Genomic DNA, 55,086 nt, shown 5'->3' with positions numbered 1-55,086 from the left:
TGAGACAATGATACGAGTGGCTATGATTCACTTGATGCTTAAAAAATTATCAAAATAAAATCAAAACAGCCTCTTAGTGCTTATGAAATAATTTGAGGAGCAGAGCAAACGCTCACCAGTAGGGCTTGGTTGGTTTAAGGTGTGCAGCAGGTTTTGTAATGAGTTTTGCGCTAAATATGCGGGGGAGCCAACAGGAGTTTCAGCCTTAATTTATAGGAATATTTAAGTATAGAGTATCTGAGTTATTCTGGCCTGCTTTTTGCACTATTCCATCCGAGTGGTTTTAACTGTTTAGGTGCCGATAATTTCTCTGCAAAGGTGGAAAATGTAGATATTAGCTTTAAAATGCTGTTTATCAGCTGTATGATATTATAAAGAATCTGCTTGCACTCTGCTCATTTTTTGAAACATAAACTAGGGTATATGCCGTTAAAATACCAGGAGATTGAAGGGATATGAAATTAATGAGGAATATAACGTTAGATAAGTATAAATTATATGCCGGTGGCACGCCAAGAAAGATCTTTAGTGTAGCTTATGAAGATCTTACGACGCTGATATATTACCAGGATGAGAACAATGTGTTTAAACTTGTGATTGCCAAGGAAGACGACCCGCCTATAATTGTAGAAAAAGGTATTACAAGGGCCGAGGCCTTTCGATTGATGAATACCCGCCCGTAGCCCGGACGGGTATTTTTTTGCCCTGCATCTCTGTTTCCCCTCCGCCTATCTATTTGGCTAAACATGCAACTTGTATTTAGTAAGGCCTGCGTATAAGCAGGTATGAACCTCAGCAACACGTACTACAAAATTGCGCTGATTGGCATTGTGCTTAGCCTGCTGCTGCAGCTGGTGCTGTTCTTTGCCGTTGACCCTTACCTGGCTTCAGTGGTTTCGCCATTCTATCCTGTTTGGTTTATACTTCTGGTAGTGGGTTGGCGAAAGGAGCATCCTCGCCGTTAGGTTAATCCTTCCCGTATTTGTGAGCTAAACTGGAAGTATAAAAATGAATCTGTAAAAGCCCGGTAGCTGCTGTTCGGGCACTTTTTATGCAATTTTATACTTATAAGGGTGTAGCCAAAGAATATTATGGATAGGACCCAAGAAAAGATAATGGCCGACGAAAACCATGTGCAGCACATGTTCTTGCGTGTAGAAAACAATGATGTAGTATGTTTACTTAACATTGCCGGCCACCCGTACCGCCTCCGCGAACTGATATTTATGATGATAGAAAATGGATGCATTGTGATGCAAACAACTTCAGACGGCTTCAACACCTTTGAATATGATCAAGAAACTGTTGAGGTGCACGATTTTCTTACATCTATCATAAAAGCGAAGTTTTTATAAAAGCTGCTTGCAAGCATTGAAAGAAAAAGGCTGCCATTGGGCAGCCTTTGTTGACTTATAGGAGTTTAATCTCTATTTCGCGTGGTTGGTTTATGCTTTCAAAGTATGGGAGCCTTACCTGTAGCTGTCCGCCTTCATGTACGGCCTCTATTCGGCTGAGGTCTACCTGAGGAGGAAGTATAAACGTTCTATTGAAAAGAGGTGCAGCCATTTCAGGGTTCTCCTGACTGTGTAGCACGGAGAATAATGTGAGCTGGTTGTTGTGCAGCACCACCTTATAAGACTCCGGATTTACACCAGCAGCCCATACGTTAACAACCGCGCCTTTTTTATATTTCTTAATATCAACATACGTCTCGCTTACACCCCCGCCGATAGTATTTAGTAGGTTGATCTGGTGTGCTATATTCTTTAAAAACTTTTTGTCTTTTATCAATTTCATCTCTTTCTGCTTCTAAGTTCCTATGCTAACTAAGTTGCAAAGGAGATGCCAATTTCGGCTAAGCTCTCCTATGGTGCTGTGTGCCCTTATAGAGTGTCAAAATGGCTTTGTATGATGTTTTAAGAAGTTTTTTGAGCGTCAAGCTGTCATGTAACATAAGCTGAAAGTGGAGCGGTTGATAGTGCTGTATAGTTAAATCAGTAGCTATTATTCTTATGCTTCTTTAAGCAGCAACTCTCTGGCTTTTTTAGATTTCAATATCTGAAAAATATACTCCAGTCTATTTTTGGGAATATTATTATTAAATCGGAATGCTTGTTCCCATATATGGAAAACCTTGACATGAATTGCACTTCTGGTTGAAAAAAAATAATCTTACTTAAAGAACATGCTTAATGAATTGATAATATATAAACACCTTATTTTCAGTATATTAATTAATTTCAATGTAATTAGATATACCTATTGTTATATTGTATAAGTTAGGTAAAATAGTTGGTTTGGCACATTGGCATACTTCTTTCAATAGAGATATACGAACGAAACGAAGTATAATACCATGAAACAACTTTACACCTTTATATCAGCACTTTTCCTTTTTGCATTCTCTGCACAAGCACAGGTAACTCTTCACCATGAAAACTTTGACGGCAGCTTAAGTGGAGTAGGCGTAAATAATTCAACTTACTGGTCTGTCAACCCTGCTGTAGCTAGTAATTATCCTCAAGCATCAGGAGGCAGAGCGATTGTTACAAATACAAGCTCTAGAAGTCTGAAGCAGCTTTATATAAGCGGCATTAACACTCAAGATTATAAATCTATAAGTGTTATGTGGGCAAATGTAAAAGGTGGCAACGGAGGAAATGCTAAACCTACAGTAAAACTTTACTATAGCATTAACAGCGGGCAAACTTATAATGAGGTATCAGGCTGGTTGGGAAATACAACTATCAACAATGACTCTTGGAACCTAGTTAATGGCGGCAACTTTATATCTCTGCCTGCTGCTGCTGAAGGATCTGGCAATTTGATTCTTCGTTGGGATATTACTACTCCTACCAATAAATATTATGGTATAGATGATATAACTGTTATAGGCACACCTGTAAGCGGTATATCAACATTCGACTGGAATAATAGACCTGTAGGTGAAAACCCTTTTGCAGTGTCTTCTGGCAAGGATAACCCTTACATTGTAAATGGTATTGCTTTGAAATGGACTGGGGTATCTAGTGCTAACGTTACTAAATACGGAGTTCATAATGACGAGTATCAAAGCGGCACAAACAGTTTTACCCTTCAACAGCAGAATGCTAATAATTCAAATCGTTATACTACAATTACTTTGGAGTTAAGTGAGCCAGTAATAGATCTAAGTTTCACTTTGTTTGATATTGACAGAAGTCAGAACCAGTTTCGCGACAAAATAGAAGTTCAGGCTTACATTTATGAGACAGCGGTTAATCTGGATGAAAAAAGAGTTGTTGTTACTACTAAGAATGAGTTTAGAGCCAATAACATTGTGTCTGGTCAAGCAAGTGCCACAGATGCTGTTGCTAGCTCTGCTGATGGTAACGTTAAAATATCGTACAAAGAATATGTTAATAAGCTGGTTATTAGGTACTATAATGAAGAGCCAACTATTTCAATTTCAAACGGTTTGCAAGGCGTGGCGATACACAATATTTCATGGAGAAATGAGTACATAGCTCCCCTTCCGGTTGAGCTGATGTACTTCAAAGGTGCTGTACAGGGCAAAAATGCCAGCCTTACCTGGGCAACAGCACAGGAAATAGACAACGAGAAGTTTGTAGTGGAGCGTAGCCTCGACGGAAAGAGCTTTAAAGAAATCGGAGAAGTAAAAGGCAACGGAAACAGCAGCTCACGCATTAACTATTCTTTCACAGACACAAACCCGGCAGAAGGCGTTAACTACTATCGTCTGCGCCAGATAGACTTCAGCGGAACTGAGGAGACTTCTAACGTAGTTGCTCTGCAGTACAAGGGTGCAGCCCAAAACCTAAACGGCAACATCGCCAAAGTATACCCTACTATAGCAAGCAGCGAGGTAACTGTTAGTCTGGCCGTGAGCAATGCGCAAATCACAGTACTAGATGCTAATGGCCGCCAGGTAGCGCAGTACAGCAACGTGAGCCAGGATGTAGTGGTGCCTACAGCTAGCCTGCAGCCAGGTATGTACTTTGTAAAGGTTTCTGATGGTACACAGCACCAGACGCAGCGCTTTGTAAAGCAATAATATAGATATAGGTACAAGATTTTATTTCGTTCGACTGCGAAGCCCTGACCCTCTAGGAGGTGTTAGGGTTTTGCTTTTTAAGGCCACCTTAGCCAGCAGCAAAAGTATAAGCTGTTGGATACTTGCCAGATAATTAAGAAACAGATGCTGTCTGAGAACGTGCTAGAAAATTAAAATCATACTCCTTAGTACAGTCTCCGTTCCATACTTTAGGAAGGCTTTCAGCAGTATAAAATAACTATGCTGTCTGTGCTCCGTAGTTTTTAGTATAAATCAATGAACAAATAAGAGCTATGAAAAAGACTGCATTACTAATGATTATCGGTGTAGGCGTACTAGGTGCCTGTAATAACCCGGAAGGCGGCGTGGAAAACGATACCATGACCGAGGCTACCGCAGACTCTGCCGTTGTGTATGACGATGAACAGGGACGCCTGGAAGCGGACGCTGTAGAGATTATAGACGTAGGAGAAGATTTTTGGGCTAATATAGATTGGGATGCGCCTGTAACAGAGGATCCTGAGCTGGCAAGCGCAGATGTAGAAATGCGTGCCAGCAACGAGTATAATATTTATACCATGGATGATCGTGTTCTCTTTGATACTGATAAGGCGCAAATCAGAGCAGAAGGTGAGCAGAAACTGCAGCAGTTGGCAGATAAAATAAAAGACCTGCCGCAAAACGCGCCTATCCGTATATTTGGCCACGCCGACGCCCGTGCCAGCAACGAGTACAACGAAGAACTTTCTAGGGAGCGTGCCAACGCAGTAAAAGACTGGCTTCAGAGCCAGGGAGGCATACAGGCTGATCGTCTCTCTATAGAGGCAATGGGCGAATCTGCGCCAAGGGCCACAAACGAAACAGCTAGAGGCCGGCAGCTAAACCGCCGTGTGGCCATTGTGGCCGTAACCCGCGAGCAGTAGCCATAACCTAAATCATACTTAGCAAAGTTAAACCGAAAACCTGGTGCTATGCCGGTGGCTTAACTTTGCTTTTTATACTTTACAGCTTAGCCAGCAGCTGTTTGATGCTCAAATCAAATGAGAGAAGTATACATGCCTCCATTTCTTAATCATACATAAACTACCTTCTTCAAAAGGGGCGGGAATCTTTAAACCAGGATTGCATACGCAGGAGCTACTTGATTACCGTGTATTACCATTGAAAGCTATCGTTATGAAAAATTTCAAACTCATAAAATTTAGTCTGCAATGGTTTCTTTTCGGGGCTTTAGCCATACTAAGCTGCGGGTGCGACAATGATGATAACAACGGCGACAATGTTAACCCGGCAGAGACCTTGACCTTTACTTTTGAGCAAAGCGCTGAGGGATGGGAAGGCGGTGTAGCCGATTTCCCGAAGGATTGGGACCGGAGCAGGCTGGAGTTTGAATTCGAGAACGAAGAACTTCCTGCCGGAGTAGGTGAGACTGGCAAAAGCCTTAAAATTTCGGGCAGAAACATCAGTGATGACCTGTTCATGTTTATGAAGAAGCAGGTAACAGGCCTTGAGCCCAACCATTCTTATGCTGTTACATTTGAGATTGAACTAGCCTCTTCGTACCCAGAGCAATCTGTAGGTATAGGTGGCAGCCCTGGAGCGAGCGTGTTCCTAAAAGCGGGCGGCGCGTCCATAGAGCCAATGCCAGTAGAGCAGGACGATAACATCAGGATGAACATTGATAAGGGAGGCCAGTCGAGAGGTGGAGAAAACATGCTGGTTCTAGGCAACGTCGGCATACCCGGCGATGAATTTGAATACCGATTAATCCAACGGAATAACTTACAGGAGCCAATCGAGATAACCTCTGATAATGACGGTAGCCTGTGGCTGATTATCGGCACAGATTCCGGATTCGAAGGAACAACTACGTTATACTATAGTACCGTAGAGATAACCTTAGCCTACTAAACGGGCTGCTTTTGTGCCTTTACAAATCAATTGGCTATACTTTTATTGCTCCCTTATACTTCCACTTGGTCGGATGGCGTCTTCTGCTGAGGCAAATCATTGTTCAAACTGCTAAATCTGAACTTTAATAAATAGAAGTTATGGGCTGGTTAGCGAAAATGATGATGTGGTTTTAGTATAAGCTGGCTACTGAAGCAGCTGTAGCAAAGAGCGGGTAGTACTATACCTAAATATATGCATGACGAGTAATTGATGTAGCTACTGCTATTTTGTTCTTTTTTGTATAACTTTGCAGACGCAAGCGCTGCGTGAGCTCTTCATTTGTATTTTTCTGTTTAGAAGTCCTTTGGCTAATGTGCCACGGGCAAGATGCACATCATGCAAGTATACTTCAAAAATGACTTCGTCACTTTTTCTTACGACAAGGAAGCTCGGTTAGGGAAAGCTGAGTGGAGGGGGCATTTAAGAGGGCCTGAGCTAAGAGAGGCTTACCTTATGGTGCTTGACATGATAGATCGCTTCTGCCTGTCCAGGTGGTTGGGTGATGATCGGAACATGGAGTCTATTGCGCCTGATGACCTGCAATGGAGCCTGGATGTATATGTTCCTCGCGTTGCGGCAAGCTCCTTGCTGCGCATGGCCCGGCTGCCTTCTGCATTCGAGGCTAACCGCCAGGCTGTAGAAATGATGATTGATAAAGGCCAGTCTTTCGACATAGACCTGGTGCTGCGCGATTTCTCTAACGAGCAGGCTGCCATGGAATGGCTTATGAAGCCGCTCTAGCTTCTAAATCTTGCAAGCTGTTGGCAGAAGTTTTATACTTACAAATTAAGCGTACTCTGTACCTGCAGTGCTATTTTTCATAAACGTGAAAGTATAAATCCCTGCTTCCTTTTCTCCCGCCACTCTTGGTTATCAACTACTAAAATTCCTGTTTGGCCTCCGTCATTATACTTGCTTTATCCAGGTGCGCGAGTTTTGGCTTAAGGATGCTGCCGGCTAACTGTCTTTACTCCAGATAATGCGTGAGGAACCCGAAATCATCTTTGTTTTTAAAATAGAATCTTGCTGATGAGAATAAGTAGTCTTCAGGAAGAGAAGTAAGCTGCCACCTTTCCTGAACCGGATTGTGGTGTATATAGTCTAGTTTCTGCTCCGTAACAGCAACAGAATAGCAGTAGATCGACAAAGGATTACGCTCCCACAGCTGGTGGTGGCGGTCGTTCGCATCTACTCTAAACCTCTCCAGCACCAGAGGGTGATGTTTAACGAGATCATACTTTATTTGCTGTGCAGTATACTTCAGAAAATCCCGCTGTACGTCTTCCCGTTTATGGGGCTCCTCCATTTTCCAGAGCAGGTGCAGGTGGTTTGGCATGATCACGAAAGCGTATACTTTTACCCGCTTCTGCTCTACCAGATAGCGCAGGCTGTTGATTATAATCTGTTTATACTTGTCGGGCTTTAGCAGGTGCTTCCACTCCAGAATAGTGGCTGTGAAGAAAGCGATATGCTGTTGCTCATGCATTTGCTGAGGTACTGGTTTGTATATCCAGATGTTGCGCCATGGCTCCCCTGCTCTCTTTACTGTACCACTTTATTAAATCAACTTTCTTATCGCCTGTCGTTGCTGCTATTCTCGACGTTTTCGTATTACCTGCCGAGCCTGCAGTTGCCTACCCGCTGTTAGTGTTCACCTGCCGTCCTGCCGTTGTTGGTGTTTTCACCAACAACCACTATGGGGTGCGAATAGTAGTAGCCTATACTTTCTTGCTGTAGATATCAGGTAGCTGAGGTTGTAGCTGATTGTCGCTTCACGGCTTCTGCTAAGAATGTTGGTGTCACTGCTGCTGGGTTTTAGTTTGCCGTTTTGCCGTTGTTGGTGTTTTCACCAACAACCACTATAAGCTAGCCAATAGTAGTAGCTTTTACTCCTGCACGTATGGCTTTGGCTGTGGGAAGTATAGGTTGTGTCTGCTTCGTTGCTGCCGTCTTAGTTGTTGGTGAAAACACCAACAACGGAGGAGATCTTTGGCTCGCGGGACTTCGCGGTGTCCGAAGGTCCGCGAGCGTCTGGTGGAAAGGCTGTTACGTTTCTTCGTGGCTGAGGGCGTTGGAGGAGTTAGACGCTCGCGGATCATAAAGACACCGCGAGGTCTGTTGTCAGTATTAGTTACTTGTGCTTTTCAATAGCGTCTCTTGATGCGTTTGTATAAGAAATGAAGTTATTGATCCAGCTAAATTGACAGCCAATTCTGCGTGTCTTTTGTTTGCTTTATAACCTCCCTTTGGTTGACCATGAGCATCACTCAGTTCGTTTCGCAAAGATGCAAAACCATGAACAGTTGTTTGAACTCCACTAAGAATTTGCTTTAATATACCTTCATTGTGAAGCTGTGGAGCAAGATTTAAACAGCGGGCAGTAGTCTTAAAAAGCTTTGGTAAGTCATAACTATCGTCATATTCAACATTTCTTTCTTTGAGTATTTGTTTACAAACTGATTCAAGTAATGATCTTGCTGCAGTAATCGCACCATCAGGATCTGCTTCTCTTCTATCAAGAGCTTTTCCCCACATATGATAGACGGTATCGCAGTCAAAACTTTCTACTGACTGATTTATTATGTTGTCATGTAGATACAGTTTATCCCCTTCTAAATATGCAATTAAAGGCTCAAACGCTTCTCTGATGTAATCACGTCTTTCAGCATATGTGCTATATCGGCTCTTGATGTATGGCCAAAAATCATTTAACATTCTACAGGATGTCACAAACTCTGGAAGCAATGCTTTTGTAAAGCTATTGGCAACAAATTCTCCTCTGAGATTAATATACTCTTCTCCATCTTCTTTTTTGTCTTCTCCAGTTGCTAGTCTGGTTAAGAGCATTCGCAAGTTCATTGCTTTATTAAATATATTATTTTGCATAAAACTATGTTGATGTTGTTATGATAGTATAAGCAACAGTATTCCACCCGCTAACAGGACGCCAGCGGTAACATGGAGTATATAATAGGTAGGAAAACGAAGAAGGAGGACAATATGCCCTCCTTCTCTAGTTATTTACGATCCGCAAGCTTCGCAAGCGTCTGGGTTATCCAGGGAGCAGCTCATGTCGCTGCGGTTCTGGTCTTGCTGGCTGTATACCGGCGATAGCGTTTCGGCTGCCTGTTTCTCTACCGTAAACTTGATGGCGTCTACAGCAGATTTGGTGCGCAGGTAGTACATACCTGTTTTCAGACCCTTCTTCCAGGCGTGGAAGTGCATAGATGTCAGCTTACCGAAGTTCACGTTCTGCACGTGCAGGTTTAGCGACTGGCTCTGGCAGATAAAGGCACCACGGTCGGCACTCATATCAATCACGGCACGCTGGCTAATCTCCCACACTGTTTTGTAGAGGTCTTTGATGTGCTGCGGAATGCTCGGGATATCCTGAACAGAACCGTTGGCCGCTATGATGTCGTTTTTCATCTTATCGTTCCAGATGCCCAGCGCGATCAGGTCTTTGAGCAGGTGCTTGTTCACCACCATAAACTCTCCGGACAGCACGCGGCGCAGGTAAATGTTAGAAGTATAAGGCTCAAACGACTCATTGTTACCTAAAATCTGTGCCGTAGAGGCAGTAGGCATAGGCGCTACCAGCAGCGAGTTACGCACACCGTGCTTCATCACGTCCTGGCGCAGGCTTTCCCAATCCCAACGTCCGCTCTCAGGCGTAACATCCCACATATCAAACTGGAATTTACCTTCTGCCAAAGGCGAACCTTTAAAAGTCTCGTACGGGCCAAATTTCTTCGCCTGGTCCTTAGAGGCCGTCATAGCGGCAAAGTAAATCGTCTCAAAAATATCCTTGTTCAGCCCCTTCGCCTCGTCGCTCTCAAACGGCATACGCAGCTGAATAAAGGTGTCTGCCAAACCCTGCACGCCTAACCCGATTGGGCGATGGCGCATGTTAGAGTTTTGCGCTTCTGGCACAGGGTAATAGTTTATGTCGATAACCTTATTCAGGTTAACAGTAGCATGATAGGTTACATCAAACAGCTTCTGGTGGTCGAAGGTCTTATTACCCTGCTCGTCTTCTTTTATATAACGTGGCAAGGCCAACGATGCCAGGTTACAAACCGCTACCTCGTCTTCGCTGGTGTACTCCATAATCTCGGTGCACAGGTTAGACGATTTGATGGTGCCCAGGTTCTGCTGGTTAGACTTACGGTTTGCGTGGTCTTTGTACAGCATGTATGGCGTACCTGTTTCAATCTGCGACTCCAGCACATGGAACCATAGCTCCTGCGCTTTCACTGTTTTGCGGGCGCGGCCCTCACGCTCATACTTCTCGTACAGGCGCTCAAAGTCTTTGCCCCAGCAGTCGCCCAAGCCAGGCGCTTCGTTCGGGCAGAAAAGGCTCCAGTCGCCGTTCTCTTCCACGCGCTTCATAAACAAGTCCGGCGTCCAGAGGGCGTAGAACAGGTCGCGGGCACGGTTTTCTTCTTTACCGTGGTTCTTCTTCAGCTCCAGGAAGTCGAAGATATCGGCATGCCACGGCTCCAGGTAAATAGCGAAAGCACCTTTACGTTTGCCACCGCCCTGGTCTACGTAACGGGCTGTATCGTTAAACACCTTCAGCATTGGGATGATACCGTTGGATGTGCCGTTAGTGCCTTTAATGTATGATCCTGTGGCACGCACGTTATGGATGCTCAGGCCAATACCGCCGGCGCTCTGCGAGATTTGCGCGCACTGCTTCAGGGTATCGTAAATGCCCGGTATGCTGTCGTCCTTCATGGTTAGCAGGAAGCACGAAGACAGCTGCGGCTTAGGCGTGCCGGCGTTAAATAATGTTGGCGTGGCGTGCGTAAACCATTTCTCGGACATGAGATTATAAGTCTCGATGGCAGATTCGATGTCCTCCTTATGGATACCCACGGCCACACGCATTAACATATGCTGCGGGCGCTCCACTATCTTGCCATCCAAACGTAGCAAGTATGAACGCTCCAGTGTCTTGTAGCCGAAGTAATCGTAGTTGTAGTCGCGGTCGTAGATAATAGTAGAGTCGAGCAGGGCTGCGTTCTTACGCACAATCTCATACACGTCTTTGGCAATCAGCGAGGCATTCTCCCCTGTTTTAGGATCTGTATAAGTATACAGGCGCTTCATGGTGTTGGAGAACGACTTGCTTGTAACCTTGTGCAGGTTAGAGATAGCCACACGTGCCGCCAGCACGGCATAATCCGGGTGCTTGGTGGTAAGCGATGCAGCTGTCTCGGCGGCAAGGTTATCCAGCTCCACGGTGGTTACGCCATCGTAAATACCGTCAATAACCTTCTTGGCCACCTCAATCGGCGACACATAGTCCATGTGCAGACCGTAGCACAGTTTCTCGATGCGTGCGGTAATCTTATCGAATTTGACGGACTCGCGTCTGCCGTCTCGTTTAACTACTAACATAGCGTATACAATTAGCGAGGGTGAAGGCCTCGGGTGGTTAATAAAAGATATATAAAAAGCCTCTGCCGATGCAGCAGGCGGTTATACTTCAGAGAGACATACAATTAGCCCATACGTACACAGAAGTGTAAGCCGTTGCAGTACAAATGATGATGCGTAAAGCCAAATGCTTTTACTATATAGCAGGGTAGAAATGCCCTGTTGGTTGGCGGTGTTGCCAGCTATGTTCCCGGTGGTAGGCTATGAGGTCGCTACTGTTGTTTCTGCTGCCCTCCGGTAGAAGAGTAAGTTCAGGTGGGGAAAGAAGGTGTGCTTTCTCCCTTTGGCCACCTAAACTTACTAAGGAATATCTAATCTTAAAAGTCCTCGTCCAGAGAGAACATTTTTTTGTCTTTATCTCCCAAAACACCGGCCTTCTGGTACTCGCCCACACGTTTCTCAAAGAAGTTTGTCTTGCCCTGCAGCGAGATCATCTCCATAAAGTCGAATGGGTTGGTAGAGTTGTAGATCTTCTTGCAGCCTAGCTCACCTAGCAGGCGGTCGGCCACAAATTCGATGTACTGGCTCATCAGCTTGGCGTTCATACCGATCAGGTCTACCGGCAGCGCGTCTGTCACAAACTCCTGCTCTATACTTACCGCGTCGCGAATTATCTCCTGCACGCGCTCTTCAGAAAGTTTGTTTACCAGCATCTTGTAAAGTAGGCAGGCAAAATCGCAGTGCAGGCCTTCATCTCTTGATATCAATTCGTTAGAGAAAGTTAGGCCAGGCATCAGCCCGCGCTTCTTCATCCAGAAGATAGAGCAGAAAGAACCGGAGAAGAAAATGCCTTCCACAGCCGCAAAAGCAATCAGGCGCTCCGCAAAGTCTTCGCTCTCGATCCACTTTAGCGCCCACTCACCTTTTCGCTTCACGGCAGGTACGGTTTCCAGGGCGTTAAACAGATGGTCTTTCTCCGCCTGCTTCTTCACATAAGTATCTATAAGGAGCGAGTATGTTTCGGAGTGGATGTTCTCCATCATGATCTGGAAGCCATAGAAGCAGCGCGCCTCCGGAATCTGCACCTCATTCATAAAGTTCACGGCCAGGTTCTCATTCACGATGCCGTCAGAGGCAGCAAAGAAAGCAAGCACGTGGCTGATGAAGTGGCGTTCGCCGTCGTTCAGGTTCTCCCAGTCTTTCAGGTCCTGGCTTAGGTCAATCTCTTCGGCTGTCCAGAAACTAGCTTCTGCTTTCTTATACATCTGCCATACTTCGTCGTTCTGAATCGGGAACAGTACAAAGCGGTTAGGGTTTTCTTGCAGTATTGGCTCCATAATCACGTAAGTTTTTATAGTTGAAGGTCTTTGATGCGTTTATTTCTCAAAACCTCTTGGAATCAGATAACGTTTTCGGGTTGTTTGGTAAGGTTACCCGAGCATATCCTGACTTCAAATATATAGAAAGGAACTTGATTTTGGGGGCTAAAGTTGTTCAATTTATGCACATCCCCTCACTGCGGAGTATGGGCGGTTTTTTATAGTAATTCACATCGTTATCCACATAGGTTTTAAATTATATAGTGTTACTATTATATTTATATATCTATATATTTACTGGGTTTAATGCATTGTTTTATGTAATCCGGTAAGTATCAGGGCGGTTTTGTGTGTCAAGAATGGTTGCGGCATGTGTAATTGTTGTCAGCTATGTGTCAAAAATGATCTTGTGCTACTTTTCTAAAGTATAGTTTGTGGAAAAGTTTCAAAGGTAAGGGTTGTTATAAGTAATTAAAGCAAAACCGCTTATGCGATTTATTGACAACTCTGAATTTTATGTATGCAGATATGCACATGTTTTTCCACATATGTGGGTAAGCAGTATAGTTTATAGGAACAAATTGTTATACAAGCCGTTGCAAATATCAGAATGAAGCCGTACTTTTGCGGACTAAACTTTTAAACATACATTGAAGCTGATGTACGCAATTGTAGAAATCGCAGGTCAACAGACCAAAGTAGAGAGCGGTAAGTTCATCTACGCCAACAAGCTTTCCGGCAATGAAGGTGACGCCGTTGAGTTCGCCAATGTTCTTCTAACTGACAACAACGGTACAATCACTGTTGGAGCTCCTTTTGTGGATGGTATCAAAGTAACTGGTAAAATCCTTGGTGAGGTAAGAGCCGACAAGATCCACGTTTTCAAGAAGAAGAGAAGAAAAGGGTATAGAAAGTCGAGAGGTCATCGTCAGAACTATACTAAAGTTCTTATCGAGAGCATTGGTTAAGCAGTAAGAAGAAATTAATCGTTGAACCTTTTGGGCTTAGTTCGCTAACCCAACTAAATAGTTAAAGAAAATGGCACACAAAAAAGGCGTTGGTAGTTCCAATAACGGCCGCGAATCGCATTCTAAACGACTGGGTGTTAAGATTTACGGTGGCCAGGAGATTATTGCAGGTAACATCATTGTAAGACAAAGAGGTACTGCACACCACCCAAGCACTAACGTGGGTATGGGTAAAGACCACACACTGTTCGCACTGACTGACGGTGTAGTACAATTCAGAAAAGGTAAGAAAAACCGTTCTTATGTTTCTGTAGTACCAACTAACGTAGAAGCTGAAGCTTAATCCAAAGCTTTACCAATACATGAAGAGGGGCGCCAACTAGGTGCCCCTCTTTTTTTGGATAAGATGGTAACAAAGAGAAAATAGCGGCGTATAATAAAGCAAAGAGGTTAAAGTTAATAAATTAAACCTTTTCTAGAAAAGGGATGCTAACGCGTCCCTTTTCGCATTTATAGCCCTTAAGGTTGAAGTATAAAGGCAAGCTGCCGTAACAAATCTTTACTTTCTGCGGATATACCTCTATATTAGCACCTCTTATCAAGAAAGACTGAGGGATAGGGCCCCACGACGTCTTAGCAACCATGTATAAAGCTTGGTGCTAACTCCCTCCTGGCAGAGCTTTGCCAGGGAAGATAAGATTGAACCTGCCTCACCTCAGGTGTCCTTCTTGATAAGTAGCGTAAACACGACTAACGAGAAGAAAGACACCGGCCATGACCCAAAAACATCCTATTTATACTTTGCTGCAGGAGCGCGTGCTTGTGCTTGATGGCGCGATGGGCACTATGATCCAGCGTTACCAGCTAACAGAGGCAGATTTCCGTGGCGAACGTTTCAAAGATCATCCTTCCGACCTGAAAGGCAATAACGACCTGCTTTCGATTACCCGCCCTGATATCATCAAAGCAATCCATAAAGAGTACCTGGAGGCCGGCGCCGATATTATTGAAACCAACACCTTTAGCGGCACAAGTATAGCCATGGCTGATTACCACTTAGAGGAGCTGGTTTATGAGCTGAACTACGAGTCGGCCAGGATAGCGCGCGAGGCAGCAGACGAGGTAGAAGCTAAAAATCCATCTAAGAAACACTTTGTGGCCGGTGCCATTGGCCCGACTAACCGCACTGCCTCGCTCTCCCCTGATGTGAACAACCCCGGATATCGCGCGATTACTTTTGACCAACTGGTAGAAGCATACTACGAGCAGGTACGTGGCCTGGTTGATGGCGGTTCGGACCTGTTGCTGGTGGAAACCGTGTTTGATACTCTGAATTGTAAGGCTGCCCTTTTCGCTATACAGCAATTCGTAAACGACGGAGGCAAAGAGCTGCCGATCATGGTGTCCGGGACTATAACCGATGCCAGCGGCCGCACACTTTCAGGCCAGACAGTAGAGGCTTTCTGGAACTCCATCTCACATGCGCCTATACTTAGCGTAGGCTTTAACTGCGCCTTAGGTGCGCGTCAGCTCAAAACACATATTCAGGAGCTATCCAGAATCACAGACTGTTACATTAGCGCCTACCCCAATGCCGGCTTGCCGAACGCTTTCGGCGGCTACGATGAAACAGCCGAGCAAATGGGGGCCATTGTAGAAGAATACTTAAAGCAGGGCTTGGTAAATATACTCGGTGGTTGTTGCGGCACTACGCCCATGCATACCAAAGTCATTGCAGATCTGGTGCAGAAGTATAAACCGCACGTACCTACGGCGGTCGCCCCTCTCCCACACTACAGTGGCCTCGAGCCACTCACCATCACCTCTGATACACTGTTCGTAAATGTAGGCGAACGCACCAATGTAACCGGCTCCAAAAAATTCTCGCGCCTCATCGTGGACGGAAACTTTGAGGAGGCGCTGTCGGTGGCGCAGCAGCAGGTAGAAGGCGGTGCGCAGATTATCGACGTGAACATGGACGAGGGCATGCTGAATTCTGAGCAAGCCATGATCAACTTTTTGAATCTGATCGCCTCCGAGCCCGACATAGCCAAGCTGCCCATCATGATCGACTCTTCGAAGTGGAGCGTGATTGAGGTGGGATTGAAGTGCGTGCAGGGGAAAAGTATCGTTAACTCCATCAGTTTGAAAGAGGGCGAAGAGAGCTTTAAGCAACTAGCTTATAAAGTGCGCCAGTACGGTGCTGCCGTGGTGGTGATGGCCTTTGACGAGCAGGGACAGGCTGATACTTTGCCGCGCCGCATCGAAATCTGCCACCGCTCCTACCGCATACTTACCGAAGAAGTGGGTTTCCCGCCTCAGGATATTATTTTCGACCCAAACATACTTGCCATCGCCACAGGTATAGAAGAGCATAACAACTATGCTGTAGATTACATTGAAGCAGTAAAATGGATAAAGGTGAATCTACCGCATGCACTTGTGAGCGGTGGGGTAAGTAATTTATCTTTCTCATTTAGAGGCAACGATGCCGTGCGCGAGGCGATGCATACTATATTTCTGTACCATGCGGTGCAGGCCGGTATGGACATGGGCATCGTGAATGCCGGTATGCTGGGCATTTATGAGGAGGTGCCGCAGGAGCTGCGCAACCTGATTGAGGACGTAATCTTTAACCGCCACCCGGACGCTACCGAGAAACTGGTGACCTACGCCGAAACGGTGAAAGGCAAAGGCAAAACAGCCACTGCTGCAGACAACAGCTGGCGCGAAGCTCCCGTAGCCGAGCGCCTGAAGCATGCGTTGGTAAAAGGCATTGTAGAGTTTATTGAGGAAGATACAGAAGAGGTACGCCAGCAGGCAAGTAAGACACTGGATGTGATTGAAGGGCCTCTGATGGCTGGTATGCAGGTGGTGGGCGACTTGTTTGGTGCCGGTAAGATGTTTTTGCCGCAGGTAGTTAAGAGTGCGCGCGTTATGAAAAAGTCTGTAGCGTACCTTCTGCCGTTCATGGAGGCTGAGAAAGCAGGCGCCTCGTCTTCCTCAGCCGGTAAAATTCTGATGGCCACCGTTAAAGGCGACGTGCACGACATCGGAAAAAACATTGTGGGCGTTGTGTTGGCCTGCAATAACTATGAGATTATAGACTTGGGCGTGATGGTGCAGCTGAATAAAATTCTTGCTGAAGCCGAGGCGCAGCAGGTAGACGTGATTGGCCTGAGCGGGTTGATCACCCCATCTCTGGACGAGATGGTATACGTAGCCCAGGAAATGGAGCGCAGAGGCATGACGATTCCGCTGCTGATTGGCGGAGCCACAACCTCGCGCGTACATACTGCCGTTAAGATCGCGCCGCAGTACAGCGGACCGGTGGTGCACGTGCATGATGCCTCGCGCAGCGTAACAGTGGTGAGCAGCCTTTTGGGTAGCAACCGCGAAGCATATATAGCCAGCATCAAAGCTGAATATGAGAAGCTGCGCGAAGATCATCTAAGCCGTACCAAAGACCGGGCTTTTGCAAGTATAGAACAGGCGCGAGCCAATAAGTATAAAGTTGATTGGGCTGCCACACGGCCAACCAAACCAAGCTTTACCGGCAACAAAGTATACACCAACTATCCTTTGGCCGAGTTAATGCCTTACATCGACTGGACACCGTTTTTCCATACCTGGGAGCTCAAGCGGCAGTACCCGAAAATCCTGAACGACCCGGAGCTAGGAACTGAAGCAACCAAACTCTTTGCCGATGCGCAGGCCATGCTGCAGGAGATTGTGGAGAATCAGCTGTTGGAGGCGCGTGCAGTGGTAGGCTTCTACCCGGCTAACGTAGAGGCCGACGATACCATAGAAGTATATGCCGATGATTCACGTAAAAACGTGCTGACGGAATTCCATACTTTGCGGCAGCAAGGCAAAAAGGGGGTAAATGTGCCCAATCTGGCTTTTTCTGATTTTGTGGCTCCAAAGGAGACGGGAGTGCCCGATTATATCGGGGGCTTTATGGTGTCAGCTGGGTTTGGCATTGAAAAGCTTCTGGAGAAGTATGAAGCCGAGCATGACGACTATAAAGCCATCATGGTGAAAGCCCTGGCTGACCGTTTGGCCGAAGCCTTTGCGGAGCGCATGCACGAGAAAGTGCGCAAAGAACTTTGGGGCTATGCATCGGATGAACAACTGGATAACGAAGGGTTGATCAAAGAGCAGTACAAAGGCATCCGGCCGGCTCCTGGCTACCCCGGCTGCCCCGACCATACCGAAAAAATAACGCTCTTTAAGCTGCTAAACGCAGAGGAGACAGGTGTTATACTAACAGAAAACCTGGCCATGCACCCGGTTTCTTCGGTGAGCGGTTTATACTTCTCGCACCCGGAGTCGCGGTATTTTGGATTGGGCAAGATCGGCGAAGACCAGGTGGCCGATATCGCGCAGCGCAAAGGTATGCCTAAGGATGAGCTGGAGCGCTGGCTCTCGCCTAACCTGAATTACGAGCCAAAGCCGTTGGCGCAGCAGGCGGTTTAGCAATCCAGCCATCCCTGTCCCTCCATGTCTAAGGTGCGGGCTTTGCTGTTACTTTACTGCACTGCAAGTTTCATAGCTGGAGACATACAGATGCTATAGCACAAACAATGAACTATAGAGATTCAAGTAGTAGGTAAAATTCCCCTCCTTAGACAAGTAGGGGTTAGGGGTGGTTAGACCCGGAAGCGCAAACCAACCATTTAACACTTTAGCAATTTAACCATCAACATAAATTGAAAGTAACAGACCACTTCAAGCATGCAAACAGGAAAACCCTGTTTACTTTTGAAATATTGCCTCCGCTCAAAGGCGAAAACATGAAAACCCTTTTCAGCCACATAGACCCGCTGATGGAGTTTAAGCCGCCCTTTATAGACGTTACCTACCACCGCGAGGAGTATGTGTACAAGCAACGGGAGAACGGCCTGCTGGAGAAACGTAGCACGCGCAAGCGTCCGGGCACGGTAGGTATATGCGCCGCCATCCAAAACAACTATAAAGTAGACACGGTGCCGCACCTTATCTGCGGAGGCTTTAGCAAAGAGGAAACCGAGAACGCGCTCATCGACCTGCACTTTTTAGGTATAGATAACGTGCTGGTGCTGCGCGGCGACTGCGTGAAAAGTGAACAGCGCTTTGTGCCGGAGCCAGGCGGGCATCATTACGCCTCCGAGCTGATAGAGCAGGTGGTGGAGATGAATAACGGTTGCTATTTAGATGATGAGCAGGTAAGCAACAGCTGCACCGACTTTTGCGTTGGTGTGGCCGGTTACCCGGAGAAGCATTTTGAAGCCCCGAACTTAAAGTCAGACCTGCGCTGGCTGAAGCGGAAGGTAGAGCTGGGCGCAGAGTACATCGTGACGCAGATGTTCTTCGACAACCAAAAGTATTTCGATTTTGTGAACCGCTGCCGAGAGGAAGGTATTAACGTGCCAATTATACCAGGTCTAAAGCCGATGACCACCAAAACACAGCTGACCTTGCTGCCAAGCCTTTTCCACATCGAGATTCCCTGTGATTTGGCTGACGCCATAGAGGCTTGCCCTGATAACAAGGCCGCTGCACAGGTGGGTGTGGAGTGGGCTATACAACAGTCTAAAGAGTTGGTGGAATTTGGCGTGCCATGCCTGCACTACTACTCTATGGGCAAGTCGGAGTCGGTGCGGAAAGTGGCGGAAGTATTATTTTAGAAACTCACTTTAAAACAACTAAACTGCCTGAAGCCGGGGCTTTAGCTCCGGCTTTTCCTTTTTAACGGTTATGCCGCCTCTTTGTAAAATTGCCGGCCACTGCGCCCGCAGTATTTTAGAGAAAGTATGCGTTAAGTTTTCGGAATATCCATTACCCTAAATATTTAAATCTTCGTATGCTTTTCTGTGCAACTTAAGCTCTGTTGCAGCAGCTAAAGCTTCAAAATATAAGAAAATAGAAATGTCAGTAACTAAATACGATACAATTATAGTGGGGGCTGGCTTGGTTGGTCTTTCTGTGGCATATCACCTCAAGCGTAAAAACCCTAACAGTAAAGTACTGCTCATAGAAAAGGAAAACGACGTTGCGCAGCACCAATCAGGGCATAACAGTGGCGTTATTCACAGCGGCATCTACTATAAACCAGGCAGCCTGAAAGCAAAAAACTGTATCGATGGCTATCACTCTATCATTGAGTTTGCGGAGGAGCACGACATTCCGTTTGATATATGTGGGAAAATCATTGTAGCCACTTCTGAGGCCGAACTACCGAAGCTGAACGATATTTATGAGCGCGGCATCCAGAACGGGCTAGGAGATTTAACAAGGCTGCGCTCTTTAGAAGAGATAAGGGAGTATGAGCCGCATGTAGCGGGCATCGAAGCAATTCATGTGCCTCAGACAGGCATTATTGATTACCCGAGGATGGCAACTACCCTGCTGAGCCTCTTCAGAAACGAGTATGGCGGCGACGCAGTGTTTGGGGAGCAGGTGGTTAAAATCAAATCAGAGAAAGACACCGTTTACGTAGAGACGACTAAGCACTCCTATACTGCCGCTAACTTGGTGAGCTGTGGCGGCCTGTTCTCTGACCGTGTGGCTAATCTGACCGAAAAAGAAAACGACCTGCGAATTATCCCTTTTAGAGGGGAGTATTACAAGCTGCGGGAGGAGAAGGAGTATTTGGTGCGCAACCTGATCTACCCTGTTCCGGATCCGAGTTTCCCTTTCCTGGGGGTGCATTTTACACGTATGATTCAGGGGGGCATTGAGGCTGGCCCCAACGCAGTGCTGGCATTTAAGCGCGAAGGTTACCGCTTCAGCGACTTCAACTTAAAAGACACGCAGGATACGTTTAGCTGGCCCGGCTTCTGGAAAATCGCTGCTAAGTATGGTAAAACAGGCTTAGGCGAAATGTACAGGTCGTTATCTAAGGCGGCTTTCACAAAAGCGCTGCAAAAGCTGATGCCTGAAGTGCAGGAAAGCGATCTGGTGCCGGGCGGCGCCGGCGTAAGAGCCCAGGCCTGCGACAGAAACGGTAACCTGATTGATGATTTTGATATCCTGAACCGCCGCAATATCATACATGTGCGCAATGCTCCATCGCCTGCAGCAACATCCTCGCTTGCTATCGGCCAGTACATATGCAGCCAGCTTTTAGGCAGCGAAGCAGCTGTAAGTAACTAGCGGCTTTATAACCTAAACTATACTTGCGGCTATGCAGTAACCGGCGATAAAGTATAAAGTATGGGTTTGCTTGGGCTGGCATCCAGCTGCAGGCTGGCAATTTGCAGGTTCAGTAAGTATAGCCCGTCCGGAATATAATCAGGCGCGTAGGTAAGCTCCGTAATAGTGGCGCTGTGGCGGGTATTGTGCGGGTACTGCCAGAAGGCATGGTGGCAAAGAAGCTTGCCCTCGTCCATCTCGCGGTCTACGGAAGGCAGGTCGAGCAGCAGGTGCTGTATACTTTGCGCCGCCAGATACTCCCCGATGCGGTGGTCCAGGTACGGTGGGTTGCTGCCGGAGTAGTGGCGGGTAAGCTTTGCGTCAGTGTTTGGCAGCGTGCGAAGTATAACAGCCTCCGGTTTTATACTTCGCAGCTGCGCCTGCACGTCCTCCAGCATCACTACTTCATCGCCGTTCTCCTGTTTCTGCGGCTGCACGGTTATCAGCTGCGCCACAAACAGGAAGCGCTTCAGGCAGTTGTGGATGGTGGCGTTCTCGTCCGCTGATATATGGCCGTAGCACTCGGTGTGGGTGCCGTTGCCATGCGGCGTTACATGCACGCGCTTGTAGTTGGTGCTGCCGCCCTCTGCCACGCTCCCCACAAAATCCCCTACCCTGATTACATCAAACTGAACCGGCTCGGCCCAAAAGCACTCGGGTTGCGGCTGGCGGTTGTGCAGCGGCATGGAGATATCCAGCGGATCAAGCGGGTTGAAAGTATAAACCTGGTCTTGGTAAGTGATGGTGGCTTCCATTGCGTTGCGGGCTTTTAGGCAAGTATAACGGAAAAGTATGAATTCTTTTTGCAGGATACCACCGCAAAAACTCACGCTTTTAGCTTATTCCGAAAACAAGTCCAATGTAATCTGGTCGGCGAGTAATTTGCCTTTGTCGGTTAGGTGCAGCACGTTGTCTTTTATACTTGCCAGCCCCTTTTGCTGCAGCTCCTGCAGGTAAGCTACGTGCGTAGCTTCCACATCATAGCCATACTTGTCGCGCAGCATACGTAAATCGCAGCCCCAGATGGTGCGCAGCGTAGTAAGCAGGTAATCGTTTGCCTGGTCGGCCAGGGTAAGTTCTTCAACCTCCGCAGGAATAACATTCTCCTGAATGGCAGCTGTATACTTGCGGTTGTTAGCCACATTATACTGCCTGCTGCTGCCGTTAAAAGAATGCGCGCTCGGCCCTACACCCAAATAATGCACGCCGCGCCAGTAGTTGCTGTTGTGCCGCGATTCGTAGCCGGGCTGGCAGAAATTAGAGATCTCGTACTGCACAAAGCCATGCTGTGCCATCTGCTGTAGCAGCACCTCAAACTGCTGTGCCGTAAAATCATCCTCAGAAGGTATAAATTTTCCTTTTTTGCTCCAGCGGCCAAGTGCGGTGTCAGGCTCTATGGTAAGGGCGTAGCAGGAAACATGCTGCACGTTCAGCGAGAAAAGCGTTTTTAGGTCTTCCAGCCAAATAGCATGATCAGGCGCAGGGATGCCGTAAATTAAATCAACTGTGATGTTCTTAAATCCGGCGGCCTGCGCATCTGTTACGCACTGCAGGCTTTCGGTGGCGTTGTGGGCACGGTTCATCAGGCGCAGGTGCGGCTCATGAAACGACTGCAGCCCAATGCTCAGGCGGTTGATGCCGGCCGCCTTCAGCTCCCGCAGCTTCTCCGGCTTTAGGTCATCGGGGTTGGCCTCCAAAGTGATTTCCGCATCCTCCGAAACTATAAACAGCCTTTTAATGGTTTGCAGAAGTAGCTCCAGTTCCTGCTGTGTGAGCAGCGATGGCGTGCCGCCGCCGAAGTATATGGTGTGCACGGGCTGGCCCTGCAGGTACTCCTGCCGCAGCTCCAGCTCATGGGCAATGGCCTGTATGGTTGCCTCTTTGTGCCCCATGGAGGTGCTGAAGTGGAAATCGCAGTAGTGGCAGGCTTGTTTGCAGAAAGGGATATGGAGGTATATTCCGGACAAAATTTATGAATGGTTAAGTTGTTGGGTGGTTAAATTGCTGATGATCTGGAAACTGTATTTACTGTAAGTATAAAGTATGGCAGAACGCTTTACCTTTGCAAATAAGAAGTATGGCATGCGTCTCATACCCTTCAACAATTTAGCCCTTAAACAATTCAACAATCAACCGCACAAATGTACAAAATAGCTGCCGTCTTGTTTTGCCTGATGCTGTGCCTGGTGCAGGTGTATGCGCAACAGGTGCAGCCGCAGGATACAACAAAGCAGCAACAGGCCAAGAAACCGGAGGCAAAGCAGCCTGCGAAAACAGACAAAGCGCCGCCCGCCAACAAGGTGCAGCTGTCGGTAAAGGCTCTGGACGGCAGTGGGGCGCAGGTGCTGCGGCAGTATAATTTCCGAGAGAACTTGCCCGATTCTGCCGAAGCGCTGAAGGAGGTGCGGGCGCTGGTGTACCGGCTGCAGCAGGATGCTTTTCTGCTGGCCTCCGCCGACAGCGTATACTTTAAGCGCGATACGCTCCACGTGAAACTTCATGTAGGCCAGCCTTTTGAGTGGGCGCAGCTGCGAAACGGAAACTTAGGAGAAGGGCTGTTGGTAGAGTCCGGGTTTCGGGAGAAATTTTACCGGGACACGCCTTTTAAACCGGCTGAGTTTGTAAAGCTGCAGCAGCGCATCCTGGATTATGCAGAGCGCAACGGCTACCCCTTTGCCAACGTCTGGCTCGACTCGGTAAGTATAAACGGCAACAAAATTGCTGCCACTCTTAAGCTGGAAAAGGCTTTTGTGGTGACGTATGATACACTGGAGATTGTAGGCAAAACCAAAACGCAGCCCAAATTCCTAATGCGCTACCTGCAGCTGCTGCCTGGTCAGCTCTACAACCAGGACCAGGTAGACGCCTCGCAGCGGATGCTCACGCAGCTTCCGTACATTAAGTCAACACGCTCGCCGCAGGTTCGCTTCACCAACGATAAGGCCAAAGTATACTATTACCTCGAGGACCGGCAGGCAAACCAGATTGATGGCGTAGTGGGTTTTCTGCCTGACCCTAACCGCGCCGATAAACTGTTAATTACCGGTGAGGCGAACCTGAATATCCGTAACATACGCGGGTCAGGCAAGCAGCTGGGGCTGCAGTGGCGGCGGGTAAGCGCCGGTTCGGTTATACTTAACGGCGAGTACCTGCACCCGAATTTTTTAGGCAGCCCTATAGAAGTGGGCACAAAGTTTAACCTGCTAAAGCAGGACTCTACATTTATAACCGTGCAGCCGCGGCTGCAGCTGGGTTATTATACTTTAAAGTATGGCAAATTTAGCGTGTTTACGGAGTGGCGCAATTCGCGTATACTTTCGGAGGTAAGCTCCGAGCAGCTGCAGCAGCTAAACCTGGCCGATGCCCAAACCACTACGTATGGCTTAAACTACCTCTGGAACAACTTAGACGACTTTTATTTTCCGAGGCGCGGGCGGCTTGCGGAGCTGCAGTTTACGGCCGGATCTAAAAAACTGCTGCGCAATGCAGACCTAGAGAAAAGCTTTTACGACACACTGGACCTGAAAACATCACAGCTGAGCCTGAGCCTCCGGCTGGAGAATTTCCTGCGGTTAGGCAAAAACAGCGCTCTGCTTACCAGGCTGCGCGGAGAAGTCCTTTTCAGCAACCGGATCTTCCTTAACGACATGTATCGCTTGGGCGGCCTCTCCTCTCTCCGCGGCTTCGATGATTATTTCTTCTATGCCTCCAGCTATGCCGTCAGCACTTTAGAGTATCGCCTCTTTACAGCTTCCGATTCTTATGCCCTGCTTTTTTATGACCAAGGCTACTATCGGCGGGATTTGGAGCAGTCGTCAGCAGATGATTGTCCGTTTGGTGTGGGAGCAGGCATCAGCTTTAGCACAGCAGCAGGTATATTTCAGTTGGTATATTCGCTTGGCCAATCTGACCAGCAGCAGCTTTCTTTTAAGTATTCCAAGATACATTTTGGAATAACTAACAAGTTTTAGCAAATCTTAACTTTTTTAGCTCTTTTTGGTATACACACTTGCATGGTAAACTTCTTTAGTCTACTTTTGCATCATACTAACAGTGCGGGGTGGAGCAGTTGGTAGCTCGTTGGGCTCATAACCCAAAGGTCGCAAGTTCGAGTCTTGTCCCCGCTACCAAAACGGACCGATCAACTTTTAAGTTGGTCGGTCTTTTGTTTTTATCGCCGTAAGGTGTTGATAATGATGCAATTAGACTCAATACAGAATTGATTTTTTCGGTTCGATAATCATCATTTTCTTTGTCATAGGCCACACCCTCCGGAAACACCAGTTTTTGCAGCTTTTGTTTTGTGTGGTAGTCCCCTAAAACCCACATTTTAGCCATTTCAGAGCACATTTTGAGTGAAAAGGCAACATACTTTTCAAGGTTCGATAATTTTTTAGGGTCTCCTCCTAGACTTGCCTCGATTTGCTGCTTTTCAATTATCAACTTTTGAGAGAATTTCTCAAATTGAGCCTTTGTAATCTCTCCCATTACAAACCTTTCCTCCATTGCGTCCAGCTTGTTTTGAATCCCTCTCAAGGTTGCTTTTAATTGCTTGGCATCTTCTGCTTTCTGTTCATTTAGGCTGTTTAACGTTGCTACAAGCTGCTGCTTTAAAGGTGCAACAAGCCGCTCATCAATAGCAAAGCTGTTAAGCAAAGAATGGTAGGCAGTATGCAGCTGCTCTGCGTTCTTATTCACCTTGCAGCCGACTTTGTTGCACTTGTAGTAAAGGATGCCCTTGCTCTTCACTTCATAACCCGTCATGTTTGTTCCGCAGGTAGCACATTTCAAGTGGCTCCTCAGCGGTAGCCTTGCATCATATTTACTTTGAGTATAGCCATGGTTATTCTTCTTCTGGAGGTTATTTACCTGTAGGAACACTTTCTCGCTGACCAGCTTCTCATGTTTCCCCTGTACTACTTCATCTCCTAGCATAGCATGTGTAATGACACCGCAGTAGAAAGGATTTTTGAAGATCTCAGAGAGGCGTTGTTTTGTGAGACTAAGCCCCATCTTGTTTAGCCACTCAAGTATCTCAACGTTTGACAGATGCTGTTCTGCCTTCATTGTAAAGGCTTTCTTCAACAGCTTGCCGGTATCATTGACAACGATTACCTGTTCCCCTTTAAGCTTGCTTTGGTTATAGCCTAGAGGCGCTTTGGTGGGCCACTCGCCTCTTCTAAGCTTTTCGATAGTGCCCGAGATTGATTTCTCCCTACGTTGGTCGTTGTCCCACTGGCTGAACAGGAACTGCATGTTCTGGTGGAACTTTCCGCTGGATGTGCGTGTGTCCGTTTGCTGGGTGACTGATAGGATGTCAATGCCGTTCTCCCGGAGCTGCTGAGAAATGTAGATGGCGTTTGCCCCAGACCTAGAGAATCTATCGGGGCTATAGACGAGTATCTTGCTGATTTGCTCCTTCGAGCTTTTGACAAAGGCCAGCATCCTATTGAACTCTTTGCGTTCATCGGTCTTAGCACTCTCGTATGTGCCGCCAAAATATGCGGCAACCTCTAGTCCGTGGTCGAGGGCATAGGCGTCGCAGTATTTCTTTTGTGTGGAGAGACTTTGGTTGGTTTCAGCTTGCTCTTTAGTGGAGACGCGTGTATAAACTACAATTCTATTGCTGTCCTTTTGGCCCTTGGGGCTGTTCTTGCCTTTAGTGAATGCTTTAAAGCTGTTCAGGTTGCTCATGGTATTGATTAAGTTTCTTGTAATGGTTTAGAAAGCCTGCTACCTAACTGCTGTGCCAGGTAGCAGGACCACTTCTATTAGGCCTGTTGCTGTATGAAGAGCTCGTAAGAAACCTGTGCAAGGATAGTTAGGCTTTCAATACTGGCCTGCGCATCAGAGTCGCACAATTTTTCTAGTCCAGGATACTGTCTAAGGGCTTCAGGTGTAAGGGTGTTTGGCGTTACATTTTCTTGTTTTTGGTTTTGATGATTTACATTCACGGAGATTGTGTCAATTTCCGCACTTGTCTGAGTCCTTCAGTTAAAATGCTACCTAGATGAATGTCCTGAGTACTTCAGTGGCTTTAAATTCACCATTCGAAGCAGAGGTATTGGGAATGCAACGTGGGGAGGATTAGAGCCTTGTCCGTTGGGCCTCCTCAAAGGTGAGCTGTGTTCCGTTCTGCGTCTTCATGGTGATGGTGCTGTAGTCGCGGGTGCCCAGAATCTGGGCGATTTCTTTTTTCTGTTTCTCGGAGAGCTGTCTGTCCACCTTGGTGATCAGGTCGGCCCTCCGCTTGCTGCCCTGTTTGGAGAACTTGATAGTGAGCTCCTTTACCTCGTTGTTGCGCATGGTCCTCAGCACCTCATGCTCCTCCCTTGTCAGAATGGGTACCTTGGGCAGGAACTCGGCCTTTGTCTCGTCGTTCAGGAACTGGGCGAAATAATGCCCGAGCGGGATGTTGATGTGGGGCTCGCTTAGGTCAGGTTTGCTTTCAGGGTTTAGCTCCTGTTGCACCTCACTCCAGTCAGCTACCCCACCATCAGCAAAAACATAGATGTAGGTGTTGGAGCGGTACTGGAGGTGCGCCAGCACGATGAGTGAGAAGCGGTACGGGTAGAAGGTGTTTGGTTTCTTGAGGTTCTCCTCCGCTTGCTGGAGCTCCTCACCTGTTATGGGCCGCTGAGCGGCCTTTTCCAAGGTCTGCCTTAGTTTTACCCTGTCCCCGTCGCTCAACTCAATACCGACCATGAAGTCCTTCTCGAACAGGTAGTCCTTCACGGCGGCGATGGTATCCAAGAGAAGGCCGAACTTGCGCAGGTCCTTCACGATCTGCAGCCAGAGGTACTGGATGAAGTCGAAGTAGAGCTTTTTGCCGTCTTCCTCAGAGTCAGGAACAATTCCGAGGCTGCGCCAATTGTTGTGGACGCGAGAAGAGATGCCCGCATCCTTGAGAGTAAACTGCCTGCGGCGCAGGTTCTCCAGTATTTCCATCGCATAGTTCGATGGGCTGTCGTCATACACTGGTATGCCTAAGGCGATATGCTTTTCCTCCATGTAACTTGTGTGTTACATACATGTAAAAAAATAAAATAATTAGTGAGGGCATGAAGGTAAATTATCTTTCTATACTTATTTCAGGATGAACAGGAGTACCCTGTCGTGCTAACAAACAGCTATACACAATCAATGCTTTGTTTAACATAAGGCTTATTATTGGCTTCACAACAGCCTACAAGCTGTTGCACCCAGTAACTTTACCACTGCCGTTATTACTTTCCAATTTAACATCCAATTGATTTCAGAACCTTATCTTTGGCTGCTTCAACTTAAGTCACCATGCAAAACCACACTACACTCCTACTTATCGACGACGAAAATAACCTCCGCCAAGTGCTGGCACGCGTGCTGGAACTAGAAGGGTACCACGTACTTCAGGCGAAGAATACCCGCGAAGGTTTTGAGCTGCTGGAGAACCATGCCGACGAAGTGGAAGTGGTACTGAGCGACGTAAAGCTGCCCGACGACAATGGCCTGAACATCTTGCGAAGGGTAAAGGAGAAATATCCGCTGCCGGAAGTAATCCTGATGACAGCCTATGGAACAATACAGGACGGGGTGAGTGCCATGAAGCAGGGAGCTTTTGATTACCTGACCAAAGGAGATAATGATGAGCAGTTGATTGTTACAGTCGCCCGTGCCGCAGACAAAGCCAGGCTCCGCAAGCGAGTAGCCGAGCTGGAGAAGCAGGTGGAGCCTAAGAATACGCTCGACACTATCATTGGACGCACGTCTGCCCTTAAGCAGGCGAAAGAGCTGACAGCTCGTGTGGCAGTAACAGACTCTACCGTACTGCTAGAGGGGGAAACAGGTGTTGGGAAAGAACTATTTGCGCAGGCCATTCATAGCGCCAGCCCGAGACGCAGCAAACCTTTTGTGGCCGTTAACTGCAGCGCTTTTCCGAGAGATTTATTGGAGTCAGAGATATTTGGCTATAAAAAGGGGGCCTTTACTGGAGCCATGGCCGATAAGAAAGGCCTATTTGAAGAAGCAAACGGGGGCACAATATTTTTAGATGAGATCGGGGAAATGCCACCGGAACTGCAGGCTAAACTCCTGCGTGTGCTTGAGACGCAGACATTCACTAAGCTTGGAGATACGAAGCCGATCAAAGTGAATGTGCGTATTGTAGCCGCCACCAACCGTGATTTGCAAGCCGAAGCCAATCACTTCCGGCCAGACCTGTACTACCGACTGTCGGTGTTTAAAATCAGAGTGCCTACCTTAAGGGAACGGCAGACTGATATTCCGCTCTTGGCACAGCACTTTCTGCTGCTCTATAATGCTAAAATGAACCGACGTCTATTGGGCATGAGCGAAGAGTTTATCCAAAAGCTCAAAAACTACCCTTGGAAAGGCAACATACGTGAGCTCAAAAATGTGATTGAGCGTGCTGTTATTCTTGCCGATGAAGAAAGGCTGACACCAGAGCATCTGCCCTCTGAATTCTGGACGGCGGCCCCCTCCCCGGAGGCTGCTGAAAGCGATACCTCTCTGAGTAGGATAGAGCGCAATCATATCCTGAAAATCTTAGAGCAAAGCGGCGGCAACAAAACTGAGGCGGCTCGCCGTCTGCACATCGGGTTGACTACTCTCTACAGGAAGTTACAAGAGTATGGCATAAGCTAAGAAACCCTGCCAATATGAAAAGCCGACCCTACCAAAATGGTAGGGTCGGCTTTTTTTTATTCATTCAGACCTTAAGACCTAAATTTTTGAACGGCTTAGTAAACAGTGGTTTACAGCTGACAATTCCTTCCTTAATACTTCTTGGCACTTTGCTTGGCAATAGGTCTGGCATATCAAATCATTTATACCATGAACGAAGTGCTAATGACGATTTTACTGCTGGGGGCCGGGGCAGCCTGCTTCTGGCTTTTTTACAAAGCCATTGACTTTTTCGACAATGTTTAACCACCTTTTTAGAAACACAATGATACAGCATTGTGAGATTTCGAAGGAGTTGTGCCAAGAGTTTCCGGACCTAGAGCCTGAACTAAAGCTAGAGGAAAACAGCCGAAACCTCCACCGCCAGTTGGCCTGCTTCGCCTCTTACACAAACCGCTTCCTGGACACGCTTAATCTGGACGGCGCCCGCAGGTGCTTCCGGGAGGCTAACAAGCTCTTTCAGGAGGGAGACAGGCAGGTACAGCACGCGCTGAAGGTTTCCTACCTGTACTCCCTGCACCTCTACAACGGGGGCAACTCTTTACAGTGGCGGTTGCTCATGGGGCCTGCCCTGGCGCGCTGCTCCCAGCAGCTAACACATAACATGCTACCCTAATACCTTTCCAAACTATGAAACTCATTTTTTTAATTAAAGATATGATCGCACTATTCTTCTTAAGCATCGTCACGTTTTGCTACTTGTTCTACGTGCTGCTAAAACCCGAGAAATTCTAAGTTCACAACCACAACAAAAGAGAAATGTCAACTGATATATTAGGAGTTATCGCTATGTTCCTGCTCACGGTGGCCATTGGGCTACCGCTGGGCAAGTATATAGCGAGAGTATATAAAGGAGAGCGCACCTGGCTGGATTTTATGGCACCCGTAGAACGGCTCTTCTTCCGCGTGAGCGGTATAGATGCCAGCCGCGAAATGACTTGGAAGCAAAGCATGGTCGCGCTGCTGAGCATCAACCTGATCTGGTTCTTCTGGGCAATGTTCCTGCTCATGACGCAAAGCCACCATCCCTTCTGGAACCCGGACGGCAACCCATCCATGTCGCCGGACTTGGCTTTTAATACGGCCGTCAGCTTTCTGGTAAACTGCAACCTGCAGCACTATTCCGGCGAAACGGGGCTTTCGTACCTGTCGCAGTTGGGCGTGATGACTTTTCTGCAGTTCGTAACAGCTGGTACGGGTATGGCCGCCTGCGCTATCGTGTTCAATGCCATGCGTAACCGCAGTACAGAGCACTTGGGCAACTTCTTTGACTACTTCATGAAGAGCTGTACACGCATTCTTTTGCCTATCAGTATGGTGGTGGCCGTGATTATTGCGATGGAAGGCACACCCATGACCTTTGAGGGCAAAGATACCATTACCACCCTGCAAGGAGCTGAGCAGCAGGTATCCAGAGGACCGGCCGCCGCCATGGTCGCCATCAAGCAGGTAGGTACGAACGGGGGCGGTTTCTTTGGAGTGAACTCCTCGCATCCGCTGGAAAACCCAACCTACCTTAGCAACATGGTAGAGAACATCGTGATTATACTTATACCAATCGCGCTGGCTTTTGCCTTAGGTTTCTACTTGGAGCGCAAGCGCCTGGGCTGGATGGTATTCGGCGCGATGACAGCCGGTTTCCTAATGCTGCTGACGACCACCGTATACTTTGAGATGAACGGCAACCCTGCCATCTCGAATATGGGCATCGACCAGCGTCTGGGGTCTTTGGAGGGTAAGGAAATGCGCTTGGGCGCTGCCGCTTCAGGTATGTGGGCAACTAGTACCACAGTTACCTCCAATGGTTCAGTTAACGCCATGCACGATTCGCTCACACCGCTCTCGGGCATGAACACGATGATCGGCATGATGATCAATTCCTTTTACGGTGGTGTGGGTGTTGGCTTCCTGAACTTCTTTGTGTTCATCATCATCGCCGTGTTCATCTCTGGGCTAATGGTGGGCCGCACGCCGGAGTTCTTGGGCAAAAAAGTTGAAGCTCGGGAGGTGAAGATTGCAATCATGATCGCTTTGCTGCACCCTTTCCTTATTCTTTCAGGTACCGCGCTGGCTGCTTATGTGTATGTGCAGGACCCGACTGTGGGCTGGCTGAACAACCCCAGCTTCCACGGTTTCTCCGAAATGCTCTACGAATATACTTCCGCCTCTGCCAACAACGGCTCTGGCTTCGAGGGGCTTGGCGACAACACGCCATTCTGGAATATCACTACCGGGATCGTACTGGCACTGAGCCGTTACCTGCCCATTATAGGTCCGGTAGCCATTGCCGGTATAATGGCCCGTAAACGCTATATCCCGGAGTCTGCCGGTACGCTTAAAACCGATACCGGAACATTTGGTCTGATGGTGTTTTTCGTGATCTGGATAGTGTCGGCCTTGGCTTTCTTCCCATCGTTGGTGCTCGGTCCAATTGCAGAATATTTCACCATCTATTAAAAGATAAAACATGGCACAACAGGAAGTAGTGATGCAGGCTGCTTATTGGAGCACGCCACCTGCCCGAATGTGGCAACACCTTTTGTGTCTGCGTCTTAAATACTAAAAAAATGACAACTAAAAATCAAGTAACCGGATTGTTTGAGGGACCGCTGGTAAAACAGGCGCTAGTGGAGTCCTTCGTTAAACTCGATCCAAGGCAAATGATCAAAAACCCCGTGATGTTCACGGTAGAGCTGGGTACGTTCGTGATGCTGCTGGTAACGCTATACCTGCTCTTTTCAGGCGACACTTCACAGGGAGGCTTGGGCTACAACGTCACCATCTTCCTGATCCTGCTACTTACCCTGCTCTTCGCCAACTTTGCCGAGGCCATTGCCGAGGCGCGGGGCAAGGCCCAAGCTGATTCGCTGCGCAAAACGCGCGAGGAAACACCTGCTAATGTGATTGACAGTAAAGGAAACGTTCAGCAGATCAGCTCCTCCCAACTCAACAAAGGCGATGTGTTTGTCGTGACAGCAGGGGAGGTCATCCCAACGGACGGCGAAATTGTTGAAGGTCTTGCATCGATCGATGAATCGGCTATTACAGGCGAGTCAGCACCAGTGATACGGGAGGCAGGCGGCGACAGATCTTCCGTAACAGGAGGTACCAAGGTGCTGTCCGACCAGATTAAGGTATTGGTGACAACTGCCCCAGGCGAATCATTCCTGGACAAAATGATTGCCTTGGTTGAGGGTGCCAGCCGTCAGAAAACACCTAACGAAATTGCCTTGACCATCCTGCTGGCAGGCTTTACCATGACGTTCCTGCTGGTATGCGTCACGCTGAAGCCTTTTGCGGATTATGCGAACGCACCGCTTACGATCGCTGCACTTATCGCGCTGTTTGTGTGTTTGATCCCGACAACGATCGGGGGCTTGCTTTCGGCGATAGGTATAGCGGGGATGGACCGGGCGCTACGAGCCAATGTTATTACCAAATCAGGTAAAGCAGTGGAGACCGCTGGTGATATTGACGTGCTACTACTCGATAAAACAGGTACCATCACCATCGGTAACCGCAAGGCCACCAAGTTCCATCCAGCGCCGGGCGTGGATAAAGATGCTTTCACCCGTATGGCTGTGCTGAGCTCTCTGGCGGATGAAACGCCTGAGGGGAAATCCATTGTAGAGCTGGCGCAGGAGCAGAGAGTAAGTGAGCCCCAGCCGGACATGCGCCAAGTAGAGTTTATTAAGTTTACCGCTGAGACCCGCTCCAGCGGCATCAACCTCCTAGACGGCACCCGCATCCGCAAAGGAGCATTCGACGCTATTAGGAAAATGTCGGAAAATGCCGGGAACTTCTTTCATCCGAATGTGACTGAAACAATCGAAAATATCGCCGCCAACGGCGGTACGCCGCTAGTGGTAGCGGAGAACGAAGAAGTGAAAGGCGTGATTCAGCTGGAGGATATTATCAAACCCGGCATACAGGAGCGCTTTGAGCGCCTGCGCAAGATGGGTGTAAAAACGGTGATGGTGACAGGTGATAACCCGCTGACGGCAAAGTTTATTGCCGAGAAAGCAGGAGTGGATGACTTTATCGCGGAGGCCACTCCAGAGGATAAGCTCAACTACATCCGAAAAGAGCAAGCCAGCGGTAAGCTGGTAGCCATGATGGGTGACGGTACAAACGATGCCCCAGCCTTGGCCCAGGCCGATGTGGGCGTGGCCATGAACTCGGGTACGCAGGCGGCCAAAGAGGCCGGTAACATGGTGGACCTAGACAACGACCCTACCAAACTGATTGAGGTAGTGGAGATCGGCAAACAGCTGCTCATCACGCGCGGTACACTCACTACTTTCTCCATCGCCAACGACGTGGCCAAGTATTTCGCCATCGTGCCTGCCTTGTTTATTGCATTTATACCTGATCTTCAAGGACTTAACGTCATGAATTTGGCCAGTCCGCAGTCGGCTATGCTATCAGCGGTCATCTTTAACGCCATCATCATCCCAATCCTGATTCCGCTGGCACTGCGTGGTGTTGCCTATAAACCGATCGGGGCGAGTGCTCTCTTGCGCCGCAACCTGCTCATCTATGGTTTAGGCGGAGTACTCGTCCCATTCGTAGGCATCAAGGCCATTGATATGCTGCTGGTGGTAATGGGGTTGGGCTAATAGAGATTAAATAGTTAACAAAAGATCCGAGACTATAAGACCGGATACCTCTTAATAAGAAGTAGAAATATCTGAAATTATCCATTATGGAACCCAAAGTAAAAGAAAAGCACCCGCAAGAAAGACTGATCCAGCGCCCTGTACCCGGAAGAAAGGGTACAGGAGGCATCCTGAAACAAAGCTTGATCCTAACCATATTGTGCATTGGTTTCTTCGTGTTCCTCTACCCGCTCAGTATCTGGGCCATCTCCAAAGTGGCGGCTCCGAACGGTGGCGAGGGTAAGATAGTAGAATCTAACGGCCGCGCGGTGGGATTTGAGAACGTGGGGCAGTCCTTCACGGAAGACCGCTATTTTTACAGCCGACCCTCAGCCGTGGAGTATGATGGCGGCGGCTCTGGCGGTTCGAATCACGGACCGTCGAACCCGGAGCACCTGGCTGAGGTACAGGGCAGAATCGACGCCTTCCTGGAGAAGAACCCGACTGTGAAGCGGGAGGAAGTGCCTGCGGAGTTAGTGACAGCCTCTGGTAGCGGCTTGGACCCGCACCTCTCACCACAGGGCGCGCTGGTGCAGGTAGAGCGTGTTGCCCACGTGCGCAACCTGCCGGTAGAGCAGGTAAGAGCACTAGTGCAAGAGCAGGTGGAGGCGCCTCTTATAGGTGTACTTGGGCCGGAGAAAGTAAATGTGCTGAAGCTCAACGTGGCGCTGGATCAATTGGATACACAGCGATAACTACATAAAAAAATCATCAACATAATACAGCCATAATTACAAGAACAAAGGCTGTACTTATAATCTTAAATAAAATGAAATACCTATTCGGAACACTTTTAGCCCTTTACCTGTTGATCACCTTCGCGGCAAATGCGCAAACTGTGGATACGCTTGGCCTGCAGGAAGCGAACAAACCTTTTAAAATAAGTGGCGGTGTGGATGTGTACTACGCCTATGACTTCTCGAAGCCCTACGAAAAAGACCGTCTCTATACCACACAGGCTTTCCGCCACAATGAGTTTAACCTGAACTGGGGTTTCCTGCAGGCCGATTACGCTACGGACAAGGTGCGGGCCACGCTGGCCCTACACACAGGTACTTATGTACAGTCCAATTATGCCGCAGAGCCTAACGAGCTTACGCGGCTTATTGCACAGGCTAACGCAGGTGTTAGATTGGCAGAGGGCGTATGGTTGGACGTAGGCATTCTGCCTTCGCACATCGGCTACGAAAGCACCTTCTCCATCGACAATGAAATCTATACCCGTGCCTTGATGGCGGAAAACTCCCCCTACTTTGAAACAGGTGCACGGCTTACGGCCGAGGTGTCGGACAAGGTGACCATGAAGTTCCTTGTACTTAACGGCTGGCAGAATATTCAGGAGACAAACGACGCCAAGTCGCTGGGATTCGGAATCAGCTATACGCCTACAGATAAGCTTGAGCTAAGCTACAACAATTATTACGGCAACGAGGCTCCTGCGGAGTTGGATCCAAAGCGCCGCTATTTTCACAATTTCTACGCGGGCTATACCTTCTCAGACAGGTTTAACATAGCCGCTAGCGTTGACTATGGGCGTCAGGAACTTTTTGGAAGCGACCAAAAGGGAAACTGGTATGCAGGATTGTTACTGGCGCGTTACCAGTTGAGTGACAGGTTGGCTATGGCGGGCCGTGTGGAGCATTACAATGACAAAAATCAGATTATAATCACCACCGACACATCAAACGGTTTCCAGACCTCCAGTGCCTCTCTTAATTTTGACTATATTCCCGCGCCAAACTTAATGTGGCGTTTTGAAGCCCGAGGCTACGACTCTCAGGACATGATCTTTGTTGGGGAAGAAGGTACAAAAGACAAAAACCTTTTACTGGTCACTTCTTTGGCCTTTAAGTTCTAAATTAGTATAGGCAGGTGCACGCACCTGCCTATACTTTTCCTGCCTAAGGGGCAGGCTTTAGAAGGTGAATTATGAGCAGCAGAGAAGAAGACAGTAACAGTAAGTCAGCAGAGCGTTTCCTCCGTCTCCTGCAGGACTCGAAGAAGGGGCGCTTTAAGCTGTACATTGGCTTGGCGGCCGGGGTAGGCAAAACCTACCGCATGCTGCAGGAAACCCGGGAACTGCTGGCGCATGGGGTGGATGTGGTGGTAGGGTATGTGGAGACGCATGGCAGGGAAGAGACGGTTGCGCAGCAGGAAGGCCTGCCTATTATGCGGCGCAAGTCCATTTTCTATAAAGGGCGCATGCTGGAGGAGCTCGACCTGCAGGCCGTGCTGCAGCGCCGGCCCGAGGTGGTGATCGTGGATGAACTAGCGCATACCAATGTGCCGGGGTCTGCAAATGAAAAGCGCTGGCAGGACGTGGAGCAACTCATCAATGCGGGTATCAGCGTGATCAGTGCCGTGAACATCCAGCACATCGAAAGCCTGAACTACCAGATCGAGAAGGTAACGGGGGTAGAGGTGTCGGAGCGGGTGCCGGACAAGGTGGTAAAAGCCACTGACGAAATCGTGAATATCGACCTGACGATTCAGGAATTGCTGGACAGGCTGAAAGAGGGAAAGATTTATGACAAGGTGAAAGTGGAGGCGGCCTTGAAAAACTTTTTTCAGAAAGATAATCTCCTACAACTGCGTGAGATGGCCCTGAGGGAAGTGTCTAATCATCTGATGCAGCGGATTGATTTAGAGGTGGAAGCGGCTTCGCGCAAGAACCTTGACAAGCTGGTGGCCTGTATTAACACCAACGAGAAAGCGGCAAAGGAAATTATCCGGAAAACCTCCCGCCTAGCCGACCGCTTCCGGGCCAAGTGGTACGTGGTGTATGTGCAGACGCCGGAGGAAAGTACTGACACCATTGGTTTAGCCAAACAGAGGCACCTGATCAATAACCTGCAGCTGGCAACGCAATTGGGCGCTCAGATAATCCGATTGAAAGGGAATAATGTCGCGAACGAGGTGCTAGAGGTTGCCCGTGAGAAGCAAGCAACTCTGCTTATCTGTGGGGTAACAGGACGAAAAACTTTTGGCGATTGGTTTAAAGTAAGCCAGACACGCCACATAATCCGCACTATCTCCAATTCCGAGCTAGACTTGGATATCTTCTTGGTAAGTGTATAAGCATGTGTGTAAAGCAAACCAGCTTCAGTTGAACATTAATCTAAAGTCATGAAATTAAAAACAAAGATCACCCTCGGGTATCTGACCATACTGGTTGTACTATTGGCCATTGGCGTGTATTCAGTGATTAATGTAAACAAGCTGGATAATGCCGCCAGCAATATCCTAAAGGACAACCTCTATACCTTACAGCTGGGTAAACGCATGATTTCCTCGCTCGATAAAATGCAGGCTGCCAAACAGCAGTTGCTCTTTTCTGGTGTAACCCCCGATGTAAATACTGCTATCATCCGCGAGAACGTCAAGGTGTTTGAGGAAAACCTGCGAAAGGAGCAGGGAAACATCACCGAACCTGGCGAGGGCGAGCTGGTTGAAGACATAGCGGAAGGCTTTCAGAACTATAGCGCACTGCTATTGAAGGGTTCTTTGGATGAAAGCGTTTACTATATAGAGCTTTTGCCCCGTTATCGCCTGCTCCGGGACCAACTGGACCAGATGCTCAACATGAACATGGATGCCATGATCGCTAAGAGCGACCGTGCGCAGCAGATCGCACAGCAGACCAGGGTGTACACCTTGATTGCGCTGACAGTAGCCATGCTGCTCACACTTGGCTTTCTTCTAACTGTCCCTGCCGCTATCACCAAGCCAATTAATAGAATTGTGGACTCCATTCAAGCCGCTTCCCGGAAGGACTTTACGCAGCAGTTGTCTACTAAGGGGGGCGATGAATTTAGCCGCGTAGCCAAGGTATACAATAGCATGCTAAAGAAACTGAAGGAGTTCGAGTTCTCGAACCTGAACGAGTTGCTGATGGAGAAGAAGCGTATAGAACTGCTGGTTCAAAACCTGGATGAAGGCATTCTGCTGTTGGACTACAACCTGCTGGTAATAGAGGCCAATCCCGTGGCGTGTGATCTGCTGGGGCTGGAGCGAAAAAAACTTGTCGGGCGCCAATCGCAGGAGCTGGAAAATGAAAATGACCTGTACCGGGAGTTGGTAAAAGACATCATGATTGGCCGAACCGCTGATGACCATGTGCTGACATTGACGGTGGATGGCGAAGAAGTTTTCTACCGTAAAAGTATCTTAGAGATTGTAGCTTACAACGAGTTGAAAGAGCAGCGTGAGCTTTCAGGCTATGTCATCTCGCTGCGTAATGTAAGCGACTTCAAACGACTGGACCAAGCCAAGTCGAACTTTCTAGCCACCGTATCACATGAGCTGAAAACACCACTGGCCTCTATCGGCTATAGCTTAAAACTGCTGGAGGACGAGCGTGTAGGAGAGACGAACGCAGAGCAGCGTAACCTAATTAAGACGCTCAAGCAAGAGACCTCTAGACTGCAGAAAATGGTAGGGGAACTGATAGATGTGTCGCGGCTGGAGTCTGGGAAAATTCAACTGAATGTGCAGCAGGCAAACGTGGCAGATATCATCCATTACGCTGAAGAGGTGATAAACCTTCAATTATTGCCAAAGCAGCTGCGCTTGGAGGTGCTGATTGAGAATCATCTGACAGATGTTCTGGCTGATGTCGAGAAGACAACGTGGGTACTTGTTAACCTGCTCAGCAATGCTGTGCGCTACTCTCCGGAGGGTGACGTGATCACCATCTCCACGGAGGACAAAGAGCATGAGGTGCTTATCAAGGTACGCGACAACGGTCCGGGGATTGATCTATCTAACCACGACAAGATATTTCATAAGTTCGTGCAGATACCGGGCAAGGAGCAGTACAAGGGCGGCTCCGGTTTGGGACTCTCTATTTCCCAGGAGTTCATTCAGTCGCAGAGCGGCAATATTTGGGTAGAGAGTGAGCTTGGGGGCGGGAGCACCTTTATGATTTCGTTGCCTGTTTATGTAGCAGCTCAACGATGGGATAGCCGGAGGAGCTGAAACTAAGGTATAGATTGGTCAGAGCTGGTGTGGCAGCTAGCTTGCCCCTTTCTCACTGCTTAATGTAAGAATAAAGGGGGCTTTCTGCTTTGGGCGTAGATCCCATTCCATTGTAGTTTCAGTTTATCAAATCTTACGCTACGGCAAAGGTTTAGATTCGGAAGTAACTCTGAAGTCCTTGAGTTATGAATGGCGGAATTACAACTATAAGCCACTGTCTCACAATTCCCCCGTTTTCTGGTACAGGTTTTGAAAGTCAATCCAGGTGTCGCTTCTGCCTGCCCACGCTTGTTCTTGTACCGATAAAGGGGTGATTGCATGAGATTAAAGCAGAATTACACCCGTATACTACCCATTTCCTATGCTTGATCCTGCTTACCCGTGCTTGCTTATGCTTGATCTTGTCCCGGAATAGGAGAGAATAATGAAACAAATTTTTAGATGTACTCACAGGATTCGCCGCAATTCTTATTATTGGATAACAGATCCCATAGTTATCTTGACGAGCATACAATAGTTGGTACTTTAACGGCGACGCCAAACTCTTTTCATTCTTTGCGCACCAGATCCTACAAGTAATAGAAGATGTTACTTGAAGGCCAGCTGCAGGTTGCCTGGATCTGCCACTCAAACCTGCAGCGTAAGAAATTAGGCTATCTGACTCTTCAGCCTGATACAGCACGTCAAAGTGTAAAGAGGAGTGACAGCCTCAAAATACAATAAAAAAACTGCGCATTGCATTTTATCATTATAATTTATTATAGAAAGTGATTGAAGTCATTAAATGGATGTCAATTTTTTTTTAATTTTGCAGGTTATAACACTCCACTTCCACTGGAAGAGAAATACAAGCAGCCCTACTTACATGAATAATTCCTTTGCGGCCGTTTTGCTGCACAACCTGCCCGGAAACTTCCTGGCTTTCACACCTGATCTGCAGGTGCTCTTTGCCAGCGAAGGGTACGCCCGGCTGATCGGGGTAGACAAGAAGCAACTGGAGGGATGTCCGTTAACAGGGGAGCTGCCTAGGGGCTTGGAAGAATATCGTTTTAACTTACAGGACATAGCCAAAGAAGCCATCTACACCGGTGATCAGGTGAGCCGACTTGTCTCCGGAGCACTGAAAAAAGAGTTAGTTGGGCCTGAAGAGGCTTTTTGCTGGCGCGTTTCCTGCAAGCCGCTTGCGCAGGCACAGGGGTGCCTGTTGCTGACCGTGGAGGATGCTGCAGACCAGCGGGAGCAGTATCGCCTGCAGCAGGAGGCAGACAGGCTGCATCAGCTGCTCAACAGCCTGCCCGGCATCGTTTGGATAGCCGATGGCGAAGGGAACCTCACTTACGTGAACCAGGCTTTCCGGGACCTAACCGGCATGTCGCTCCAACAGGCACAGAAGGGGGAGGCGCTTGGACTTGTCCACCCCGAGGACAGAGACCGTCTGGCCTCCGGGCAGAATGGCAATCAGGTTGTCTTCAGGCTGAAAGCAAGGGAGTCAAACGGGGACGACTACCGGTGGTATTCTTTGCGCTCCATCTCTGTTACGGATGAGAACGGGCAAGTGGTAAGCCGCATTGGGGTGAGCACGGACGTGCATGAGCAAAACAAGGAGAGGCTAGCGCTCAAGGCCAGCGGCGACAAGCTGCGCGAGATGCTGGACGCACTGCCCATCATGGCATGGGCGGCAAACCAGGACGGAGCCTACACCTACTATAACAGGCGCTGGTGGGACTATTTCAACAACTCAGACGAGGACTGGACGCTGGAGCAGTGGGGGGAGCTAATGCACCCGGAGGACAGCAGAGGCACTGTGGATCTGTGGGCGGAAAGTCTTGCCACAGGCACCCCCTACAGCGTGAAACTACGGTGGCGGGCGCACAAACAGGCGCCTTACCGATGGTTCCATGCCTATGCCTCGCCTGTCAAGGACGAAGCGGGCGAAATTGATTTTTGGATGGGCGCCACGGTAGACACGCACGAGCAGGAGGAGGCGCAGGCCTTGTTGCAGGAGGAGAAAAAAGCGTTTGAGTTTCTAGCCGATGTGGTGCCGCACATGGTGTGGCGCACCGACGCAGAGGGTTTCCATAATTACTTTAATCAGCGGTGGGTGGAGTACACCGGCTACGATGTGGAGAGCAGCCTGGGCACCGAGATGTGGAACAACCTGCTCCACCCCGAGGACCGGGAGCGGGCGCGGCTCGTGTGGGGGCACTCCCTGGAGACGGGGAAGCCTTATGAGATTGAGTACCGCTTCAAGCGTGCCGCGGACGGGGTGTGGCGCTGGTTTCTGGCCCGGGCCCTGCCGCTGCGAGATGAGACGGGGAAAATTGTGCAGTGGTACGGCACCTGCACCGACATTGAGGAAAAAAAGCACACGGAGAGGCTGCTGGAGAGTCAGAAGCAGGCGCTGGAGCTTACCAACCAGGACCTGGACAGGTTTGTGCACATGATCGGCCATGACCTGAAGCTGCCCCTGGTGAACATGGGCCAGCTGTTGGAGGAGCTCGCCGAGACCGGGAGCCTCGACAGTCCTGATGCCGCGCAGCTTGCCGGGCACCTCAGGAGATCACACAGAAACATGACCACCACCCTCGTTGACTTGATGGAACTGGCGCGCCTGCAGCGGTCTGCCCAGACCTCTGCCACCACGGTGGATCTTCGCGGTGCGATAAGAGAGGTGCTGGAGTCGCTGGAAAGCCTTCTCAACTCCTCCCAGGCCGAGGTGCGCGTCAGGCTGGACAGGCCGGAGAATTTCCTTTACCCCAAGGCAAACCTGAGGAGCGTGCTGCACAACCTCCTGTCAAACGCCCTCAAGTACAGCGATCCCGGCCGCAGGCCACTAATAGAGATTAAGAGCCGCTGGGAGGAAGGGTTCCTTGTGCTGACAGTGGCTGACAATGGATTAGGAATGGACCTGGAGAAAGACGGCAAAAGGCTTTTTGGTGCATTTACCCGCCTGCACGGCCATACAGAGGGCTCCGGGCTTGGCCTCTATATCGTCAAGCGGATTGTGGAGCTTGGAGGAGGCCGTGTTGGTGTCAACAGTGCAAAGGGCCAGGGCACTGTTTTCACAATCAAGCTGCCTGCACCACAGAGCTAGACCAGCGTAGACAACTTGATTAAACTCACCATTGGGAAAGCCTTTGTCTGTTTTCCCGTGTCTAAGGAAACGGATGGTTTTCCCGATGCAGCTTTGGGAGGTAGCCGAAATATCTACTGTCGGTTGCTGTTGGTTGCTGGCCACTACCCCAAACCCAATTCAAGCCTCTGGCACCCGTAGACTGACCACCGCCTTTGTTTGTCCCAGTATACCCCGTTTTACAAGCACAAAGTATAGATGGTCCTGCAGCACTGCCTAGCCAAGCCGATTCCAAACACAATCCACCCGGAGGCCAAACGAAAACCAACCCAGAATCAAACCGAAATCAAACCAGAATCTACATGCCAGGGGTAGCGACAAATCTGTCTCCGCCAGAGGGGAATCACCTATCTCTGAATTTGGTCGTTTGCTGGGATGTCCAAAAGCGGCGGGGCTGGTTTGGTTTCGGTTTGATTCTGGGTTGGTGCGCGTGTGGTACGCTGCAAATAATCTGCTTTATGACAGTAGAGGATAGTTAAAGCGCAGTGCCAGTACGATAAAGAATCCTGCTGAGGGAGACCAGGATGAGGAAACAGCGACATCGGGCTGAAGAGTAGGCCTTTCGTTGTTAGGTTTGATTTGTGTTTGCCCCTGGTTTGATTGTCTCAGGCAAAAGGAGGATTTTATGGGATTCAGGTATAACAAGTGTAAATATTAACAAGGCCGGCTCCTGTTCATGGGAGCCGGCCTTAGAAGCCTTTTTATGTTCAACAAAGGGTGTTTCTGAGGGAAAGGCTGTTCTAGATGCTTAAGGGGCATGCGCCATGCGTAATGAGTACAACCAACAGCACAGCGAGCGACATGCAGTTTCTGAGAAAATTTAGCGAAATTGCAGCATGCAGATATTCTCCAACGGCTTCTTTCAAATTGAGTATGACATCTTTACAGACACAGTCTCTGTGTCTCTGCCAGATATGCGCACGGCCGAACTAAGTGAAGCCAAGTTGTGCTTCGAGATACTGGTGGATCATGTAAGAAACTACCATGTTGAGAATTTGCTGCTAGACTCCAGTAAAGCAGTTGTTGAGGTAGGTAACGCAGCGTACAACAAGCTTATTTACCAAGTCTCAATGAGCCTGAAAGAAACTCGGTTGAAGAAGGTCGCCCGCCTTGTCAGCGGGAATGCAAAACTGGAGGAGATGGCTACCCAGGTGCAGGGGGAAGTACTGGGAATCGGATCTGCTTCTTACCAGATTAGAAACTTTACGAGCAAAGGGCCGGCCTTGGAGTGGTTGACCGGCAAGCCCCCTCTTCCGGCCTGAATGAGCTCTAAGCCTGAAGTCGGCTGTTGCAAGAAGGCGCTAATACAAAGTGCTCGTTGACTTGCTGGCTATTGCTCCTAACCTCTCCACCTATTTGTCATTGTCCCAAGCAGTCGCCGTTTTCCCGATACAGCCTTGGGAGCCAGCCGAAATACCTACTCTCGGTTGCTCTAAGGTGCCCATGGCTGCTATCCGTTGCTCTTGGTTACTGGCCTATTACAAACCCCTGGCACCCGAAGAGCAAACGTTTTTCAAACCAAAATCAAACAGTTTCCACCGCAATTCGGTGTATCAAAATACCCCCATTTGCTGATACGGGAAGGGGGCAACATATTCTACAGCCATGAGCGGCGGCTTCAAACGCTTTTCAAACTGAAACCAAACCTAAATCAACGGCTCCTTTTATAGCACCTTGATGAAGTTGTTTATATGCCGGCCGCGGTCAAAGGCAACGGCGCTGCCACAGGGTATTGCTGCTATTCCGGAACAGGCGCTTTTGTTGTTGAGGATGTTGCTGCCGTTGCTCTAGTTTATTGCCAGTGGTGATCTGCGCCAAACCATTTCCAAACGTGTCCTAATCGACACATTTGGAAATGGTTTGGCGTTCTTTCTTGAAGAAGCAGAGAGTACAGTGAATTAATACTATTGCATATGGTAGTGTTTACAAATATTCAAAACTCATAATGTTACTTTAAAGACCCTACTGTATTATAGTAATAGAAAATGAGTGTGTTTTAGACTAGGCTGTGTCTGATGAATGCTTTTTCAGGTAAAATCTAATAAAAGCCAGCTTCAGCATAGCCATGAAACTGACAGCTAGCTTTTCATATCTTGTAGCAATTCTGCGATATTCTTTGAGCCAGCCGATAGCCTGCTCTACGCTTGCCCTTTTCTTACAGGTCCCTTCATCGAAGCGATAATGAGGTCCTTTTTTTCTTCTCTGGGTTCCAGGCCGTAACTGCCTTTCAGGAATCATTCCCTTGATGCCTCTGCGGGCCAGCCCTTTTCTCAGGCAGCCTGCATCGTATGCCTTGTCTGCGACCACTTCCTCAGGCCTGGTTCTTTTGCGGCCTCTTTTCACGGGAATCCTTACCTGTTCCGGTGCTGGATGGAAAAAGGCGGCATCATGTGCCGCCCCTGAACTCAACACGGCTGCCAGAGGAAGACTGTTGCTGTCACTTACCAGGTGAATTTTAGTGGTAAAACCTCCTCTACTTCGCCCCAGTGCGTGGTTTTCAGGCTCGCCTTCTGTTACCTGGCCCCCCTTTTTAAGCCAGCGCCAGCGGCTGACCTGTGTGCTCTCACGGTGGTGGAGTCAACCTGCCACAGGCACAGGTCGATGAGCCCCTCAGCATTCAGCTCCAGCTGAAGCCTGTCCAGAATCTGGTCGAAAGCGCCTTCTATTCGGTAGCGCCTGAATCTGTCATACACGGTCTTCCAGTTGCCGTAGCGCTCTGGAAGGTCGCGCCAGGGAGCCCCGCTGCACGGCACCCAGAACATACCGTTGAGCACGGTGCGATGATCTTTCCACTGCCCCCCGCGCTGCCCTTCACTGGCAGGAAGCAAAGGCGCTATCTTCTCCCATTGTTCGTCAGTTAACTCGTATCGTCTCATGATCTACTAACAACCCAACAGCACCTACTGTTTGATTCATCAGACACAGCCTAATTAAGTAGCATACAGCTAAGTTTAATTTGAATTGAAGGTGTTACTTTTATACCCTACTCTTCCTTTTTATTCAATCCTCAAGGTTTAATATTTACATATTGTTATATGTTTAAAACAGATAAAAAATGAAAACAAATCTACTATTTATCAGGCTCTGCCTATGCGCCAGCTTAACCGCTGCCGTATCATCTTGTAGCGATGAGGCTAATGTTACTCCGGATCCTGTAGCTGAAAGTGTAAAGGGAGACATTAGCACAAGTAACGGGTATCTTATATTCAAAGACAGGAGCACCTATGAGCAAGCCATACACCAAATAGGCAATGTCCCTAAGGGTGAGGACATAGACACTCACCTTAACAGATGGGAACAAAAATATGGTTTTCAATCTTTAAGGACCGTTTCCTCCAAAAACGTGGCCCTACAAAAGCAAGTTGAGTCAAGCCAGGAGGTAGATGAAGCATCTCTGTTCGAAGACGATTTCTTCGCCTCAATGGTATCACCGCAAGGTATAATACAGATTGGAGAGTGGGTATTCAAGATTGATCTAAGAAGAGAAAAAGTATATGCCTTACCCGCCAGCGAGACAAGCCTTGTTGCGAATCTAAAGCAGGCGCAGCCTAGCCATGATAAGATTAGAGTGTTCAGCACAAGCGATGATGTTTTGGACATGATTGAGAATGGCATGTATGGCGATAGTTCAGTAGAGTCAGGAATAGCCACATAGGGCCTGTTTTGCAATGATAGCGGAGCTGATTCTCACAAAGATGAGGCTGAGGTATACTATGACACTGACAGAAGGCTAGACTGTAAAGTGGTTTACCAAAAAGCTGGTGTTTACTTTTCTCTGCAAGCTAAGGTGCAAAGCCAAAACAGATTCTCTGGAGTTTGGTTTGCTCAACAGGATAACCTGCATTTAGAATATAGTGCTATGTGGGATCCAAAATGCAAAAGTTCGCAGTATGACCAGGGATATTTGTCAGCAAGTAGCAACGAACTCAGCAAGAGAGTGTATGAAAGCACAAGAGGATTACATCATTACCAGTACTCAGTTATTTTTGGCAATAACATGATTGAATCCAGAGTTTTTGAAATAAAGGACCTTTAGCAATATCAGGTCACTTTTGATGCTAAGATCAAAAGTGACCTGATATCTTACTTATGTATTACACTAGAGCATTTATCGCTTTTCTTCTGCTCCTGCTTGCCTTCAGGGCTCAGGCCCAGGAGAAGCTGTTCATCAAGCCCCATATAGGGGCGCAGGTGCCCTTTGCCCGCTACGACAGGTCCATTGGCAAGGCCTCCACCTTCAAACCGAAGTACTTTGACATCACCGATAACTTGGGGGTTACGCTCCAGCTCAAGCTTAGCGAGATCTGGGGCCTGGAGACAGGGTGGAGCAAGGGCAACATCGGCTGGGGCTATCAGATCTCCATCCCAGAGCACCTGCTCAATGACCCGTATCCCCGCCCGGTAAGAAAGCACAGCCTGAGCAACTACATCCACCGGTTTCCGCTCCAGGCGCTCTATACTTTTCGGGACATCACCTATTTCCCACTGAACAGGGAGCGAAACCTTTACCTTTTCAATTTCAGGCTTCATGCCATTGCAGGCACCAGCCTGGACTACATCGACTATAAATCAACGTTTGACAGCGGGGTTATGGAACTAGGCACAAGCGTACCATCCTCCAACAGTATCGACTTGGCCGAGGAGGTAACAATCAGAAGCAGGTGGGGAGCCTCGGTCCGTGTCGGCATCGGCATGCAGTACCTGCATAACGGCAAGGAGCGCCTGGAGCTGAACCTGTACTACAGCCGGGGCTTGCGGGACATGGTACAGGCAGACGTGGATTATTCGATGAATTCGGAAAGCCGCACCACCCGAATGCTGGCGAGAGGATCCCTTATAGGCCTAACCCTTGCCTACCCGATCAGGCTCAAAACATTTGGCTCTGAGCAGCCCCTGTAGTCTGACTGGCTATTTGCATCCTCGGCTGTATAGGAGAGGGTGTATTCATTTCCCGAACAGCGATTTCAGGCGCGCCCATTTGGCACGTTGATGCAGGTTTGACGCAGGGTTGGGGTAAACTCATCGGGAGGTCAAAAGCACTTAAGTATATAGGAAGCAGTAAAGTATGGCAAAAGTTTCCCTATAGGATGCATTAACCGTGTTTTTACCCACATCCATTTGTGTAAACTCGTGTCATGTCGCGGCTACCCATTAGCAGCGAACATTCCTGAAACCTCTCCCCGGATATGTGGAATTGGGCTCCGATTTGTTTGTAGGGATGAATTCACCTGATTACAGCACTTATAATACCAGTTTAGCAGGCTGTTGCTCTATCTGTTGCCACGTGCATTGCTTCTGTACCAGAAAACGGGGGTAGCTGTTGCACAACTCTTACTCGCCCTCGGTTTTGTTTCATTTAGGTTTTTAAAACCCCGCCTACATTATTCAACTGGAGAAGTGATGGTCTAAACCTTAAAAAGCTGCTAAAGAAAGACTGTTGCCGCTCCTCATCCAGCGCTATGGCCATACTTACCGACTTGGTTGGTTTGAACTTCATGTACTTTTTGAGGTTGAAGGCAACCGCAGCCAGGAGCATGACCTTATGCGCCCCTGATCTGCCCAGCACATTGATTCTTCGCAGGCCGTAGTGCTGCACCAGGCTCCCGAACACCGGCTCCACCGTACTCTGTCGAAGCCTTCTCATCTGCTTGCCGCGCCTGCTGTTCTGCCTGGCGTATGCCCGTTGGTACTGCTCGTCATAGGCGGTTCGGGTGATTTTCCGGCACCGTGCCTTTGGGGCGCAGGTGGGCTTGTTCATGCACTGCCGGCAGTCACTGGGTGCCGCCCAATAGTTTCTCAGCAGCCTGCCGTCCAGGTTGCGCTCAAAGCCCTTGAATGGCAGTGGCTTGCCCATGGGACAAGTGTACTCGTCAGCCTCCTTGTCATAGGGAAAGCCCTCTATCTCCGGCTTATACTTTCCGAACACTGGTATCCACCCTATGATGCCCTGCTGCTCGAGCATGGAATAGTTGGAGCCGTTGGAGTAGCCGGCATCGGCCAGCAGGTCCTGCATCAGCAGCGCATTCGCTTTCAACCTGCTTTGCACCTGCGTCACCAGGGAAGGCAGGTGCTGGCTGTCCCGGCCGTCGGCGAAGTCCGAACGGATGTGGGAGATGACACCTCTGGCCGTGTCCACGGCCATGCTGCAGTGGTAGTTCAGTTTCCTGGCTTTGCCAGGCTTTACAGAAATGCGGGCATCGGGATCGTGCGGGGAGTAGTGCGTCTTGTTGCTCAGCAACTGGGCTTTCTCATTGGTTGATCCGATGGCCCCTGCGGGGCGCTCGTTCAGCCGCTGCTGGCGCCTGGCCAACCGCTTCAGTTGGTGGTCAGGCGCAGTGATGAACTGTCCCGAAGAAGGATTGGCACTAGCCTCCATCTTCGGGTTCTCGACACTGTTTATCAGGTGGTGACTTTCTACAGGCAAGGCAACTTGTTTCAAAACCAGGCTCTCCATGGAAGCATTGGCCTTGACCGGGGCTGAGTCTATGGCTTGTGTATCCCCTTTTACCATGCCCTTCTCCACGCACAGGCTGAAGATCTTGTCAAACAGCGACTCAAACAGGGCTTCGGGGTAAAGCTGTCGGGTGCGGCAAAGGGTGGAGTGCCATGGCAGCGGCTCGTCGAGCTGATAATCCAGGAAGTAGAGCAGGTCCAGCCGCAGGCTGCAGTGCTCGATCAGGCGCCGGTCCGAGGCGATGTTCTCCAGGTAGCCCACCAGGCAGAGCTTGAAGAACACCACCGGGTCGATGGACTGCTGGCCACAACGTCCGTAGAGTTCCTCCGTCAGCTCGTAGAGAAACGAAAGGTCCAGCTGCTGCTTGAGTTGTCAGTAAAAGTTGTGCTCCGGCACGTGCGCCGAGAGCGAGAAGTGCAGCTCCTTCTCATCCTTGAAAGTCTTCCTACCCTGCATACCACCAAAGGTTTAACCTATATGCTTACGGTTGTATGCAGACAGTTGTGCAACAGCCACGGAGGAATTGTGATACACTCTGTAAACCTATTTCAGGACTAGGCCGGCGGCCGAGGCTGGCTTTTATATAATGTTATGGGATTTTATAATTTCTTTATGTCAGTTAGTAAGTTTTTCATCGTATTCCATAGTTTGTCTTGTGTTTCAGGTCCACTTTGATTTGTAATTATGGAAACTCCTAAATTATACTTAGGAATAATCAGAAAGTAGTTTTGTGTACCAAATGCACCACCGTGAATGTTGTAGTAGACACCATCTTCAGCGTTATTAATTATTGGCCACAAGTACCCTATTTGTATATCATTTTCAGCAAAAAGCAATTGATGAGATTCTGCTGCTGCTAAATTGGTGCTATCAAGCTGAAACTTCATATAATTTACTAAATCAGAAGTGGTTGATTTTATACCACCATCTGCTCCCCATAAAGTATTTGCGAAATGAGGCACTAGTTTATTAGTTTCTCCATAGCCATTTGCTAACCTTTTTGATTCTTCTGCTGATAATTTCACTTTAGTGTCTTTCATTCCAGCTGGTTTACAAATAAATTTTTGTAATAACTGGTCATAAGTCATTTTATATACTTTTTCTAAAATGTGAGCCATTACCTCTGTATCAGCATTTGAATAGTTAAAGCTAGTTCCAGGTATAGTAGCAATTTTTACAGTTTGCAAGTCACCCAAAAATTGAGTTTTACTATAGTTTTTTTCTATCTCATATATTTTAAATGGCAGGTTCTCATCAATATTGTCGAAGAGGGCATCTATACTTGTTGGTAAGGATCTCGGAAGTCCAGAAGTATGCGTAATAAGGTGCTTTATTTTTATAGGACTATTATTGTATTCTAAGTTCGAAAAATCTCCATCAAGATACTTTCGAATATCATCGTTCAAATTGATTTTCTTATCGAGAATTGCTTGAGCGACCAAAGTCCCTGTGAAAGATTTGCTAACAGAAGCAATTTCATATAATGTTGCATCTGTTGGTGTATTCCCTATTCCCTTATCCAATTCTCCAAAATGCCCTGTATAGATTTTTCCATCTTTATAAATACCAATTGAAACTGAATTTATTTTAGGATCAAGAAGCAGAGAATCGGCATTTTTTTCAATTGAAATCTTAACAGGATCAGTTTTGCTATTAGTAATGTCATTTGAATGTTTATTGCAACTTGAAATTGTAATTCCAAGAATCAAAAGTATAATTAACTTCATTTTTTTAGGTTTTTTATTGCCCATAACGGTTGTGGGTTTGAGTTGTGCCCGGTGAATAGCCCTTCACCCTCGGACAGCATTAAAGTAATTAAAAAGTAGAATGAACCGGCTGCATATAACCCGGGCATACTATCAACCCCTTGTTAGCGGTTGGTTGCCTTTTCATTTTCGATTCGCTTAAGAATGCCTTTTAACATTGCCTGAACAATAAGTTTATGAAAAGGCCTCACGATCAAAAAATAAACGCGCCCGAAGAAGTTATTGAATTTTACTGTCGTTGTTATCGTCAAACTTTTTTTGTCTGCGTCGTCCAGAAGTTTGTCCAAAAATAATGAAACCCTGAAATCTAAATGTTTGTCATCTTCGCCTAATACAACTTCGTTTTCTGTTTTGTCATATACTTTAAAAAGGCCAAGTTGATCCCCTGGCACGCATTTAAAATTGTCCAGCAGTTTCTGCTTGTTACTTGTTTGTCCTGATGTTTTTAAACCAAACAAACCAACAATTTTGTTTCTTATTGCGAATAGTGTATTCCCCAATTTAGACTTGCCTGAAAAAAACAATATCCCAATTTTTGTTGAGTCAATTTCCCCTTCAGTGTCGGAAAAAAAACTTTGGTAACTGTCAGTATAGTCATACAACTTAGAGTCTTTTTTTAAGATTGATTTAGCAGGAATGCTGCATACCTGACCATTGCATTTCATATGTTCTTCTGTATATTGAATAAGGTCGATTTCAATGACTACTAATGGTTCGTTTTTTTATTTTCCGATTAAAACTTCGTATTCTTTTGGGATCGTTACTCCTTGAAAATGATTTGTAAGTCCGTAAAATATTACAATGGTCAGAATAATTCCAAAAGTTAAGATTGCGAACGATTGTTTGTTTGGAGACAAACCAAAAATTGACTGTTTCATTTTTTTACTATGAATTGATGCTATGTGCCCGAAAAATGAAACGATGGCAAGGCCGTAATAGGGTATAAAAAACAAGTTGAAAGGAAGCGAATTTAATCCTGCTGCTCCAAAATAAAAGTTGGTGTCTAGATGCAAAAAATGTCGTCCACTAAAAACAGCACTTAAATGGATAATGAAAAAAATCGCCAGATAAAGTCCTGTCCAGAGTTGTAGTTTATCAAATTGCGAAGTTGCTGATTTTCTGTTTTCTTTAAAAAGTTTTAGTCCTGAAACAATTTGGACAAATAAGGCAAATAATAAAATTGATTCTACAAAAATGTTCCGATAAAAGGGCCGAAGAGTATGCATCATTTCAACATGCCTATCAGCACCCCCAATGCTCACCAAGTGATTAAATAAATGAATTCCTACAAAAGCTGTTATTGTCAGGCCTGCTATGTGATGGATCTTATTTATTGACATTTTCTGCCTTAATGAAGTGGGGTACGTGTATGCAATAACCGCTAACTACTGGATAAACGAAAATATACGCTTATCTGCACTATGTACGTAACTGCTGCAGCTTGCTTTAGGGCTCGCTTGCTGGTTGGTTCCGGTACTGTTGAGGGCTATGTGCATAAGCATATATGTTTTAGCTAATGTAGCAAAATGCTACAGATTATCCAGCGGGTTGACGATTTTATCCAAGGCATGGGTGGTGATGTGGGTGTAGATCTCGGTGGTCTTGCTGCTCCTGTGCCCCAGCAGCACCTGGATGTACCTTAGATCCGTTCCCTGCTCGAGCAGGTGGGTGGCAAAGGAGTGGCGCAGCGCGTGGGGCGTGACGGGCGCCTTCACCCCGGCCTTCTCCTTGCTGGCCCGGAACACATTGCGGATGCTCTCCACCGTGTACTGGCCGCCCGTTTGCCCCTCGAACAGCCACACCTTCGGCCTGTAGACCCTGTAGTAGGCCCTGAGGTTCTCCAGCAGCTTCTGCGAGAGCAGCGTGGTGCGGTCCTTCTTTCCCTTGCCCCCACGTATGAGGAGCAGGTTACGCTCCGACTGCACGTCCGTTAGCCGGAGGTTGATCACCTCCCCTATTCGCAGCCCCCGGCGTAAAGGAGCTGCAGCAGGCAGCGGTGCTTCAGGTTCTCTGTCACCGTCAAAATCTTCAACACATCCTGCTTGCTGAGCACCTGGGGAAGGCGCTCGGGCTTCTCTGGCCGCTCCACCTGGTTTAACTGCACCTCGTGACGCAGCAGCACGCGCTGGTAATAGAATTTGACGGCGTTGATCGACTGGTTCACGAACGAGACGGAGTAGGTGCCGGCCTGCACCATCTGGCGGTGGTAAGCGTTGATCTCTTCCTCTGAGAACTTATGGATCACCTCCAGTACCTTTGCCTTATGCGCGTCGAGAAAGCGCAGCAGCAGGCTGTGGTAGGTGCGGATGGTGCTCAGGCTGTAGTTCAAGAGAAACAGCTTCTCAAGGTACGGCAGCGGGCAAGGCATATAACCATCCCTCTTGCTATAACTCTGCTCCCAGAGCCTGGCCTGCAGGGACATGTCCTTGACCTGCATCGTCTGCGCCAGCCACAGCTGGGCTACAGGCTCCAGTTCTGTAAGCAGCGTGTGGAAACTGCTGCTTTCTGTACTGATCACAAAGCACTGCATGTAATTAAGCCACTGTGCTACCTGGCTCTTCTTTAGCACCGCGTAAATCTCCTTGCTGTAGGGGTAGCTGAGCTGCACGTATTGCTGCCCTGGTGCTCCAGGGGCTGCAGGCGCACCACGGGACGTACAGGCACCTTTTCTAGGGGTTCTGCCAGTTGCTTGCCCTGTTGTAGGATCGCAGCCCCTTCCGCAGGCCGCAGGCGCCTGTACAAATACCTGGTATCCACCTTGGCCAGCCCCTGAAAGTGCTGGTGCGTCATCTCGATGGCTTGACTGGTGCGGTGCATCACAAAGCACTTATAGCTTTTACTGTAGCGGATCCAGTTGGCTTCTTTCAGGCGTTTGGATATGAAAGGATTGGGCTTGTGCCAGACGCGGATAAACCGTCTCCCCACGTGGTCCAGCGGGTTGAGAAACAGAACGGGTAGTTGAGCAGGGTAAGCCATGACAAATGAGCTAGTTACAACTGCTAAGGTAAAACCTTCTCTTCCCGTACCCGTGTTATTACCTAAGTAGATCCGTTTATACACGGGTAATAACACGCTTTACCAATGAAACAGGACAGGACATGCCTGGAGTGCGGTGGAGGAATGGCAGGCAGAAGCGACAAGCGCTACTGCTCCGACCAGTGCCGCTACCTGGTAAACAACAAGGCAAAGCAGCAAAACCAGGGCGAGCGAAGGGTTCAGCGGGTTAACGCGGCCCTGCGCAGGAACCGCAGCATCCTCCGCCAGCTCAGCCCGCAGGGCAAGACCACCATCCCCCGCCAGTACCTGGAGCTAGCGGGCTTTGACTTCCGCTACCTGACCCGATTGTACCGCACCCAGCGCGGCAACACCTACCATCTCTGCTACGACTACGGCTACATGCTCCTGCCCGAGGAGAAGGTGCTGATCGTGAACTGGCAGCCTTATATGGACGGGGCCGGTGATGGCGCTGCCGATGTGGCAAGGCGTGGGTGCTTTAGGCTGCCCCCTGTGGCTGTAGCCAAGGCGACACACCACTTTGAGTGCGTCAGGTGAGGCAGAAGCTCTTGCTGGCACAGTCTTCCTTGGCTCCTGCTGCCGTTCTCCGACTTGTCCTGCAGGGGAGCGCTATAACACACGTTATGGTAAATAGTGGGTTTGATGATGTCTCAACAAACCCACTATTTCCGGGACCATCAAACCGCTGTCAGACACAAATCAAACCTGACAACGAAAAACCTAATCTTTAGCTTGACGCTGTAATTCTCTCATCCTGGACTCCCTTAGCAGGATTCTCTATCATACTGGCACTGCGCTTCAACCAACCTTTACTGACATAAAGCAGGCTATTTGCCAGTGTACCACACGCGAACCAACCCAAAATAAAACCGGAATCTACGTGCCAGGGGTAGCGACAAATCTGTCTCTGCCAGGGGTGAATCAACTATCTCAAAATTTGGAGGTATTTTGATACACTCAAATGCGGAGGCAGATTGGTTTGAAAAGCCTTTGCTATTCGGGTGCCAGGGGTTAGAGTCTGGCTTGGGACAGTGGCAAGCAACCGAGAGCAACCGACTGTATATTTTTTAGGTACCTCCCGAAGTGGAATTGCAATAGTTTACTGGAGACTTTATCTTAGGCAGCCATACCTTGTTGGTATAACCATTCTTCATACTGGCAAGGGGGCAGGTAGCCAAGTGCTGAATGCCTCCTTTTCCGGTTGTAGAAACTCGCAATGTACTCAAACACAGCCAGCCGGGCCTCGTGCCTGGTGGTGAATTGGTGGTGGTAGACCATCTCCGTTTTCATCGTCTTAAAGAAGCTCTCAGTCACTGCATTGTCCCAGCAGCTGCCCTTTCGGCTCATACTCTGCAGCACTGGTTTCCCCTCCAGCTGCTCCCGAAAGGCACTGCAGGCGTACTGCACGCCCCGGTCAGAGTGAAACAAAAGGGAATAAAATGCAGGCCTGTTTCTGATGGCCATCTGAAAGGCGGCCACCGTGGTCGCCTCCGCCTCCATGGTCTCACTCAGCGCCCAGCCGACCACTTTCCTGTCGGCCAGGTCC

The 55,086-nt window shown here is 48.4% G+C and carries 45 protein-coding genes, 1 tRNA gene and 1 riboswitch; of the genes, 28 read left to right on the top strand and 18 right to left on the bottom strand.

What is annotated here, in order from left to right:
• Window positions 1-464 precede the first annotated feature (464 nt).
• The 3 genes from Q1B04_RS18735 to Q1B04_RS18725 all read left to right on the top strand — a co-directional run bounded on the left by Q1B04_RS18735 (window position 465) and on the right by Q1B04_RS18725 (window position 1,355).
• Window positions 465-683, top strand: coding sequence for a hypothetical protein (locus Q1B04_RS18735; RefSeq protein WP_299761994.1), 219 nt, complete (start codon window positions 465-467; stop codon window positions 681-683).
• A gap of 102 nt (window positions 684-785) precedes the next feature.
• Window positions 786-965, top strand: coding sequence for a hypothetical protein (locus Q1B04_RS18730; RefSeq protein WP_299761991.1), 180 nt, complete (start codon window positions 786-788; stop codon window positions 963-965).
• A 126-nt stretch (window positions 966-1,091) separates the two neighbouring features.
• On the top strand, window positions 1,092-1,355 hold the full coding sequence (locus tag Q1B04_RS18725; RefSeq protein ID WP_299761988.1) for a hypothetical protein: 264 nt from the start codon (window positions 1,092-1,094) through the stop codon (window positions 1,353-1,355).
• 55 nt (window positions 1,356-1,410) lie between these two features.
• On the opposite strand, the gene Q1B04_RS18720 is transcribed toward Q1B04_RS18725, so the two are convergent.
• A complete protein-coding gene (locus Q1B04_RS18720) occupies window positions 1,411-1,797 on the bottom strand; it encodes an Hsp20/alpha crystallin family protein (protein ID WP_299761985.1) in 387 nt (128 codons plus the stop codon).
• 829 nt (window positions 1,798-2,626) lie between these two features.
• Here Q1B04_RS18720 and Q1B04_RS18715 point away from each other — a divergent pair.
• The 4 genes from Q1B04_RS18715 to Q1B04_RS18700 all read left to right on the top strand — a co-directional run bounded on the left by Q1B04_RS18715 (window position 2,627) and on the right by Q1B04_RS18700 (window position 6,748).
• Window positions 2,627-4,054 carry a T9SS type A sorting domain-containing protein gene (locus Q1B04_RS18715; protein ID WP_299761982.1) on the top strand — a complete coding sequence of 476 codons (1,428 nt, stop codon included), beginning with the start codon at window positions 2,627-2,629 and terminating at the stop codon, window positions 4,052-4,054.
• 293 nt (window positions 4,055-4,347) lie between these two features.
• Window positions 4,348-4,977 carry an OmpA family protein gene (locus Q1B04_RS18710; RefSeq protein ID WP_299761979.1) on the top strand — a complete coding sequence of 210 codons (630 nt, stop codon included), beginning with the start codon at window positions 4,348-4,350 and terminating at the stop codon, window positions 4,975-4,977.
• A gap of 253 nt (window positions 4,978-5,230) precedes the next feature.
• Window positions 5,231-5,965, top strand: coding sequence for a hypothetical protein (locus Q1B04_RS18705; RefSeq protein ID WP_299761976.1), 735 nt, complete (start codon window positions 5,231-5,233; stop codon window positions 5,963-5,965).
• A 369-nt stretch (window positions 5,966-6,334) separates the two neighbouring features.
• A complete protein-coding gene (locus Q1B04_RS18700; RefSeq protein WP_299761973.1) occupies window positions 6,335-6,748 on the top strand; it encodes a hypothetical protein in 414 nt (137 codons plus the stop codon).
• A 226-nt stretch (window positions 6,749-6,974) separates the two neighbouring features.
• On the opposite strand, the gene Q1B04_RS18695 is transcribed toward Q1B04_RS18700, so the two are convergent.
• The 4 genes from Q1B04_RS18695 to Q1B04_RS18680 all read right to left on the bottom strand — a co-directional run bounded on the left by Q1B04_RS18695 (window position 6,975) and on the right by Q1B04_RS18680 (window position 12,729).
• Window positions 6,975-7,493 carry a transposase gene (locus Q1B04_RS18695; protein ID WP_299761970.1) on the bottom strand — a complete coding sequence of 173 codons (519 nt, stop codon included), beginning with the start codon at window positions 7,491-7,493 and terminating at the stop codon, window positions 6,975-6,977.
• A 641-nt stretch (window positions 7,494-8,134) separates the two neighbouring features.
• On the bottom strand, window positions 8,135-8,893 hold the full coding sequence (locus Q1B04_RS18690; RefSeq protein ID WP_299761967.1) for an abortive infection family protein: 759 nt from the start codon (window positions 8,891-8,893) through the stop codon (window positions 8,135-8,137).
• 135 nt (window positions 8,894-9,028) lie between these two features.
• Window positions 9,029-11,413, bottom strand: coding sequence for a ribonucleoside-diphosphate reductase subunit alpha (locus Q1B04_RS18685; protein ID WP_299761964.1), 2,385 nt, complete (start codon window positions 11,411-11,413; stop codon window positions 9,029-9,031).
• A 356-nt stretch (window positions 11,414-11,769) separates the two neighbouring features.
• Entirely contained in the window at window positions 11,770-12,729 is a 960-nt protein-coding gene (locus Q1B04_RS18680; protein WP_299761961.1) for a ribonucleoside-diphosphate reductase small subunit, read from the bottom strand.
• A 641-nt stretch (window positions 12,730-13,370) separates the two neighbouring features.
• Here Q1B04_RS18680 and rplU point away from each other — a divergent pair.
• The 5 genes from rplU to lhgO all read left to right on the top strand — a co-directional run bounded on the left by rplU (window position 13,371) and on the right by lhgO (window position 20,816).
• Complete coding sequence (rplU, locus tag Q1B04_RS18675; RefSeq protein WP_299761958.1) at window positions 13,371-13,679, top strand: 50S ribosomal protein L21; 309 nt, start codon at window positions 13,371-13,373, stop codon at window positions 13,677-13,679.
• A 70-nt stretch (window positions 13,680-13,749) separates the two neighbouring features.
• Entirely contained in the window at window positions 13,750-14,022 is a 273-nt protein-coding gene (gene rpmA, locus Q1B04_RS18670) for a 50S ribosomal protein L27 (RefSeq protein ID WP_299761955.1), read from the top strand.
• A 249-nt stretch (window positions 14,023-14,271) separates the two neighbouring features.
• Window positions 14,272-14,379, top strand: a riboswitch (SAM riboswitch).
• A 74-nt stretch (window positions 14,380-14,453) separates the two neighbouring features.
• Window positions 14,454-18,158, top strand: coding sequence for a methionine synthase (gene metH, locus Q1B04_RS18665; protein ID WP_299761952.1), 3,705 nt, complete (start codon window positions 14,454-14,456; stop codon window positions 18,156-18,158).
• Window positions 18,159-18,391: 233 nt separating this feature from the next.
• The gene (gene metF / locus Q1B04_RS18660) at window positions 18,392-19,348 is read left to right on the top strand and encodes a methylenetetrahydrofolate reductase [NAD(P)H] (protein ID WP_299761949.1); all 957 of its coding nucleotides are present in this window, start codon (window positions 18,392-18,394) and stop codon (window positions 19,346-19,348) included.
• Between the two features lie 241 nt (window positions 19,349-19,589).
• Window positions 19,590-20,816 carry an L-2-hydroxyglutarate oxidase gene (gene lhgO, locus Q1B04_RS18655; RefSeq protein WP_299761946.1) on the top strand — a complete coding sequence of 409 codons (1,227 nt, stop codon included), beginning with the start codon at window positions 19,590-19,592 and terminating at the stop codon, window positions 20,814-20,816.
• A 29-nt stretch (window positions 20,817-20,845) separates the two neighbouring features.
• Here the strand turns inward: lhgO and Q1B04_RS18650 are convergent, their stop codons facing one another.
• Together Q1B04_RS18650 and hemW are read right to left on the bottom strand one after the other, a co-directional pair.
• On the bottom strand, window positions 20,846-21,685 hold the full coding sequence (locus tag Q1B04_RS18650) for a cyclase family protein (RefSeq protein WP_366524741.1): 840 nt from the start codon (window positions 21,683-21,685) through the stop codon (window positions 20,846-20,848).
• Between the two features lie 9 nt (window positions 21,686-21,694).
• A complete protein-coding gene (hemW, locus tag Q1B04_RS18645; RefSeq protein ID WP_299761943.1) occupies window positions 21,695-22,822 on the bottom strand; it encodes a radical SAM family heme chaperone HemW in 1,128 nt (375 codons plus the stop codon).
• Between the two features lie 174 nt (window positions 22,823-22,996).
• Between hemW and Q1B04_RS18640 the strand changes: the two genes are divergently transcribed.
• Together Q1B04_RS18640 and Q1B04_RS18635 are read left to right on the top strand one after the other, a co-directional pair.
• Window positions 22,997-24,826 (top strand): BamA/TamA family outer membrane protein, encoded by a 1,830-nt coding sequence (locus Q1B04_RS18640; RefSeq protein ID WP_299761940.1) that lies wholly within the window; start codon window positions 22,997-22,999, stop codon window positions 24,824-24,826.
• An 83-nt stretch (window positions 24,827-24,909) separates the two neighbouring features.
• Window positions 24,910-24,985, top strand: a tRNA-Met gene (locus tag Q1B04_RS18635).
• Here Q1B04_RS18635 and Q1B04_RS20080 read toward each other — a convergent pair.
• The gene (locus Q1B04_RS20080) at window positions 24,942-26,549 is read right to left on the bottom strand and encodes a recombinase family protein (RefSeq protein WP_366524742.1); all 1,608 of its coding nucleotides are present in this window, start codon (window positions 26,547-26,549) and stop codon (window positions 24,942-24,944) included. The genes Q1B04_RS18635 and Q1B04_RS20080 overlap by 44 nt on opposite strands.
• A gap of 393 nt (window positions 26,550-26,942) precedes the next feature.
• Window positions 26,943-27,866, bottom strand: coding sequence for a hypothetical protein (locus Q1B04_RS18630; protein WP_299761937.1), 924 nt, complete (start codon window positions 27,864-27,866; stop codon window positions 26,943-26,945).
• A 282-nt stretch (window positions 27,867-28,148) separates the two neighbouring features.
• Here Q1B04_RS18630 and Q1B04_RS18625 point away from each other — a divergent pair, with 282 nt between their 5' ends.
• The 11 genes from Q1B04_RS18625 (at window position 28,149) to Q1B04_RS18580 (ending at window position 43,567) form a co-directional block, all read left to right on the top strand.
• Window positions 28,149-29,498, top strand: coding sequence for a sigma-54 dependent transcriptional regulator (locus tag Q1B04_RS18625; protein WP_299761934.1), 1,350 nt, complete (start codon window positions 28,149-28,151; stop codon window positions 29,496-29,498).
• 304 nt (window positions 29,499-29,802) lie between these two features.
• Window positions 29,803-30,153, top strand: coding sequence for a hypothetical protein (locus Q1B04_RS18620; RefSeq protein ID WP_299761931.1), 351 nt, complete (start codon window positions 29,803-29,805; stop codon window positions 30,151-30,153).
• 14 nt (window positions 30,154-30,167) lie between these two features.
• Window positions 30,168-30,272 carry a potassium-transporting ATPase subunit F gene (locus Q1B04_RS20075; protein ID WP_366524739.1) on the top strand — a complete coding sequence of 35 codons (105 nt, stop codon included), beginning with the start codon at window positions 30,168-30,170 and terminating at the stop codon, window positions 30,270-30,272.
• Between the two features lie 24 nt (window positions 30,273-30,296).
• A complete protein-coding gene (gene kdpA, locus Q1B04_RS18615) occupies window positions 30,297-31,994 on the top strand; it encodes a potassium-transporting ATPase subunit KdpA (RefSeq protein WP_299761928.1) in 1,698 nt (565 codons plus the stop codon).
• 110 nt (window positions 31,995-32,104) lie between these two features.
• Window positions 32,105-34,156, top strand: coding sequence for a potassium-transporting ATPase subunit KdpB (gene kdpB / locus Q1B04_RS18610; protein ID WP_299761924.1), 2,052 nt, complete (start codon window positions 32,105-32,107; stop codon window positions 34,154-34,156).
• An 86-nt stretch (window positions 34,157-34,242) separates the two neighbouring features.
• A complete protein-coding gene (locus tag Q1B04_RS18605; protein WP_299761921.1) occupies window positions 34,243-34,890 on the top strand; it encodes a K(+)-transporting ATPase subunit C in 648 nt (215 codons plus the stop codon).
• 74 nt (window positions 34,891-34,964) lie between these two features.
• On the top strand, window positions 34,965-36,053 hold the full coding sequence (locus tag Q1B04_RS18600) for a porin (protein ID WP_299761918.1): 1,089 nt from the start codon (window positions 34,965-34,967) through the stop codon (window positions 36,051-36,053).
• Window positions 36,054-36,124: 71 nt separating this feature from the next.
• A complete protein-coding gene (locus Q1B04_RS18595) occupies window positions 36,125-37,273 on the top strand; it encodes a universal stress protein (RefSeq protein WP_299761915.1) in 1,149 nt (382 codons plus the stop codon).
• A 48-nt stretch (window positions 37,274-37,321) separates the two neighbouring features.
• A complete protein-coding gene (locus Q1B04_RS18590) occupies window positions 37,322-39,172 on the top strand; it encodes an ATP-binding protein (protein ID WP_299761911.1) in 1,851 nt (616 codons plus the stop codon).
• An 865-nt stretch (window positions 39,173-40,037) separates the two neighbouring features.
• Window positions 40,038-42,266 (top strand): PAS domain-containing sensor histidine kinase, encoded by a 2,229-nt coding sequence (locus tag Q1B04_RS18585; RefSeq protein ID WP_299761908.1) that lies wholly within the window; start codon window positions 40,038-40,040, stop codon window positions 42,264-42,266.
• Window positions 42,267-43,141: 875 nt separating this feature from the next.
• Window positions 43,142-43,567, top strand: a complete 426-nt coding sequence (locus Q1B04_RS18580) for a hypothetical protein (RefSeq protein WP_299761906.1) — start codon at window positions 43,142-43,144, stop codon at window positions 43,565-43,567.
• Between the two features lie 739 nt (window positions 43,568-44,306).
• On the opposite strand, the gene Q1B04_RS18575 is transcribed toward Q1B04_RS18580, so the two are convergent.
• Window positions 44,307-45,184 (bottom strand): IS5 family transposase gene (locus tag Q1B04_RS18575; RefSeq protein WP_299762000.1). Its coding sequence is split into 2 segments (ribosomal slippage): window positions 44,307-44,840 and window positions 44,843-45,184, totalling 876 coding nucleotides; the frame shifts between segments, so codons are not numbered across the junction.
• Between the two features lie 464 nt (window positions 45,185-45,648).
• On the opposite strand from Q1B04_RS18575, the gene Q1B04_RS18570 reads away from it, so the two are divergent.
• Together Q1B04_RS18570 and Q1B04_RS18565 are read left to right on the top strand one after the other, a co-directional pair.
• Window positions 45,649-45,960, top strand: coding sequence for a hypothetical protein (locus tag Q1B04_RS18570; RefSeq protein ID WP_299761903.1), 312 nt, complete (start codon window positions 45,649-45,651; stop codon window positions 45,958-45,960).
• A gap of 434 nt (window positions 45,961-46,394) precedes the next feature.
• Entirely contained in the window at window positions 46,395-47,204 is an 810-nt protein-coding gene (locus tag Q1B04_RS18565; RefSeq protein ID WP_299761900.1) for a hypothetical protein, read from the top strand.
• 457 nt (window positions 47,205-47,661) lie between these two features.
• Here the strand turns inward: Q1B04_RS18565 and Q1B04_RS18560 are convergent, their stop codons facing one another.
• The 7 genes from Q1B04_RS18560 to Q1B04_RS18530 form a co-directional block, all read right to left on the bottom strand.
• On the bottom strand, window positions 47,662-49,116 hold the full coding sequence (locus Q1B04_RS18560; protein ID WP_299761997.1) for an IS1182 family transposase: 1,455 nt from the start codon (window positions 49,114-49,116) through the stop codon (window positions 47,662-47,664).
• Between the two features lie 242 nt (window positions 49,117-49,358).
• Window positions 49,359-50,510, bottom strand: a complete 1,152-nt coding sequence (locus Q1B04_RS18555; protein WP_299761897.1) for a serine hydrolase domain-containing protein — start codon at window positions 50,508-50,510, stop codon at window positions 49,359-49,361.
• Between the two features lie 119 nt (window positions 50,511-50,629).
• The gene (locus tag Q1B04_RS18550) at window positions 50,630-51,190 is read right to left on the bottom strand and encodes a DUF2867 domain-containing protein (RefSeq protein WP_299761893.1); all 561 of its coding nucleotides are present in this window, start codon (window positions 51,188-51,190) and stop codon (window positions 50,630-50,632) included.
• Between the two features lie 57 nt (window positions 51,191-51,247).
• Entirely contained in the window at window positions 51,248-51,865 is a 618-nt protein-coding gene (locus Q1B04_RS18545; protein ID WP_299761890.1) for a hypothetical protein, read from the bottom strand.
• Window positions 51,866-52,054: 189 nt separating this feature from the next.
• A complete protein-coding gene (locus tag Q1B04_RS18540; RefSeq protein ID WP_299761887.1) occupies window positions 52,055-52,450 on the bottom strand; it encodes a tyrosine-type recombinase/integrase in 396 nt (131 codons plus the stop codon).
• 29 nt (window positions 52,451-52,479) lie between these two features.
• On the bottom strand, window positions 52,480-53,133 hold the full coding sequence (locus Q1B04_RS18535; protein ID WP_299761884.1) for a phage integrase N-terminal SAM-like domain-containing protein: 654 nt from the start codon (window positions 53,131-53,133) through the stop codon (window positions 52,480-52,482).
• Window positions 53,088-53,501, bottom strand: coding sequence for a hypothetical protein (locus Q1B04_RS18530; protein ID WP_299761881.1), 414 nt, complete (start codon window positions 53,499-53,501; stop codon window positions 53,088-53,090). Before Q1B04_RS18530 ends, Q1B04_RS18535 begins: the two co-directional genes overlap by 46 nt.
• Window positions 53,502-53,606: 105 nt before the next feature.
• Here Q1B04_RS18530 and Q1B04_RS18525 point away from each other — a divergent pair, with 105 nt between their 5' ends.
• The gene (locus Q1B04_RS18525; RefSeq protein WP_299761879.1) at window positions 53,607-54,077 is read left to right on the top strand and encodes a hypothetical protein; all 471 of its coding nucleotides are present in this window, start codon (window positions 53,607-53,609) and stop codon (window positions 54,075-54,077) included.
• Between the two features lie 579 nt (window positions 54,078-54,656).
• Here the strand turns inward: Q1B04_RS18525 and Q1B04_RS18520 are convergent.
• Window positions 54,657-55,086, bottom strand: a 430-nt coding sequence (locus tag Q1B04_RS18520) for an IS3 family transposase (RefSeq protein WP_299761876.1), incomplete at its 5' end; no start/stop codon positions are given.

The organism is uncultured Pontibacter sp. (assembly GCF_947495565.1).
GTDB lineage: Bacteria > Bacteroidota > Bacteroidia > Cytophagales > Hymenobacteraceae > Pontibacter.
This window is presented reverse-complemented; position numbering and strand designations above follow the sequence as displayed.

Coding starts and splice junctions, on each gene's coding strand:
- Q1B04_RS18715 (WP_299761982.1), top strand. CDS start 2,627: ATGTGGGCAAATGTAAAAGGTGGCAACGGAGGAAATGCTAAACCTACA.
- Q1B04_RS18530 (WP_299761881.1), bottom strand. CDS start 53,501: ATGGCTTACCCTGCTCAACTACCCGTTCTGTTTCTCAACCCGCTGGAC.
- Q1B04_RS18600 (WP_299761918.1), top strand. CDS start 34,965: ATGAAATACCTATTCGGAACACTTTTAGCCCTTTACCTGTTGATCACC.
- Q1B04_RS18550 (WP_299761893.1), bottom strand. CDS start 51,190: ATGAAATGCAATGGTCAGGTATGCAGCATTCCTGCTAAATCAATCTTA.
- Q1B04_RS18525 (WP_299761879.1), top strand. CDS start 53,607: ATGAAACAGGACAGGACATGCCTGGAGTGCGGTGGAGGAATGGCAGGC.
- kdpB (WP_299761924.1), top strand. CDS start 32,105: ATGACAACTAAAAATCAAGTAACCGGATTGTTTGAGGGACCGCTGGTA.
- kdpA (WP_299761928.1), top strand. CDS start 30,297: ATGTCAACTGATATATTAGGAGTTATCGCTATGTTCCTGCTCACGGTG.
- Q1B04_RS18710 (WP_299761979.1), top strand. CDS start 4,348: ATGAAAAAGACTGCATTACTAATGATTATCGGTGTAGGCGTACTAGGT.
- Q1B04_RS20080 (WP_366524742.1), bottom strand. CDS start 26,549: ATGAGCAACCTGAACAGCTTTAAAGCATTCACTAAAGGCAAGAACAGC.
- Q1B04_RS18625 (WP_299761934.1), top strand. CDS start 28,149: ATGCAAAACCACACTACACTCCTACTTATCGACGACGAAAATAACCTC.
- rplU (WP_299761958.1), top strand. CDS start 13,371: ATGTACGCAATTGTAGAAATCGCAGGTCAACAGACCAAAGTAGAGAGC.
- Q1B04_RS18545 (WP_299761890.1), bottom strand. CDS start 51,865: ATGTCAATAAATAAGATCCATCACATAGCAGGCCTGACAATAACAGCT.
- Q1B04_RS18565 (WP_299761900.1), top strand. CDS start 46,395: ATGTATTACACTAGAGCATTTATCGCTTTTCTTCTGCTCCTGCTTGCC.
- Q1B04_RS18685 (WP_299761964.1), bottom strand. CDS start 11,413: ATGTTAGTAGTTAAACGAGACGGCAGACGCGAGTCCGTCAAATTCGAT.
- Q1B04_RS18735 (WP_299761994.1), top strand. CDS start 465: ATGAGGAATATAACGTTAGATAAGTATAAATTATATGCCGGTGGCACG.
- Q1B04_RS18700 (WP_299761973.1), top strand. CDS start 6,335: ATGCACATCATGCAAGTATACTTCAAAAATGACTTCGTCACTTTTTCT.
- Q1B04_RS18705 (WP_299761976.1), top strand. CDS start 5,231: ATGAAAAATTTCAAACTCATAAAATTTAGTCTGCAATGGTTTCTTTTC.
- Q1B04_RS18725 (WP_299761988.1), top strand. CDS start 1,092: ATGGATAGGACCCAAGAAAAGATAATGGCCGACGAAAACCATGTGCAG.
- Q1B04_RS18720 (WP_299761985.1), bottom strand. CDS start 1,797: ATGAAATTGATAAAAGACAAAAAGTTTTTAAAGAATATAGCACACCAG.
- Q1B04_RS18605 (WP_299761921.1), top strand. CDS start 34,243: ATGGAACCCAAAGTAAAAGAAAAGCACCCGCAAGAAAGACTGATCCAG.
- Q1B04_RS18730 (WP_299761991.1), top strand. CDS start 786: ATGAACCTCAGCAACACGTACTACAAAATTGCGCTGATTGGCATTGTG.
- Q1B04_RS18555 (WP_299761897.1), bottom strand. CDS start 50,510: ATGGGCAATAAAAAACCTAAAAAAATGAAGTTAATTATACTTTTGATT.
- Q1B04_RS18680 (WP_299761961.1), bottom strand. CDS start 12,729: ATGGAGCCAATACTGCAAGAAAACCCTAACCGCTTTGTACTGTTCCCG.
- metH (WP_299761952.1), top strand. CDS start 14,454: ATGACCCAAAAACATCCTATTTATACTTTGCTGCAGGAGCGCGTGCTT.
- Q1B04_RS18620 (WP_299761931.1), top strand. CDS start 29,803: ATGATACAGCATTGTGAGATTTCGAAGGAGTTGTGCCAAGAGTTTCCG.
- Q1B04_RS18630 (WP_299761937.1), bottom strand. CDS start 27,866: ATGGAGGAAAAGCATATCGCCTTAGGCATACCAGTGTATGACGACAGC.
- Q1B04_RS18595 (WP_299761915.1), top strand. CDS start 36,125: ATGAGCAGCAGAGAAGAAGACAGTAACAGTAAGTCAGCAGAGCGTTTC.
- rpmA (WP_299761955.1), top strand. CDS start 13,750: ATGGCACACAAAAAAGGCGTTGGTAGTTCCAATAACGGCCGCGAATCG.
- Q1B04_RS18690 (WP_299761967.1), bottom strand. CDS start 8,893: ATGCAAAATAATATATTTAATAAAGCAATGAACTTGCGAATGCTCTTA.
- Q1B04_RS18580 (WP_299761906.1), top strand. CDS start 43,142: ATGCAGATATTCTCCAACGGCTTCTTTCAAATTGAGTATGACATCTTT.
- Q1B04_RS18585 (WP_299761908.1), top strand. CDS start 40,038: ATGAATAATTCCTTTGCGGCCGTTTTGCTGCACAACCTGCCCGGAAAC.
- Q1B04_RS18640 (WP_299761940.1), top strand. CDS start 22,997: ATGTACAAAATAGCTGCCGTCTTGTTTTGCCTGATGCTGTGCCTGGTG.
- Q1B04_RS20075 (WP_366524739.1), top strand. CDS start 30,168: ATGAAACTCATTTTTTTAATTAAAGATATGATCGCACTATTCTTCTTA.
- Q1B04_RS18590 (WP_299761911.1), top strand. CDS start 37,322: ATGAAATTAAAAACAAAGATCACCCTCGGGTATCTGACCATACTGGTT.
- Q1B04_RS18695 (WP_299761970.1), bottom strand. CDS start 7,493: ATGCATGAGCAACAGCATATCGCTTTCTTCACAGCCACTATTCTGGAG.
- lhgO (WP_299761946.1), top strand. CDS start 19,590: ATGTCAGTAACTAAATACGATACAATTATAGTGGGGGCTGGCTTGGTT.